The sequence below is a fragment of the Actinomadura soli genome (assembly GCF_005889715.1).
Lineage (GTDB): Bacteria > Actinomycetota > Actinomycetes > Streptosporangiales > Streptosporangiaceae > Spirillospora > Spirillospora soli.
In genome coordinates this window covers 1-51,812 of the sequence record NZ_VCKW01000025.1, presented here as the reverse complement: position 1 = coordinate 51,812, position 51,812 = coordinate 1, and the positions used below count along the sequence as shown (strand labels likewise).

The window sequence follows — 51,812 nt, the reverse complement described above, 5'->3', positions numbered from 1 at the left end:
GCCCATCCCCGCCCCGCCGGACGATCCGTCCGGACGCGCCGAGCCCGCGTTCACCCACTACCTGTTCGGGCCCGCGCTGATCGACCTGCGGCACACCGTCCGGGTCGCCCTGCCCGCCCCCATCGGGGTGGCGAGGGAGTACGAGGCCAGGATCCGGACCGCCTTCCAGTACCGGGAACCGGAATGGCTGCTGATGCCGATCGGGATCGCGCTGCGGATCTGCATGGCCTTCGGCGTCATCATGGGCTTCGTCGCGGTGGGGCTGCTGTGGCTGCTGCAGCTCACGGTGGTGACGGCGCTGGTGCTCGTCCTGCTCGCGTCCGCCCTGGTGCTGCGCGTCACCGACACGGGGATGCGGCGGGTCAAGGGCATCCGCACCGGCTGCCCGTCCTGCCACCAGCGCGTGCACTACCCGTCCTACGAGTGCTCCGGCCAGGGCTGCGGCCGACGGCACCGTGACGTGCGTCCGGGACGCTATGGCGTCCTGAAACGCCGGTGCGCCTGCGGGACGCTGCTGCCGACCCTCCTGCTCACCGGCACCGGCGACGGCCGCATGCAGGCGTACTGCCCGCACTGCAAGGAGCCGATGTCCAAGGGGTCGGGGGCCGTGGCCGAGATCGTGATCCCGGTGCTGGGCGCGACCGCGACCGGGAAGACCCGGCTGATGACGGCCCTGGTGATGGGGCTCCTGGAGGGCACGGGCGGGCACGGGGCGGAGGCGGAGTTCGCCGACACGCAGTCGGAGTCGGCCTACCGGGACCTCGCGAACAAGCTGCGCGCGGGCGTCCACACCTGGAAGACCGTCAAGGCCAAGGACGCGCCGCTGCGCGCGTACTCGCTGCAGATCCGCCCGCCCAGCGGGGCGACGCGGCTCTTCCACGTCTTCGACGCGCCCGGCGAGCTGGTCGCCAAGTCGGAGTCGATGCGGGAGCTGCGGTACATCAAGTCAGCGCGCACCTTCCTGTTCACGCTCGACCTGCTGTCGGTGGACGCGGTCTGGGAATCGCTGGAGGCCGGCGCGCGCGCCAAGAACCGGGGGCTGCGCTCGGACGACCAGCCCGGCGTCGTCTTCGACCGGGTCGTGCAGAACATCGAGGGCCACGGCGTCCAGATGGGACGGGCCCGCCTCGCGGTCGCGCTCACCAAGGACGACCTGGTGCGCGAGTGCGCGGCGCTCGCGGGCGTCGGCGAGCGGAGCGAGGACATCGGCCGCTGGCTGGAGGACGACGCCGGGCTCGACGGCATGGTCCGCGCGATGCGGCGCTCGTTCGCCGAGGTCAGGTTCTTCCGGACGTCGTCCTGGCTGGACGGGGACGAGATCGACGACGGCGTCCTCGATCTCACCGGCTGGCTCCTGGTCAGCGAGGGGCTGCGGGTGCACCACTAGACCTGAGCCGCAGACCCGACCGACCATTCCCGGCTGAAGGGAGGAACCATGCCGCCGGACCCGTACCGCCCGTGGCGGCTCGCCGTCTTCGTGGTGGTGCTGTGCGTCACCGCCGTCTACATCGTGTTCGTGGTCCTGTCGTTCCTGGTGTCCCTGGCGACGGTGTGAGGAGCGAACGATGACGCGACCCCGGACGGGACCCCTGCGGAAGGTGCAGGACGTGTCGCTGGCGCGGACGTCGCTCGTCACCTTCCAGCTCCACGGCCCGGACGCGGCGGACGAGGCGGACGGGCCGGATGGCGCCTCGCTCCTCGCGGTGTACCAGGACGCGGCCGGTGACGGCCTCGCGCTGGTCGCGGACGACCGCGGGCTCATGATCGATCCGGGCGCGGCGCCGGACGGGACCGTCCGGATCGTCGTCGCCGTCGAGGCCGCGGCCGGCGCGGTGGCGCGGATCCGCGGGGTGCGCTGCACCGTGCGCGACGATCAGGGCGGGGACCTGGCCGTCCTCTCCGGGGCCGCGGCGGGGGAGACGACGCCCGATCCGGTGCACCTGCTCGGCGAGTGCTACCGGCGGCGCGGCGAATGGCGGTTCCGCGAGATCGGCTACGGCCTCGCCGATGACGCGGCGATCACACGTGAGCTGGGCCCCGGCGCCGCCGACCACCGCCGCCGGGCCGCCGCCGTCACCCGTCCGGAGGAGCCGGACCTGCCCGCGGCGAGCCCGGTCCCGGAGGCGCGGCCGGTGCGGGGGCTGCCGCCGCCGAACCTGGAGGCCGCCCGGATCGCCGGGGAGCGCACGGTGCGCGGCCCGGTGAGCCTGGAGGTCGCGGTCGACCTGTCCTTCTCCATGCGCCGCTACTCGGGACTGCGCAAGGCGGCGCTGCACGCGCTGGCGGAGTTCGCGCGCCGCGAGATGGCCGGCGGGGACCTGCTGACCTCGGTGGCGTTCGCCGGGGAGGCGGCGGTTCTGGTTCCCCCGGTGGACGTCCGCGAACTGCGGCAGGTGACCGACCGGCCGCGCGGGGGGGTCGGCGTGGGAACGCTGCTGGCGCCCGCCGTCCGGCTGCTCACCGACCTGCGTCCGCCCGTTCCCGTGCAGGCCCGTGCCCTGATGGTGATCAGCGACATGGAGCTGCATGACGGTGCGCGTCTCGGCCCGCCGCTGGGCCGGGCCGCCTACCAGTCCGTCCATCTGGTGGTGCCGAGAGGGGCGGGCCGCGTGGTTCCGCCCGGCCCGCTGCGCCGGGCGGCCGTGCACCGTTTCAGGAACGCCGACCAGCTCGGCCTGATCTACGGCGCGGTCTTCGCCGCCATGACCGGCCAGCGGCTGGAGCACCGATGACCACCGACGAGCCCCAGCCCGCCGAGGCGCCCGAGCCCGCCGAACTCGACGACCGCATCGCCGAACTCCGTGCGGCCCTGGACGCGCCCTTCCCTCCGGACGTGAAGCCCGCGTGGATCCGGCTGGCGCTGGCCGAGTGCCTGATCCAGCGGGGCGAGCAGGCGCGGAGCGTCGAGGACCTCGACGCCGCGATCGAGGACACGCGCGGCGCCATCGCCGGCCTCGGCCGCGCGCTCGGCGCGTCCGACCTCTCCCTGGCGCACCAGAACCTCGGTGTGGCGCACGCGCTGCGCGCGCAGTACGCCCCCGAGGACGCGGACGAGCACCTCGCCGAGTCGGCCGCCGCGTTCCGCCGCTCGATCGACCTGAGACCCGCGCCGCACCCGGACCTCGGCTGGGTGAACGCCCGATACGGCGTCGTGCTCGCCACGATCGCCCACCGCGGCATCGCGGGCCTCGACCTCTTCGGGGACGAGACGCCCGGCGACTGGAGCGCGCACGCCGAGCAGGTCACGACCGCGCTGGAGACCCTGGACGCCGGATGGCGGGACACGGCGCCCGACGACCCGTACCGCCCCGTCGTCCGGTACTGGGGGGCGTTGACGAGGGCGTGCCGCTTCATCTATTTCGCGGGCGGCGCTGGTGACCGCGACCAGGCGATGGCCGGCCTTGAGGCGATCCTCGACCTGCCCGAATGCGACGACGTGACCGCGGACATGTGCCACCTCTACCTCGCCTACCTGCACCTCTACGGTGACGCGCCCGCCGGGCTCCGGGACCAGAAGCCGTCGCTGCGCACCTTCGCGCGTCTCTTCGCCCACGGGAACCTCGCCGACGCGGAGGCCGCGCGGGTGGCGCGCGAGCACCTGGACCGTGTCACCGGAGCGACTCCGGAGACCGCCGCGATGGCCTCGCAAGTGCGCGCGATGGCAGTGCTGGCGGTCGACGGCGGCGACGTCAGCGAGGAGGGCCTCACCCAGGTCATCGCGGGCCTGGGGATCGCCGAACCCGGCTCCGAGGACGACGAGCAGGGCCTCCTGCGCGAGCTCATGGAAATCCTGCGGACGGTGCGGCGGGACGGGATACAGGACGTCGAAGCGGTCGCCGACGCCATCGCCCGCATAGGCGGAGATTTCGGCGAGGGGCACCCGTTCCGGCAGGTGCTGCAGGGCGTGCTCGGCCAGCTTCTCCTCCTGCGTCCCGACGGGCTCTCCGGCGGCGCCAGGACCGCCACGCCCGAGGAGCGCGAGGCGGCGCTGGAGTTCCTGGAGAACATCTTGACGGAACTCCCGGACGACCATCCGGACCGGGCCGAGACCCTGGGTCGGCTGGGCGCGACCCTGGCCCGTGGCATCGAGCACAAGCACTCCGCCGAACGGCTGGAGAGGGTGCGCGGCATCCTCCTGGAGGCGGTCGGGCGTCCCGCCGCCGATACTCTGAACGACGCCCTCAACCACTTCCTGCTCGTCGTCGTCGACAGGCTCCGCACGATGATCGGCCACGGGCTCGAGCCGGTGAGCGACGCGGTCGAGAGGCTCCAGCGGGTCGCCCGGCTCCTCCCGCCCGAGCACCCGCTCCAGCAGATGATCCCGGGGTTCCTGACGTCCATCCTGATGCACCGGCACCTCGAGGCGGGCGGCCTGGAGCATCTGGACGCCGCGGACCACTACGCCCGCCTGACGTCCGAGACGCTCGCATCCGACGACGAGGCGCGACCCGGTGGCGAGCCACGGCGAGGCGACCGGGCGCGGGAGGACATGCACGCGCTCATGGAGTGGGTCCGGGCCGCCTCTCCACTGGCCAGGGCCACGGGCATGCCGGACTCCGATCTCCTGGACCAGGCGGCCCGGGCGCACCGCACCCTGGCCGAGCGGCTCCCCGAGGGCCACCCGTCCCGTTCCTCGATCGAGAGCAGCGCGCGGACGCTCGAAGTCGTCCAGCGGCAACTCGAATGGGCCATGGCGGGACCGCTCGCCCGCCCGGCCGCCGCGGACGTCCCGGACGACGTCGACGAGTCCGAGGTGGAGGCCGCCAGGGCGCTCGGCGTGGACCATCCGCTGTTCCCCGCCGAGCTGGGCGTCCTCGGGGTCCGCAAGGTGACCAACGGCTGCCTGACCCGGAACCTCGCCCGGCTGGACGAGGGCCTGGCGCTGCTGGCCGAGGCGTACGGGGCCGCAGACCCGCTGTGGCCGCTCCGATCGTGGCTGCTGGGCCTATTCGGGGGCGCATTCCTGCTGCGGTACGAGGTCGGCCGTGACCGCGCGGACCTGAACAGAGCCATCGACCGGCTGGAGGAGGCCGTCCGGTCGGGCGAGACGGGCGCGCTCGGCAGCGTGACCGCGACGAGCCTGGCCGACCTGTCCACCGCGTACCACATGCGCGGCGACGCGAGCCTGGGCGACCGGCGTCGCGCGGGTGAGACGGGCCTCGCCGCGCTGCGGGCGAGGGCGTGGAGCGTGATGCTGCAGAGCAGCACCGAACGCGCCTTCACCGCCGCGCTCGCCGCCGCCGGGGACGGCGCCGCCGTCGCCCACCAGTGCACCGCGAGCGGGCTCACCGGCCTGGCCGTCGAGGCGCTGGAATGGGGACGCGCCATGGTCCTGCACACGGCGACCACGGACGCGAGCCTCCCCGCGCTGCTGCGCGACGGCGGCCACGACGGCCTCGCCGCCGAGTGGGAGGAGACGATGGGGGACAGCGGCCCGGCGCCGTGGGACCTTCCGCGGCTACCCGGCAGCTCCCCGCTCGGGGAGCTGCAGGTGCCCAGCGACCTGCGCGAACGCGTGATGGAGGCGATCGAGGGCAGCGACACCGAGCGGCGGCTGTTCAACCCGGCCGTCCCGGCGGAGATCGCCGGGGCGCTGCGGGAGGCGGGCGCCGCGGCGCTCGCCTACCTCGTTCCCCGCGAGGACGGCCGCAGCGGCATGGCCCTCGTGGTGGACGACGCCGGAGAGGTGAGGCCGGTCCGGCTGCCCCGGCTGGCGACCGGGCCGGGCAGCCGCGTGGACGCGTTCGTCCGGGCGCAGCACGACCGGGAGCGCGCCGAACCGGGAACGGACGAGGCGGACCGCGTCCACCGGCGCTGGCGGCACGCGCTGGGCGACCTGTGCGACTGGGCGTGGACGGCGGTGATGGAGCCCGTCCTGGACGCCGTCGCGAGCGGCCAGGGGAACCGGGCGCGGGTGGTGCTGGTCCCGGTCGGGGAGCTCGGCGCCGTCCCCTGGCACGCCGCCCGCCGGACGGTCGGCGACGGCGTCCGCCGCTACGCCTGCCAGGACGCGGTCGTCTCCTACGCGGCGTCCGCGCGCCAGTTCATCGAGGCCCGGCGGCACGGCCACCGGCCGTGGCCGAGCGCGGCGGCGCTGGTCCGGGTCGGCGGGAGCAGCCCGCCCCTGTACTGGGCCTTGAAGGAGATCGAGCAGATCCACCGGCGGCACTACCCCGGCGGGGAACTGCTGGGCGGGCGCCGCCGTCCGGGCGCGGCCCGCTCGCCGGGCGCCACGGCCGCCAACGTGCGGGAGCTGCTGCCCGGCCCGGACTCGGGCGGCGCGTCGCTGCTGCACCTCGGCTGCCACGCGCATCCGGCGCCGCGCCCCGTGGACTCCCACCTGATGCTGGCGGGCGGCGAGGCCCTCGGCATGACCGACATCCTGCGGCGCGCGCGGGTGCGGCCGTCCGGCGTGCCCGGCGGGCTGGTCGTGCTGGCCGCCTGCGGCAGCGATCTGACCAGCCGCGACCACGACGAGGCGCTGACGCTGTCGACGGCGTTCCTCGCGGCCGGGGCGGTGGGCGTGGTCGGCGCCCGCTGGCCCGTGGACGACCTCCCGACCGCCCTGTTCATGACCCTGTTCCACCACTATCTGAACGCCGGCTACGACGATCCGGCCGTCGCGCTCCGCGCGGCCCAGCTGTGGATGCTGAACCCGCGGCGGCGCGTCCCGGCGGACCTGTCCGCCGAGCTGGCCGACCTGCTGGACGCGGCGCCGCTGGACGAGCCGGAGTCCTGGGCGGCGTTCACCTACCAAGGCCGATGAGGGGGCCCGCATGACCGCGTTCGGCATCGACCTCGGGACGACCAACTCCTGTCTCGCGTACATCGACGAGTCGGGAAGGCCCGCCGTCGTCCGGAACTCCATCGGCGAGAACACCACGCCGTCCGTCGTCTACTTCGAGCGGCGGGACTCGGTCGTGATCGGCAGCGCCGCCGCCAACGCCGCGCTGCTCGCCCCGGAGCTGGCCGTCCGGCACGTGAAGCGCCGGATGGGCCGCAAGGACGTGGACTTCCACTTCCACGGCACCCGGTACACGCCCGAGACGATCTCGGCGCTGGTCCTCAAGGAGCTGGCCGCGGCCGCGGAGCGCCGGCTCGGCCGCCCGGTCCGGGACGTGGTGATCACCGTGCCCGCGTACTTCGGGGTGGCGGAGCGGGAGGCGACCCGGCGGGCGGGCGAGATCGCCGGGCTGGACGTGCTGGACGTCCTCGCCGAGCCGGTCGCCGCGGCCCTCTCGCACCAGCACGGGCATCCCGCCGAACGCCCCCGCCACCTGCTCGTCTACGACCTGGGCGGCGGGACGTTCGACACGACGGTGATCCGCGTGGACGGCGACGACGTCAACGTGGTCTGCACCGGCGGTGACCGGGACCTCGGCGGCGCCGACTGGGACGCCAGGATCAGGACGTTCCTGCTGGAGGAGTTCTCCGGGCGCCATCCCCGGCTCGACCCCACCGCCGACGAGCAGTTCATGCAGGAGCTGTGGATCATGGCCGAGCAGCTCAAGAAGGAGCTGAGCAGCGCGCGGACCCGGCGCCGGAACCTGCGCTTCGCCGGCGCGACCGTCCAGGTGGAGCTGACCAGGGAGCGGCTGGAGGAGCTGACCGCCGACCTGCTGCAGCGCACCCTGAAGATCACCGAGGAGACGATCGACCGCGCGCGGCGGCAGGGCGTGGACGGCTTCGACGAGGTGATCCTGGTCGGCGGCATGACGCGGATGCCTGCGGTCGTGTCCCGGCTGGAGCGGCTGCTGGCGAAGGACGGCCCCGCCGAGGGGACGCCCAGACGCCACGAGCCCGACCTCGCGGTCGCCCAGGGCGCCGCGCTGTTCGCCCTGATCCGGCAGGTCCAGCGCGAGGACGGCGAGGGGCGGGACACCCGGGACGAGCGGGTGGCCGACCGGCTCGGCATCAGCGCGGAGCAGGCCGGGTCGATGCGGTCCCGGACGGTGACCACGGTCGTGCCGCGCGGCTTCGGGGTCAAGGTCATCGACCAGCACGACCCGCTCGCGGCCACCGATCCGCTGCGGGCCCGGTACTTCGTCGTCCACCTGCTGCCCGCCGACACCCCGCTGCCCGCCGACACCGGCCCGGTCGGCTTCGCGACGGCCTTCGACAACCAGCCGATGCTGGAGGTCGAGGTGTGGGAGCAGGCGGACCGGGACGGCTCGGAGGAACTCGCCGACAACACGATGATCGGGCGGGGCCGGCTGCGCGGGCTCCCACCCAGGCTCCCGCGCGGGACGCCGATCGAGATCACCTTCCACATGAGCGAGACGGGCCGGCTCTCGGTGCACGCCGTGGAACCGCGGTCGGGCCGGGAGGTCCGCTTCGACCTGCAGATCGGCGGCATGGACAAGGCCGCCGTCGAACACGCCAAGGCCGCCGTGGCACGCCACGACACCAGCTCATGACCGCCTGAAGGGCCGAGGGAGAACCATGGGACTACGCCACGCGCTGGCGGCGCTGGCCGAGCAGTGGGACGACGTCCGCGAGCGGCTGTCGCCCGGCGAGTTCGACGAGGTGCAGGCGCTCGTCGACGCGTTCACCCGGGAGGGCGACCGGGTGGCGTCGGAGGAGCTCGCCGAGGACATCGCGGACCTGCTGCGCGCCCGCCTGCCCCGCGACCATCCGTTCCTCGTGGCGCTGCGCGCGCGGGAGGAACGGCTCGCGCCCGACGCCGCCCGGAGGGCCACGGAACTGGCCGCCTGGTTCGGCCTGAGCGGGCCGCTGCAGGTCCGGCTCGGCCGCCCTCCGGGGCCGACGTCCGCAGAGGTGGAGCGCGAGGCCGATGCGTGGCTGCTGGACGCGCCCGCGCTGGACGCCGACCAGCTCCGCGCGCACGGCCTCGACCCCGGCGACCCCGACCTGATCCGCCTCGACCGCGCCGACGGACGCGGCCGCTGGCCCGCCTTCCAGTTCGGGGCCGACGGCAGCCCGCTGCGGATCGTCCGGGAGATCAACCGGATCCTGGCGGCGTCCGACGACCCGTTCGGCGCGGCCGACTGGTGGCTGGGCCGCAACGGCAGGCTCGGCGACGCGCCCGCCCGGCTCATCGGGAACCTGCCCGACGACGAGCTGATCGCCGCCGCCCGCGCCGAGACGGGGGGCGCGTGAGATGCCGAACGCCGAACCCCCGCGGCTCTTCCGCCCGGCCCCCCACATGCACCTGCTGAAGGCCGGTGAGCGGCTGTGGCGGGTGCACGACCGCAGGCACGACCCGACGTCGGTGAACCCGAGGCCGTCCGACGACAACTTCGGCGGCGGGCGCTTCGACGGCACCGACCGCGCCCCCTACCCGGCGTACTACGCCGGGCTGGAGGCCGGGACCGCGCTGGCCGAGACGCTGCTGCGGGACGTCCCGTTCAACGACAAGGGCTTCCGGACCATCCGCCGCGCCCGCGTCCACGGCCGCCGCGCCAGCGTCGTGGAGACGACCGACGCGCTGAACCTGGTCGACCTCTGCTCCGGCGAGGCGCTGGCGGCCGTCGCGCAGGACACCTGGCTCGTCCAGGCCGAGACCGGGGAGTACCACGCCACCCGGCGCTGGGCGGCCTGGATCCGCGAGCAGGTCCCGGCGGCGCAGGGGCTGATCTGGCCGTCGAAGCGCGAGGGGAGCAGGCCCGCGCTCGTGCTGTTCCGGGACCGCTGCCCGGACGGCTGCCTCGTCGCCGACCCGCACTCGGGACAGGACCTGGACGATCTCGAAGGAGCCGCCTGGATCAACGCGCAGCTCGCCGCCTACCGCGCCCGCGTCACCCGGCCCCGCCATGACCGGCGCCCCTGACCCCGGCCCCGCCGAGCTGGGCAGGCGCCTGTTCGTCCAGGCGCTCGACGGCGACGCGGACGCCCTGGACGAGGCGATCGAGCTGCTGCGCGAGACGGCCGCCCTGGAAGACCTCGGCGACGCGCTCTTCCACCGGTTCTGGCGGGCCCTGGACGCCGCGCCCGTCGACGACGACGCCGGCATGAAGGCGCTGGACGACCTGGACGAAGCGATCGGGGCCATGCGCGCCGCCCTGGAGGTCGCGGACGAGGAGGACCGCCGGATGATCGCCGCGTCCTGCGGCGACATGCTCCACACCCGCTTCCGGCTGCTCCGCCGCGACGAAGGCGATCTCCACGCGGCGATCGGCATGCTGGTCCTGGCGACCGAGGGCCCGGAACCGGATCCGCTCGCGGCGGCCGACCTCGCCGACGCGCTCGCGGACCGCTTCGAGATCCTCGACGCCGAAGACGACCGCGACGAGGCGATCCGGTGGTCCCGCACGGCGCTCGACGCGCTGTTGCTCACCAAGAGGCGCGACGTGCTGGTGAACGTCCAGCGGCTCGCCGAGCTGCTCATCGACCGGGCCGACGAGACGATGGACGCCGCCGACTACACGGCCGCGATCGGCTACGCGGAGCGCGCTTTCGCGGTGCTGCCGGACGAGGCGGAGCCCGATCGGGTCCTCGTCCTCTTCCTGCTCGGATGGGGCCGTCTGCGGCACTCCGCGCTGCGCGCGGAAGACCCTCGCGCCGAGCTGGCGGACGCGGTCGCCTGCCTGCGGCGCGCGCTGGCGATGCCGCCGGTCCCGGATCCGCCGCCCGACGAGCTGGCGGCGGTGCTGGGCCTGGCGCTCTCGTCCTGGGTCGGAGCCGACATCGAGCGAGACGGAGGCGCCCTCGAAGAGACCCGGGAACGCGCCGACGAGACGATCCGCCTGCTGACCGGCGCCAGGGACGCGCTGCACCCCGAGCATCCGTTCCGGGCCTGGGCCTGGTTCCAGCTCGGGATGACGCTGGCCATGCGGTTCCTGGCCCTCGGCGGCGAGGCCGGCGACCGCGTGGCGGCGCTCGCCGAACTCGAGGCGCTGGCGGCCTCTCCCGGCACCGACCCCGCCTTCGCGGACGTCTGCAGATTCAACATCGCCCGCGTGCTCGTCATCGAACCCATGCCGTCCGGGCTGCTGCGGAGTCTCGGCGCGTACGACTACGACGTCCACCGGAGAATGGCCGCGTTCGGTTCCGCGCCGGAGTCCGGGCCGCGTCCCGAGGACGCCCGGCGCGCACTCGCCAACCTGGATCTGATCTCCCCGGAACGCGGTGCCGTGCCCCCGGAGGACGTCCTGGAACTGCGGGCGTACGCGACGCTCTACCTGCGTTCCGGCGGGCCGACGGAAGAGGACGTCGAACGGGCCGTCCGGGACAGCGAGGCCGCCTTCCGGGAGTCCAGGGAGGACGACCCGGAGCGCGGCATGCGCCTGGGACTGCTCGCGCAGCGGATGTCCCTTCGGGCCGACCGGTCCGGACGGCCCGAAGACGAGGAACAGGCGGTCGAGACCTTCGCGCGGGCCGCCGAGGAACTCGGTGCCGACCACCGGCTCCGTCCGGCGCTGCTCGGCATGCTCGGCGAGTCGCTCGGCGGCGCCTGGGCCGACGAGCCGGGCCCGGCCGAGCGGCGCGAGGCGGTGGTCGCGCTGCTGGAACGCGTCCTGCGGCAGATGCCGGACGGCCACCCGTCCCGCGTCCAGACGCTGACGCACCTCGGCCGGGTGCTGATGGGGCAGGCGAAGTTCGACCACTCCCCGGAACGGTTCGAGCGGGTGCGCCGGCTCCTGCGCGAGGCCGTCGACCGCCCGGCCGCCGGCCCGGAGAACGAGGCGGTCAACCACTACCTCCTCGCGCGCGTGGACCAGGTCGAGGCATACCTCGGCGGGGACACGCGGCGGCTGGACAGGGTCGCCGAACGGCTCAAGCGCGCCGCGGCCCTCGTCCCCGAGGGGCACCGGCTCCGGATCACCATCCTGAACGGGCTGTCGTCGCTGTACGGCCAGCGCCACGACGCCGAGGGCGGCCTGGAGTTCCTGGACGCGGCGGACCACTACGCCGAGCTCGTCGTGCGGGCCGGGCGGGAGAGCGGCGACACGTCCAGCGACGAGGTGCTGATGAGCGAGCGCCGCCTCGCGGTCTCACCCGTGTTCAGGAATCCGAGGCAGCTGACCCGCGCGGTGCTCGACCAGGTGATCGAGCGTCTGGAGGCCCTGTCCGCGCGTACCGACGTCACGGAGGACCTGGCGTTCGCGCGCTTCTTCCGCGCCCGCGTCGGGCCCGGCGGGATGCTGGACGCACAGTGGACGGGCGGCGACCCGGGAGAGACGGCGGCCGTGGCCGAGATGCTGACCGCCTCGCTGAAGAGGGCCGACACCGACAACACGGGCTATCCGCTCCAGCTGGCGCTGACCGGCAACATCAAGGTGGGTGCGGGGTTCTCCGCGCGGAACCTGCGGATGCTCGACGAGGGCCTCTCAGTGGTGAGCGACGCGTACGGGCTCGTCCAGGCGCTTCCGCCGGGCCGCCGCTGGGAACCGGCGTACGCCGGCGTCCTCGGCATGCTCGGGATGGGACTGATCCTCCGCCACGAGCTGACCGGGGAGCGGGCCGATCTCAGCAACGGGATCGACCGGCTGGAGGCGTCGCGCGGGGCCATGTCCGGCGTCGCGCTCGCCTTCGCTCCGGTCGAGACCCTCAGCAACCTGGCCCGCGCCTACCACCAGCGCAACGATCGGACGCTGAAGGACCGGCGGCGCGCCGTCCGGCTGGGGCTTGAGGCGCTGGGGGAGCGTGCCACCGCCGTGCTGCTCCAGGACGGCCCTGAGCGCGCCTTCGAGATGGCCTTCTCCGTCGCGGCGGAGGCCGTGGAGGTGGCCCGCTGGGCTCTCGGCGAGGGGATCACCGAGGCGGCCGTCGAAGCACTGGAGCGCGGCCGCGCGACGGTTCTCCACGCGGCCACCACCGATTCCGGCGTGCCGGAGATGCTCCGCCGGGCGGGCCTGACCGACCTCGCCGGGGAGTGGGAGGACGCGCCGCAAACCGCGACCGACCCGGCTCCGTGGAATCTGCGGCCGGGCGCCGCCGGGACGCCGGACGTGGCGGAGGTCCTGGCGCGGCTGCCCGAGTCCAGGGAGCCGAGCGATCTGCGGCACCGCGTGCTGGCCGCGATCGAGGGCACCGAGGTGGAGCGGGGCCTGCTCGCGCCGCCGTCCGTCCCGGAGATCGCCGCAGCGCTGACGACCGCGGGCGCGGACGCGCTGGTGTACCTGCTGGCGCGCGACCCGCACGGCCCCGGCACGGCCGTCGTCGTGGACGCCTCCGGGGCCAGCCGGGAGATCACGCTGCCGCGCCTGACCGCCGGTCCGGACAGCAGGGTGGACGCCTTCGGGGCGGCGCAGCGCGACCTCGTCCAGGCCGACCCGGCGAAGGAGAAGCGGGTCCGCCGGAGGTGGACGCACGCGCTCGGTGACCTGTGCGACTGGGCGTGGGAGGCGGCGATGGAGGAGATCCTGGCCGCCATGCCCGCCGGGCGTCCGGGGCGGGTCGTCCTCGTCCCGGTCGGCGGCCTCGGGCAGGTGCCGTGGCACGCGGCGCGGCGGCGGGTGGCCGATGGCCGGTGGCGGTACGCGTGCCAGGACGCGGTCATCTCCTACGCGGGCTCGGCCAGGCAGTTCGCGGACGCGTGCGCCCGCGGCCGCCTGCCCCGCCGCGACGCGCCCGCCCTCGTCCGGGTCGGGGGCAGCGCGCTCTACTGGGCGTCGAAGGAGATCGAGGAGATCCATCGGCGCCACTACCCGGACGGCGTCCTGCTCGGCGGGCGCAGGCGCGGACGCGGCGGCCCGCGATCACCGGACGCGACCAAGGACAACGTCAGCGGGCTCCTGCCCCGGCACGGTTCCGCCGGCGCGTCGCTGCTGCATCTCGGCTGCCACGCCCATCCGGCTCCCCGTCCCGTCGACGCCGCCCTCGCGCTGCTGCGCGGCGAGGAGCTGAGCATGAGCGAGGTGCTCGAACGCGCTCGGGCCCGCCCGCCCGGCTCCCCGGGCGGGCTCGTCGTCCTCGCCGCGTGCGGCAGCGACCTGACGGCCACCGACCACGACGAGGCGCTGACGCTGGCGGCGGCGTTCCTCGCGGCCGGGGCGTCCGGCGCGGTCGGCGCCCGCTGGCCGGTCGACGACGTGCCCACGGCCCTGCTCATGGCGGTGTTCCACCACTACCTGAACTCCGGCTACGACGATCCGGCGCGGGCCCTGCGCGCCGCCCAGCTCTGGATGCTCGACCCCGCGCGGCGGCTCCCGGCGGGCGCCGACCCGAAGCTCGCCGACGAGATGGCCCTGACGGACCTGGCCGCCCCCGCCGCCTGGGCCGCCTTCACCTGCCAGGGCCGGTGACCTCACGCGGCCACGGGGCGGGTTCGTCGGGATTTGCCACTATCCCGGCCCCTCGATGATCACTACGTTGGGGCGTTATGAAGCCGCGCCGGACCGTCCTCACGCTGGCCGCCGCCCTGGCCGCCGCACTCCTTCCCGCAGGAGCCGCGCAGGCGTCGCCCGCGGCTCCCGCAGCGCCCGCAGGTGGCGGGCACACGGTCAAGTGCGTGTACACCCCCACGCCCGACAACCCGCCCGCGAAGCCGGTGCGCCCTCCCCGCTCCAAGGCCCGCGCCCACGGCAAGGTCGACGTCGTCCTGGTCACCAACTTCGGCGTCGTCGCCATCAGGATGGACCGGGGGAACGCCCCCTGCGCCGTGCACAGCTTCGTGAGCCTGTCCCGGCAGAAGTTCTACAACGACACGCGATGCTGGCGGCTGACCAACTCGGCGCGGCTCGGCGTCCTGCAGTGCGGTGACATCTACCGGGCGGAGGAGGGCGGCCCCGGCTACAGGTTCGACGACGAGCTCACGGGCAAGGAGACCTACCCGCGCGGGACGGTCGCCATGGGCAACTGGGGCCCGGACACCAACGGCAGCCAGTTCTTCCTCGTCCACTCCCGGGCCGAGATCCCGCCCGCGTACACGGTCCTGGGCAAGGTCACCTGGGGCCTGCCGGTCCTCGACCGGATCGTGAAGGGCGGGATCACCCCCGGCCCGAACGGCCCCCAGGACGGCGAGCCCGCCGAGCCCGTCAAGATCCACCGCGTCTTCATCCGGGGCTGACCCGGGAACGCGCCTCAACGGGAGAGGGCCGCCAAGGCTGCGGCGGTCCCCGCCTTCCACCCGGTGCCTGAGATCCCCGTGCAGCGGTGAGAAGCGCATCACATCCGTACGGACGTCACATCTCGCCGGGCCGTCTCGTCGGTCTTTATGTACCGGCTGACACGGCAAGGAGATCATGATGGACGCTCGTTTCGACTACTACGGCAACGCCACCACGGCCAAGTTCATGAAGTACGTCCAGGCGGCGGGCAAGGCTCTGGGCGCGACGACGCTGCCGCACGCGACGCGGGAACTGGTGCACATCCGGGCCAGCCAGATCAACGGCTGCGGAGTCTGCGTCGACATGCACACCAAGGACGCCGCGCACGCGGGGGAGACCTCGGCGCGCCTGAACATGATCGCGGCCTGGCGGGAGGCCAAGGTCTTCAGCGAGGCCGAGCGCGCCGCCCTGGAGCTGACCGAGCAGGGCACCCGCATCGCCGACGCCGCCGGTGGTGTGCCGGACGAGGTCTGGGCGAACGCCGCCAAGCACTACGACGACGACCAGCTCGCCGCCCTTGTGTCCGAGATAGCGCTCATCAACGCCTGGAACCGGATGAACGTGATCGTCCAGCAGCCCGCCGGTGACTACGAGCCCGGCCAGTGGGGCTGACCGGATAGGCCCCCGCACCGGGGCGGCCCTCCAGACCAAGGTCCCGCCGACCGTGCCCCCGGTCGGCGGGGCCTTGCCGCGTCCGGATCTCGCCGCCATCACTCCGGGTGCCGGGGCATAGCCTCCGCGCAATGGGCAAGTGGGATTGGGCCTATGCCCAGGGCGGCCTCAGGATGTGTCCAAGTTGTCCGGTGGGCGTCCGGTTCATCGAGGAGCTTGGCGGGGACGCGGTGATGTGCGAGGTGGACTACCCGCACGGCGACTCGATCTGGCCCGACGTCCGCAAGGCCATCGACGCGCGGATCGCCGGTCTCCCGGAGGACGTCCAGTACAAGCTCCGGATCGCCAGCGCCGAGCGCGTCTACGGCTTCGAGGCGTCCGGCCTGGGACGGCGATAGGCAGGGGAGGTCGGGCCGGACGTGGACGTCCGGCCCGGACTTCCGCTCCTCGGTGGCTCAGCGGCCCCGCCACTTCGGCGGGCGCTTCTCGGCGAACGCGACGGCGCCCTCGCGGGCGTCCTCGGAGGTGAACACCGGGTCCATGATCGCCTGCTGCCGGGCGAACGCCTCGCCGGTGCTCCAGTCGGCGGACGAGACGATGATCTCCTTCGTGGCGGCCACCGCGAGGGGCCCGTTGGCGGCGATCTCCGCCGCCAGCGCGCGGGCCGCCGCGAGGGCCTCGCCGGGGGCGGTCAGCCGGTTGACCAGGCCGTGCCGGTGGGCGTCGGCGGCGGTGAGGAACCCGCCGGTCAGCGCCAGCTCCATAGCGATGCCCGGCGGGATGCGGCGGGGCAGGCGCAGCAGGCCGCCCGCGCCCGCGACCAGGCTCCGCTTCACCTCCGGCAGCCCGAAGCTGGCGTCCTCGGCGGCGACGATCAGGTCGCAGGCGAGCGCGATCTCGCAGCCCCCGGCCAGCGCGTAGCCCTCGACCGCCGCGATCACCGGCTTGCGCGGCGGCCGCTCGGCGATCCCCGCGAAGCCGCGCTCCGGATGGCTCACGTCCTCGCCTGCGACGAACGCCTTGAGGTCCATCCCGGAGCAGAACGTCCCGCCGGCGCCGGTGACGACGGCGACGGTGAGGTCCGGACGGGAGTCGAACTCGTCCAGGGCCGCCGCGACGCCGTCGCTGACGGCCCGGTCGACCGCGTTGCGGACGGCGGGACGGTTGAGGGTGATGACGGTGACGCCGTCGGCGTGCTCGACCAGCACCTCGTCGGACATGCGGGCTCCAGGGGGTCGTGTCGGGGCTTCCGGGTCAGATTTTCTGATGATAGATTCAGTTTTAGTTGGATGCAAGAGTGGAGGACTGGAATGGCTAACACGCCGAAGGGCCGGCGCACGGAGGCGGCGTTCCTCGAGGCCGCGCGCACGGTGTTCGCCGAGAAGGGCTACTTCAACACCAAGATCTCCGACATCGCGGCGGCGGCGGGGCGCTCGGCCGGGTCGTTCTACAACTACTACGACAACAAGGAAGAGCTGCTCGAAGCGCTGCTGGCGCAGTTCTCGTCCGAGGTGCAGGGCACCACCGCCCGGTTGCACCACAAGGGCGACCCCTACGAGAACATCGTGGAGGCCGTACGCGCCTACTGGTCCAGCTACCGGAAGTACCTGCCCGAGATGATCGGGGTCTTCCAGATGTCGATGACCGACCCCGAGTACGCCCGCAGGTGGCGCCGCAACCGCGCCGCGGGGGTGCGGAGCATCGTCGACGGCATCGTCCGGGCCCGCAGCGAGGGCTACGACCCGGACCTCGACACCGAGGTGCTGGCCTCCGCGCTGGTGTCCACCCTGGAGTCGTTCTGCTGGGTGTGGATGGTCGGCGGGGGCGACGAGGGCGTCCCGGCGCCGGACGACGAGACCGCGATCCGCACCCTGGCCGCCATCTGGTACCGGACGGTCTTCTTCAACGCGCCCGACCCCGCGCAAGCCGTCCAGGACCCTGCGCCGGACGGGGGCAGCGGCGAGCGGCAGCCCGCCCGGCGCGCGGCGGCCCCGGCACGGCTCAGCTAGGGACCGCGGGGCCGCGGCCGCGCAGCTCCCTGCGCAGGATCTTGCCCGACGCGTTGCGCGGCAGCGCCTCGACCATAGGTGAGCGGCGGGCCGCCATGGCCGGCGAAGGCGAGGGCCTCCGGCCGCAGCTCGGCGTGCCTCCGGACGAGGGCCTCGGTGGTGCGCATCCTCGATACTCCCTTCGCTAGTGCCGGACGGCCGAGGCCGGACGGGGGCCGGCGTCGGCGGCGGCGTCCGCGCGCCGGACGACTCCCCGGGCGGCCAGCAGGTCGATCTCCCTCTCCGGGCATCCGGCCCACTCCCGCAGCACCCGCTCGGTGTCGGCGCCGAGGAGCGGGCCCGGGGCGCGGACCGCGCCCGGCGTCCGGCTGAGCTTCGGGACGACGTTGGGCATCGGGATCTCCAGGCCGGTGCCCGGGTCGGAGAGCCGCACGATCATGTCCCGGGCGGCGTAGTGCGCGTCGGTGAGCATGTCCGCCGGGGTGTAGATCCGTCCCCGGGGGGACCGTGTGCTCGTCCAGCAGGCGCTCGGCCTCCTCCAGCGCAGCCCGGCGACCCAGTCGCCGATCAGGGCGTCCAGCTCGGCCATGTTCCGGCCGCGGGCCTGGTGCGTGGCGAACGTCGGTGCTTGCCGCCGCCTGCGCCGTCCAGCGCAGGGGCGGAGCCTCCCCGGGGACGACGCCGCGCCCCGGAACCGCATCAGATCATCACCTCACCGTACGAACCGAACAGGGAGTGCAGAGATGAAGACGCTCGACCGAGCCGAACTGATCACGGTGACGGGCCTGGTCACCGGCGCCGCGCCCACGCCGACGCGCTGAGCCGTCCGCGTCCCGAGCCCGCCCCTCCCGGTCCGCCCCCGGGACGGGCGTCGCCGTTGGCGGCGCGGTCAGGGGCGGACGCGCAGGGCGATCAGGGCTATGTCGTCCGTGCCGGTGCTGGGCATGGCGTCCAGCAGAGCGTCGCAGAAGTCCTCCAGCGGACGGGGCGCGAGCGCGGACGCGTGGCGGCGGAGCCTGTCCAGGCTGGCGTCCAGGTCTTCGCCGGGGCGTTCGACGAGGCCATCGGTGTAGAGCAACAGAGTGGAGCCGGGCGGCAGCGGTTCGGTCGCGCTGTGGTAGGGCTGGTTGAGCGGCGATCCGAGCAGCGGGTCGGCGACGTCGTCCAGGAACCGGCCGCCGCCGGGGACGATCAGGAGCGGCGGTGGATGCCCGGCGACGGCGTAGGTGAACCGCCACCGGCCGGGCTCGGGTTCCTCGACCCGGGACAGGACGCACGTCGCCGTCGCCTCCGGGTCCACCGTCTCCATGGCGATGTTGAGGCGGCGCAGGATCTCGGAGGGCGGGGTGAGGCGGTCGGCGGTCAGCACGCGCAGCATGTTGCGGAGCCGGCTCATCTCCACGGCCGCGGCCAGGTCGTGGCCGACGACGTCACCGATGGCCAGCACCGTCGCGCCGTCGGGCAGGACGAACGAGTCGTACCAGTCGCCGCCCACCCCGGCCGCGGCCGGGCTGGCCACATACCGGGCGGCGATGTCCAGGTCGGCGAGGACGGGCGGGTCGGCGAGCAGGCTGTGCTGGAGCGCCAGGGCCAGCTGCTGGGTGCGGTGGTACTGGACGGCGCTGCTCAGCGCGTCGTGGGTGTGGGTGAACACCTGCTTCATGAGGGCGATGTCGGCCGGGCCCAGCGGCGCGCGGTCGCCGCGCCGCGCGGCCGTGACCGCCGCCGCCACGGTCCCGTCGACGACGACCGGCAACAGCACGACGCTGGTCGCCTGGGCCTGGGTCAGCCAGGCCGAGGTGGTCCTCGGCAGCAGGTCCTCGGGCGGGCGGCCCGGCGGGAAGGTGCGGCGCAGCGGGCGGCGCCCCTTGATCGCGCGGGCGAACCCGCTGTCGGGGGAGAAGCGCTCCTCGCCGGTCGGCGGCTGCCGCCGCACGCCGCCCCGCGACGCGGTCGCGATGCGGCGCGCGACGATCGGCGCGCCCGGCGGACGGTCGACGAGGTCGGGCAGCAGGTGCACCCCGCAGCCGTCGGCGAGCGCGGGGACGAGCACGTCCGCGAGCGCGCCGAACATCCCGTCCAGCCCGGTCTGCTCCCCGGCCGCCGCGGCGGCGCGGTCGAGCAGCTCCCGGCGCTGCCGCTCCTGCCACTCCTCCTCGACGTCGGTGCAGGTCCCGACCCACTCCACCACGACATCGCCCTCGAACACGGGCGCGGCGTGGACGTCGTAGTGCCGGTACCCGCCGTCCACCCCGCGCACCCGGTAGGTGTAGTGCCACGGACGGGCCCGCCCGCACGCCTCCCGCCAGGACCGCAGCGCCGCGTCACGGTCGTCGGGATGCAGGACGTCCGACCAGCCGTCGCCGCGGGACTCCGCACAGGACTGCCCCGTCGCCCGCTCCCAGCCCTCGCTCGACTCGGTCAGCCGGCCCGACGGGTCCGCCGCCCACACGATCTGCGCGCTCAGCCACACCAGGCTCTCGAAGCGGCGCCGGATCCGCTCCTGCTCCTTGGTGGCCCGGTCCGCGCGCCGCGCCGCGGCGACCTGCTCGGTCACGTCCACCGCGATCACCAGCACCCCGGGCGGCCCGTGGGCGAACCGGGACAGGCTGACCGACAGGAACCGGTCCGGGTCGGCGGAGGAGGCCGTGCGCACCGGCGCCTCGACGATGCTGACCGGCTCTCCGGTGGCCAGCACGTGGTCGAACAGGCCGCCGTAGTCCCGCCGCGCCGACCGGCTGAAGGCGTCCGCGAGCGGCTCGCCGAGCGGAGGGTCGCCGACGTGGGTCCGGAAGGCGAGATTGGTGTACGCCACCCGGTGGTCGGGCCCGGTCGTCAGCGCGACGGCGACCGGCGCCGGATCGAACGCCTCCAGCGCCAGCCACCGCATCCCACGACCGTCAGCGTCATGCATCACGCGTCCCCTGGTCGGCCCGCCGCACCCGTGACATTCCCTCCCTACCCACGATGCCCGGCCGTATCGTCCTGACCGTCACCTGGCCGGACGTGCGAGAATCCGGTCATGGAAACCAACGGGGACGCGGTCGCCGACCCGCAGCTTCCGCTTCGTGACGTCGTCGCGAGGCGCATCCGGGAGCTGATCCTCACCGGCGGGCTGAGCCCGGGGGAGCGGCTTCCCGAGGATCACCTGGCCGAGCAGCTCGGCGTGTCCCGCAACCCGGTGCGGGAGGCGCTCCGGACGCTGGAGGCCGAGGGGTTCGTCCAGGTCTTCGCCCGCCGCGGCGCCTCGGTGGCCACGCTGTCGGTCAAGCAGGCGGACGATCTGTTCGACCTGCGCCTCGCGCTCGAACCGCTCGGCGCCCGGCTGGCGGCGCGCCACGTCACCCAGCCGGCGGTGGACCTGCTGCGGAAGATCCTCGCGATGGCGCAGCAGGACGGGGCCCGGCGCAGCGCGCAGGAGCTGTCCGACCTGCACACCGAGCTGCACTCGAAGATCTTCGAGATGTCGCGCAACGACCACCTCATCAGCGTCGCGCTGCCGATGGTGCGGCGGGGGCAGTGGCTGCTCCTCCAGCACTCCTCGCTCAAGAACCCGCACGCCTGGGACGAGCACGAGCCCCTGATCGCCGCGATCGAGATGGGCGCCGAGGAACTCGCGGAGACCACCGCGCGGGCCCACGTCCTCAGCGTCCGGCACCGCCTCATGCCCCGGCTGACCGGGACCGGCTGACGATCACCGGCTGTCCGGCCGGCCGCTGATCAGCGGCCGACGGCGTACGCCTGCGCGCTGCGCGGGTCGGCCGCCGCCTTGAGCCGGCCGCCTTCCTTGGCGACCGCGGTGAGGCGGCCGAGCCGCCACGGGCCCGGCACCACGACGCGATGGCCCCGCCTGGTCAGCTCCTCCCGGACGGCTTCCGGGAACCGGCTCTCCATGACGAGCTCACCGCGCCGGGAGTCGCGGGGGTAGAACGACGCCGGGAAATGCGTGGTGTGGAAGAGCGGCGCGTCGATGGCGGCCTGGAGATCGTTCGGGCCCCGCCGGTCCTGCGCGACCACGTCGGTCAGGAACGCGGCCTGCCACTGGTCCTGCTGGTCGCCGCCGGGAGTGCCCATCGCCATCCACGGCACCCCGTCGCGGAACACCAGAGACGGCGTCAGGGTCGTGCGGGGGCGGACGCCGGGCCGCAGCGAATTCGGACGTCCCTGGTCGAGATAGAACATCTGCGCCCGCGTTCCCAGCCCGAAGCCGAGCCCGGGGATGACCGGCGAGCTCTGCAGCCAGCCTCCGCTCGGGGTCGCGGAGACGAGGTTGCCCCAGCGGTCGACGACGTCGACGTGGCAGGTGTCGCCGCGGGCCGTGCCCAGCTTGCCGAGGGTCGGTTCGCCGAGTTCCCCGGCCGGTTCCGGCCCGGCGGCGGCGGTGAGATGCGGCAGCCGCGGGACGCGCCCGTCCGGATGGCCGGGCCGCAGGTCGAGGTCGGCCAGCTCGGAGACCAGCGCCGCCCGCTCGCGCGCGTAGTCCGCGGACAGCAGGCGGCCGAGGGGGACGTCGGCGTGGTCGGGGTCGCCGTACCAGGCCTCCCGGTCGGCGAAGGCGAGCTTGGCCGCCTCGGTGATCAGGTGCACCCAGTCCGGCGAGCGGACCTCGTGGTCCCACAGGCCGAGCGCGTCGAAGAGCCGGACCTGCTGGGCGAGCACCGGGCCCTGGCTCCATGGGCCCGCCTTGAACACGGTGTAGCGGTCCGCGAACGGCGCCGACACCGGGGCCTCGACCGAGGCGCTCCAGGCGGCGAGGTCGTCCCCGGTGAGCAGTCCGGCGTGGTCCTCACCGGACGAGTCGCGCCAGGCGGTGGCCTGGAAACGCTCGATGGCCTCGGCGACGAAGCCCCGGTAGAAGGCGTCCCTGGCCGCCTGGATCCGCTGCTCGCGCGTCGTTCCGGTCGCTTCGGCGAGGATGCGCCGGTAGGTCGCCCCGGTCGCGGGCAGCCGCCACCAGTCCTTCGGCGCAGGGGCTTCGGTGCCGTCCAGCCACACCGCCGCCGACGTGGGCCAGTGGCCGAGGAACAGCGGGCGGACGGCGTCGATGGCCGCGCTCGTCGTCGCCAGCAGCGGGAAGCCGGTCTCGGCGTAGTGGATCGCGTAGGCGAGGACGTCCGCCAGCTCCCAGGTCCCCCAGCGGGCGAGCATCGAGAGCCAGCCGTCGAACGCGCCGGGGACCACGGCCGCCAGCGGCCCGCTGCCCGGTACCAGGCCGAGCGAGAGGCCGGCGAAGTGCTCCGCCGTGGCGGCGGCGGGCGACACCCCCTGGCCGCAGATCACGCTGGTCGCCTGCTCCCGCCCGCTCCAGGTCAGCGCCACCAGGTCGCCCCCGGGCCCGCACAGGTGCGGCTCGACGATCTGCATGACGAACCCCGCCGCCACGGCCGCGTCGGCCGCGTTGCCGCCCCGCTCCAGCACGTTCATCGCCGACGTGGACGCGAGCCAGTGGGTGCTGGCCACCATCCCGAAGCTGCCGTTCAGTTCCGGACGGGTCTGCAATGGGCTCAACTCCCGGGGGGCGAAATGATCGAGGGAATCCGAGGACTGTATACGAGAACGCCTACCGCCCATCTCGCGACGTGGGACTATCTTGTCGCGTGACGTCGAATCGTATACCGTCATCCCTCACGTGCCCGAAGACGGCACCGTCCGACCGATATCCGACGCCCGCACCGTCCGTGGATTCCGAGGAGTAGTGACCATGAACGCACCGGAGCCCGTCCTCAGCCGGCGCCGCCTCCTCGGCCTCGCGGGAGGCGCCGCGGCCGCCATGGCCCTCGGGGGCTGCGGATCGCTGGGCGGCGGCGGGTCCAAGGACGGCAAGCTGCACCTGAACATGTTCATCTGGGCCGGCTCGAACCAGGGCGTCCTGCCCCGCGAGGTGGTCAAGCAGTTCCTGGCCGAGAACCCCGAGGTCTCGATCGACTTCGTCGAGTCCAACAACACCGTGACCTATCCGAAGATGGTCGCGGCCAAGAAGACGACGCCCGACGACAACTACGTCGACTTCGGGTTCTTCAACGCCTCCACCTTCGCGCAGGGCGTCGAGGACGAGATGTGGGACGCGCTGAACCCGTCCGCCGTGCCGAACATGTCCCACGTCCTCAAGCCCTACCAGGTGAAGGACAACATGGGCGCCGGGTACCAGCTCACCGTCGCCGGGCTGCTCCACAACAAGAAGGTCGCCCCGGCCTCGCCCACCTCGTGGAAGGCGCTGTGGGACCCGGCCTTCGCCGGGAAGGTCGCGGTCTTCGACTACCAGTGGATCCCGCTCGTGCTGGCGGCGCGGCTGAACGGCGGCAGCGAGACCCAGATCGACGCGGGGTTCAAGGTGTGGGCCGAGCACGCGAGCCAGTTCAAGGCGCTGCTCAACTCCAACGACCAGCTGCTCAACCTGATGTCCAGCGGCGACGCGGCGCTGAGCTACTGGTGGTACGGGATCTCCAAGGACTGGATCAAGGGCGGCGCCCCCTTCGAGTACGTCACCCCGGCGGAGGGCGCGGTCTCGTTCCCCGCCTATCTCGCCATGGTGTCGAACCTGAACTCGGAGCAGAAGGACGTCGCGCAGCAGATCATCAACCGGCTGCTCGACGCCAAGAACGCCGGCCGCTACGCCGATCTCACCGGCACCATCGCCGCGACCGACAACGCGGTGCTGACCGAGCGGCAGAAGAAGGACCCCGCGCTCCAGCCCGAGGTCGGGCAGAAGGCGATGCAGTTCGACTGGGGCGCGATCGCCTCCCAGGACGCCGAATGGCGCAAGCGCTGGGACAGCGAAGTCAAGTCACGGATGAAGTGAGGCCGTACTCCCGATGAGTGACCAGGGCCAGGCCGGGCCGCCGCACGCCGAGCCGTCGCAGGCCGGGGTGCCGCACGCGGTCGAGATCCGGGGCGTCCGGAAGGCGTTCCAGGGGGCGGTCGCGCTCGACGGCGTGTCGATCGACGTCCCGGACGGTTCGTTCTTCTCGCTGCTCGGGCCGAGCGGCTGCGGGAAGTCCACCCTGCTCCGCGTGATCAGCGGATTCGAGTCCCCGGACGCCGGAACGCTCCACATCGCCGGGCGGGACATGACCGACACGCCCCCGAACCGGCGCCCCACCGCGATGGTCTTCCAGCGCTGGGCGCTGTTCCCGCACATGAACGTCCGGGACAACGTGGCGTACGGGCTCCGCCTGCGGAAGACCGGCAAGCAGCGGATCCGCGCGCGGGTGGACGAGCTGCTCGCGCTGGTCGGGCTGGAGGAGCACAGCGCGAAGCGGCCCAGCCAGCTGTCCGGCGGGCAGCAGCAGCGGGTGGCGCTCGCGCGGGCCCTGGCGATCGAGCCGCGGGTCCTGCTGCTGGACGAGCCGCTCGCCTCCCTGGACCTCAAGCTGCGGCTCCAGATGCAGCTGGAGCTCAAGCGGATCCAGCGCGAGGTCGGCACCACGTTCGTCTTCGTCACCCACGACCAGGGCGAGGCGATGACGATGTCCGACGCGATCGCGGTCATGAAGGACGGCCGCGTCCAGCAGATCGGCAGCCCGCAGGAGATCTACGACGAGCCGAGGTCGGCGTTCGTGGCCGACTTCATCGGCGACACCAACCTGCTGGAGCTGGACGAGCCGGTGCGCGACGGCCGGATGACCGTCGGCGGCCGGACGTTCGCGGCGCCGGACCGCGCCGCCGCCGGTGGCGAAGGCGACGGCGGCTGCAAGGCGCTCAGCCTGCGGTACGAGCGCGTCCGCGTCGGTGAGGAACTGGACTGCGCGAACGTCGCGGACGCCGCGGTCGAGGAGGTCGTCTTCTTCGGCGGCTCGATCCGCTACCGCGTCCGGCTGGACGGCAACGCCCAGGAACTGGTGGCCGAGGTGCCCCGGACGGGGGTCGAGACCCCGTATCCGATCGGCGCGAGGATCCGCGTCGGCTGGGACCCGAACGCGGCGATCGCCCTGGCCTCATGACCGCCGCGACGTCCTCGAAGCCGCGCGGCCGCGGCCGTTCCGCGGCCCGCGCGCGTTCCGCCGCCGCGGGCTGGTTCCTGCTGCTCCCGGCGCTGCTGCTGGTCGTCCTGTTCTTCCTCGTCCCGATGGTGATCTTCTTCCGGTACGGCTTCGGCACGACCGAGGACAACGGGATCGGCGACTCGGGCTTCACGCTGGAGCACTACAAGTCATTCCTGACCGACGGCTACTACATCGACATCCTGCTGAGCACGGTCAAGATCGCGGCGATCGCCACCGTGTTCTCGGTGCTGGTCAGCTATCCGCTCGCCTACGCGATGTGGCGGACGGGCAGCGACTGGCTGCGGGTCACGCTCGGCGTCGTCGCCTTCCTGCCCATGCTGGTCAGCTCGGTCGTCCGGGCGTACGGGTGGCAGGTCGTCCTCGCCGACCACGGCCCGCTCGCCTGGTTCCTCGACGTCGCCCACATCAGCGACAACCCGCCCGAGCTGCTGTTCCAGACCAGCGGCGTGGTCATCGGCATGGTCCACATGTTCCTGCCGTTCGTCGTCTACCCGGTCTACACGTCGCTACAGCAGATCGAGCCGGAGGTGCTGGAGTCGTCGTCCGATCTCGGCGCGAGCTGGTTCACGACGTTCCGCCGGGTCACGTTCCGGCTGTCGCTGCCGGGTCTGGTCGCGGGGGCGCAGATCTGCTTCACGCTGGTGCTCGGGTCGCTGGTGATCCCGTCGATCCTGGGCGGCGGACGGGTCAAGTTCCTGCCGGTGACCATCTACAACGACACCAGTTCCGTCGAGTGGCCGATCGCGTCCGTGGAGAGCACGGTGCTGCTGGTGGGCGCGCTCGCCGCCGTCCTGGTCTTCGGCGCCGTCTCGCGCAGGACGAAGGTGAAGTGATGGCTTCTTCTTCCACGTTCCGGGCGGCCCGCGTGCGCAGGCTGATCCTGCACGTGATCACCGCGCTGTGCGTCTTCTTCGTGCTCGCGCCGCTGGTCGTGGTGATCCTGAACTCGTTCAGCAGCGTGTCCTACAACAAGTTCCCGCCGCCGGGCTTCTCGCTCAAGTGGTACGAGAACATCTTCCAGGTCCCGGAGTTCGGGAACTCCGCCGTCTACTCGCTGGTCCTCGCGGCGCTGTCGACCGTGCTCGCGACCGTCATCGGGGCGATGGCCTCCTACGCGTTCGTGCGCGGGCGGCTGTTCGCGAAGGGGCTGATCTCAGGGGCCATTCTCGCGTCGCTCGTCGTGCCCAAGATCGTCCTGGGCGTGGGCCTCTTCGTCTTCTTCGCGAAGATCGGCGGCTACGGGCAGCTGTGGTCGGTCGTGGTGTCGCACGCGGTCATCTCGCTGCCCTTCGTGGTCACGCTGGTGAGCGCGGCGATGGTCGGCCTCGACCGGAGCCTCGAAGAGGCGTCCCGCGATCTCGGGGCCTCGCCGTTCACGACGTTCCGCCAGATCGTCCTGCCGCAGATCCGGGTCTCGATCACCGTGGGGGCGCTGTTCGCGTTCATCGTCTCCTTCGACCAGCTTGAGTCCACGATCTTCCTGCTGAAGCCGGGGACCGAGACGCTTCCGATCGCCCTGTTCAACTACACGATCAAGCACCAGGACCCGACTGTCGCGGCGCTGTCGTCGCTGATGATCCTGTTCAGCGTGGCGCTCGTCATCGTGGCGGCGGTGCTGCTCAAGCGGGGCAACGCCATGGAGGCCCTGCGCCGCACCCAGGAGAGCCAGAAGTGACGGATACGAAGGAGGCCCTCTCATGACGGACCTGGGGAACCGGACCGTCCTGGTCACCGGCTGCAACGGCCGGATCGGACGCGCGCTCGTCCGGGCGCTGCTCGACGCCGGTGCCCGGGTCGGCGGCGCCGACCTCGGCGAGACCGCCCGGGTCCCGGAGGGCGACGACTTCCGGTACACCTCCTGCGACGTCTCCGACCAGGACGGCGTCGAGGCGGCGGTGACCGGGCTCGAAGACTCCCTCGGCCGGTTCGACGGCCTCGTGAACTCGCACGGCCACTACCCGAACCTGCCGCTGACGAAGATGACGGTGGAGGAGTGGGACCGCGTGTTCGCCATCAACGCGCGCGGCAGCATGCTCACCACCCGCGCGATGATGCTGCGCTGGATCGAGCGGGGCACCGCCGGATCGATCGTCAACATCAGCTCCTGCGCGGCGACCTCGCCGCGCACCGGCGGCAGCCACTACAGCGGCTCCAAGGCCGCGGTGAACTCGCTGACCGCCGTCACCGCGATCGAGGGCGGCCCGCACGGGATCCGCGCCAACGCCATCCAGCCCGGGCTCGTCCTGGACGAGGTCCAGCACAAGGGCGACGAGGGCCTGCACCCCTACTTCGCCCTCCAGCTCGACCTCACGCCCCTGGGACGGACCGGCGCACCGGACGACATCGCCCACGCGGCCGCGTTCCTGCTCTCCGACGCGTCCGCCTGGACAACCGGCGCCGTCATCGACATCAGCGGCGGCTCGCACGCCGGACGCACCCAGATGCCCGAGACCTCGGAGATGTGATGAAGATCCACATCATCGGAGCGGGCGCGATCGGCGGCATCGTCGCGGCTCATCTCGTCCCGGCCGGGCACGACGTCACGGTGGTCGACGCGAACGAGGAGCACGTCGAGGCCATCAAGGCGAACGGCCTGACGCTGACCGGCCACGTCGAACGGACCGTCGCCGTCCGCGCCCTCCACATCTCCGAGCTGGACGAGCCGCTGAGCACCGTCCTGCTCGCGGTGAAGGCACGGCACACCGGCGCCGCCCTGGAGCCGATCGCCCCGCTCCTGACCGGCGACGGATATGTCGTCTCCATGCAGAACGGGCTGGAAGAGGCCAAGATCGGCGCCCTGGTGGGGGAGGAGCGGGTCGTCGGGTCGCTGCTCACCTTCGGCGGCTACTACGCATCACCCGGCGTGATCCACTACATGGGCCCCGGCACCCTGCTCGTGGGCGAGATGGACGGACGTCCGTCCGCGCGGACGCAGGAACTCGCCGACACCTTCACCAGGGATTTCCACCAGGCAGAGGCGACCGGCAACATCGCGGGCGCGCTGTGGAGCAAGGCCGCCGTGGGCGCGGCGTACATCGCGACGGCCCTCGTCGACGAGGATGTCCCGGTCATCTTCGGCTGGCCGGAGTACCGCCCCATGTTCGAGGCCCTGGTCGCTGAAGTGGCCGGAGTCGCTGCGGCGGTCGGCGTCCGGTGCGTCGCCCTCGACGGCTTCGACCCCGCCGTCTTCACCGCCGTTTCCCGCGACGCCGCCCGCGCGGACGCGGCCTGGAAGGCGCAGCAGGACTACTGGCGCGCCCACGGCCTCGGACGCACCGGCGTCTGGCGCGACCTCGCCGTCCACCACCGCCAGACCGAGGTCGACCAGATCGTCGGCCCGGTCGTCGCGCTCGCCCGCGAACAGGGCCGCGACGTGCCGCTCCTGACCGGCCTGCTGGACCTCGTCCACGGCGCGGAACAGGGCACCGTCGAGCGCGGCACCGCCTGCCTGGACCATCTCGCGTCACTGACGAAGTCACCGACGAACCCGAAGGGGACGACCGCATGACCGCCGCCGGACTCCCTTACCGCGCTCCCCGCCACGAGGGATACCGCTCCTTCTCCTACCTGGACGAGGGCGCCGACTACGAGACCTTCGACCTCGCGCCCGAGCTGGACCGGCTCCCCGCCCACGACCTCGGACTCACGCCGGAGCAGGACGAGCGGCGGCAGGCGCTGATCAACGACAACGTCATCATCAGCCTGCACGACCACCCCACGCGGCACGCCCAGAACCTCGACCAGGCGCTGGACTACATCCGCACCGGCCGCCAGCACACGGCGTACGAGGGGCTCTCGCGCTCCGGCCTCACCGCCGTCTTCGACAACCTCCTCGGCGGCACCTGCTGCGTGACCAGCAGATCGGGCTGGAAATGGGACGACGTCCTGTACGACCTCGGGATGCGGCTGTCCGACATCGCCCACCAGGACTACGTCCGCGTCGCGCACCGCGTCTCCGACATCGAGGAGGCGCACCGGCGGGGCGGGCTCGCGATGGTCATGGGCCTGGAATGCTCGACGCCCATCGAGAACGAGCTGGACCGGCTCGACATCCTCTACGGCTTCGGCATCCGCCAGATGGGGATCGCGTACTCCGAGTCGAACGCCCTCGGCAGCGGCCTCAAGGAGGCGGGCGACGGCGGCCTCACCGTCTTCGGCAGGCGGGCCGTGGAGCGGATGAACAAGCTCGGCATCGTCATCGACGTCTCGCACTCCGGCGACCGGACCTCGCTGGACACCATCGAGGCGTCGGAGCGGCCGGTGCTGATCACCCATGCCGGGGCCCGCGCGCTGTGGCCGATCCCGCGCCTCAAGCCCGACGACGTCCTCCGGGCCTGCGCCGAGTCGGGCGGCGTGCTCGGCCTGGAGGCCGCCCCGCACACCACCATCTCGCCGGACCACCCGGTTCACACCCTCGACTCGGTGATGGACCACTTCATGTACTGCGTCGAGCTCATGGGCATCGACCACGTCGCGTTCGGCCCCGACACCATGTACGGCGACCACGTCGGCTCGCACCGCGTCTTCGCCGCCAACTTCGGCGTCCACCAGGCGACCGGGACGCCGGACCACCCCACGGTTGACCACGTCGCCGGGCTGGAGAACCCCAGCGAGTGCTTCCACAACATCGTGGGATGGCTCGTCCGGGAGGGCTGGAGCGACGAGGACATCCTCAAGGTCACGGGCGGCAACGTGATGCGCGTCCTGCGGACGATCTGGCACTGAGCCGGCTCCTAAGGGTTCCTAGGGGGCGAGGCGGTTGAGCGCCTTCTTCCCGGGGGCGGCCGTGGTCAGGAGCAGTGACTCGGCGTCCGCGAGCACGGCGACGGCCTGCTCGCGGGTGCGATGCACGGCGGTCGCCTCGACGTAGCCGTGCTCGGGCAGCGCGCCGAGGATGTGCAGCAGGACGCCCGTTCCCCGCGCGCGGTCGTAGAGAAGCCCTGCCCGGCGCAGAAGCGCCACGGCCTCCCCAGGCGAGAGGCTCCTCATCTCGTCGGCGTGCAACCGGCGGTGGACGTACCGCACCGGCCCGGACGGCGTCCGCCCGTCGGCGCCGAGCCGCGCCCGCGCCGCCGCCTCCACGGTGTCCAGGACGTGCGACGTCGCGACCTTCCGGGCGTTGATCTCCACCGCGACGAGGGAGCCGTCGCGCCGCCCGATGAAATCGATGCCGAACGAGCCGCGCATCCCGCGCTCGGCGAGGACGCGTCCCGTCCTCTCCACGGCCTCGCGGATCTGGTCCACGAACCTTTCGGGAGCCGGGAACTCGCAGCCGACGTACTGACCGGACCGGACGATCTGCTGATGGCTCGACACGACCCTGACCTCACCGTCCGGCGTGATGATCCCCTGGCCGCTGGGCGAGCATTCGGCGTCGGCCAGGAACTCCTCCACCACCGCGCCCTCGGCGGCGATCTCCGAGCTGAAGTCGGGCCACGGTTGCAGGATCGTGTCGATCGAGCGGCCGATGTCACCCGTCCGGACCAGCTCGGCCGTGTCGACGACCATGTTGCCGATCGCGTCCCCCCACTCGGGGCCGTTCAGCTTGACCATGATCCGTTCCGGCGCGCCGGGGCCGCGGGCCAGCCGCAGGGCCGCCACGGCGACCTCGTCCGCGGACCGGCAGAGCGACGGCTCGCACCGCGCCGTCGGGACGCCCGCGAGCCGGAACGCCTCCTTGCCGCCCGCCTTGCTGCCCCAGTAGCGCGCGAGATCCGTGGAGGGCTCCGACAGCGGCACGCCGAGCCGCCGCCCCAGTTCCTCGCCGGACGGGTCCGCCGCGAACATGTGCAGCCGCGCCCGGTCCGCGCCCTCCACCTCGCGCCGCAGCCGCGCCATCGCCGCCGCGTCACTGCACAGCGCCTCGGCCAGCGACGCGTTCTCCGCCGGACCCGCCGTCATCAGCGTCAGACGGCCGCGCGCGGCGGCCTCCTCCGCCTCGCTCATGCCGCACACCTCACGCAGGTGGTACGACAGGACGTCCTGGACGACCGGCCGCGACGTCAGAACGATGAGCCGGTCGCGCGAACCCCGCAGGCCCGCCAGATGGGTCAGCCCGCGCTCGACGAAATACTCGACATAGGGGAGTTCGCGCAGGACCCTCGGGCTGTAGTGCATCGAGTAGACCGCGATGTCCAGCACGGGACCCCCCACTTTTCGCGCGCTGACGGCCTGTCCGTCCGAGGTGGTGCCGGAAGCCGCCGGGGGATTTCACGTCGAGGGAGGTACTTTCCAATCGGCCCTCGGTCAGTCCCAAAATCAGGCCAAGGATTCTCCCGGCGGCGTTCAGCCGGTGGTCAGGGCGCGGATCGTGCGGGTCGCGGCGGTGTGGACGTCGGCCTTGGAGTGGCCCAGGTGGGTGACGGCGCGCAGGAGCGTGGGGTGGTGCGAGTTGGACCACAGGACCCCGCCGGCGCGCAGCCGGTCCCGGGCGGCGTCGCGCGCGAGGCCGAGCGGCGCCACGTCGAGGAAGACGAAGTTGGTGCCGGTCCCGGCGGGGTCGACGGGGAGGCCGCCCTCGGCGAGCAGGCCCGCGAGGGTGCGCGCGTTCGCGTGGTCGTCGGCCAGCCGCGCGATGTTGTGCTCGAGCGCGTACCGTGCGGCGCCCGCCAGGACGCCCGCCTGGCGGAGCGAGCCGCCGAGCATCTGGCGGATCCGGCGGGCGGGGGCGAGCACGTCGGCGCGGCCTACGAGGGCCGCGCCCGCCGGGCCGCCGAGGCCCTTGGAGAAGCAGACGGCGACGGTACGCGCCCGCGCGGTGATCCGGGCGGGCGGGACGTCCAGCGCCACGGACGCGTTGAAGAGGCGGGCCCCGTCGATGTGGACGGCGAGCCCCAGCTCGTCGCGGGTGTCGTAGAGGTCGTCCAGCGCGGGGAGCGGCCAGACCCGCCCGCCGGAGACGTTGTGGGTGTTCTCCACGAGGGCGAGCGCGGTGCGGGGCCGGTGCTCGGAGTCCCGGAGCTGGGCGATCTCGCGGACCTGGTCCCCGGTGAACACCCCGGCCGTCCCCGGCAGGCCGGTGACGACGGCGCCGGCGAGGTAGGCGGGGCCGCCCGCCTCGTACCGGAACATGTGGCGGTGCTGCTCCCCGACGATCTCCTGGCCGCGCTCCACCAGGCACAGCGTCGCGATCTGGTTGGCCATGGTCGCGGAGGGGACGAAGACGGCCGCCTCCTGGCCGAGCAGCTCGGTGAGGTCGTCCTCCAGGGCGCGGACGGTCGGGTCCTCGCGCTCCTGCTCGTCGCCGAGCGGGGCGGTGGTCATCGCGCGCAGCATGCCCTCGGTGGGCAGCGTCTTGACGTCGGAGCGAAGGTCGATCATGAGGGCCCCTATCCGGCGAGGTATCCGCCGTCGACGACGATCTGGGTGCCGGAGACGAACGAGGCCCCCGGCGAGCAGAGGAACGCGACCACCTCGGCGATCTCCTCCGGCCGCCCGCGGCGGCCGAGCGGCGGCAGGCCCGAGACGCCCGAGCGGGCCCGGTCGGTCTCGACCAGCTCGACGAGCCGGTCGCTGCGGGAGGTGCTGATGTCGCCCGGGTCGACCTGGACGACCCGGACGCCCGCCGGCCCGAGCTCCATGGCGAGCGCGCGGGTCAGCCCGGTCATCGCGGACTTGCTGACGGTGTAGGCGGACGCGTCGAGCTGGCCCCGGTGCGCGGCGATCGACCCGATGTTGACGATCGTGCCGCCGCCCGCCGCGACCATGTGCCGCGCGGCCTCGCGGGCGCAGATGAACGGCCCGACGGTGTTGACCGCGAGGACGCGCGCCAGCAGCTCGTCGGACGTGTCGAGGAGGGACGCCTTGGCGGGGGCACCGGTCACGGCCGCGCAGTTCACCAGGATCTCCGGCGCCCCGTGCGCGGCGGCGGCCGCGGTGACGGCCGCGCCGATCGCGGCCGGGTCGCCCGCGTCCACCGCCATCACCTCGGCCACCCCTGCCAGCTCGGCGCGGGCGCGTTCGACGGCGTCCGGCCCGGCCTCGAAGACGACGACGGTCCGGCCGGGCGCGGCGAGGCGGCGGGTGATGGCGGATCCGATGCCGCCCCCACCGCCGGTGACGATGACGCTTCTGCTCATGGAACGTTCCTAGGGTCGGTAATGGAGCCGGGTCAGGTGAAGGAGGCGGGCAGCCGCCCCAGGTCGAAGGCGGCGAGGGCCTGCGCGATGTGCCAGGTCGCGTCCGCCATCACCGGCGTGCCGTGGCCGGGGAGCAGGACGTCGGGCCGAGCGTCGCGGAGCCGTTCCAGCGACCGCCGCAGCTCCTGGACGTCGGCGTCCTCCGCGCCCGGCAGGACGATCCGTCCCCGGCTGAAGAGGAGGTCGCCCGTGCAGGCGTAGGTCGTGCCGCCCGCGGTGAACAGGTAGGCGGTGTGGTCGGCGCTGTGCCCCGGCGTCGGCAGCGCCCGGATCGGGCCCAGGTCCGCCGCGTCCGGCGTGAGCACGCCGGGGCAGGGCGCGAACCGGTATCCGGGCGGGTAGATCCCGGCGCGCAGCGCGGCGTCGAGGCCCAGCGGAGGCGGTGGCGGCGTCGAAGCGCCGGCCCAGCTCGACCAGCGCGGTCACGGCCTCCCGCCGCATGGTGCTGTGCGAGAGCCGGATCGCGGCCAGCCGCAGCGGCAGCTCCCCGATCTGCCAGTTGCCCGCCTGGTCGCGCTCCACGAGCCCGATCTCGGCGAGCCCGGTCAGCAGCCGGTGCGCCGAGCTCTTGCTCAACCCGGCGCGCTCGGCGCATTCGGCGAGGCCGAGGACGGGGTTCCTGCGCGCCCGCATCGACGCGATGCCCAACCCCGAGTACCAGCGGCTCCTGCGCTGCGACGCGAACGAGCGGCATCGACACCGACTCGATCGTCCGGGCTGCCCTGGACCTCCATTCCGGGTAACGACACGGCCGTTCCTGCGCGAACGGCCGCATTCGGACGCGGCACCGAGCCAACCGCCGGTGAACAGGCGGCGTCTTCTTCAGCAATTGATGTCACTTCGCGCGATGGAGGTTTACAATGCGCGCATTCATCGGGGGATTGCTGACACTCGTCATGTCGGCCGTCCTCATCGGGGTGCTCGGCACGTCCGCGTCGGCCGCGTGCGAGACGCCCTGGGGATCGCTGCCGAAGGGCTCGCTGGGCGACTACTCGGAGGGGCCGCTGGAGCGGGTCCGCACCGGCCGCCAAGCCTGCTACGACCGGCTGGTCATCGAGGTGGACGGGTCAGGCTACGGCCACCGCACCGAGTACGTCGACGAGGTGGTCCAGGAAGGTTCGGGCAAGCCGGTTCCGCTGCGCGGCGGCGCCAAGCTGCGGGTGATCGTCCAGGCGGCCACCGCTCCGGGGTTCCCGGCGACCGCGTCCAACCTGGCCGATGTCACCGGCTACACCACGTTCCGGCAGGTGGCCGGTGCGGGCTCGTTCGAGAGCCAGACGACGATCGGCGTGGGCGTGCGAGCGCGCCTGCCGTTCCGGGCCTTCACGCTCCCGCGCGAAGGCGGCGGCACGCGGCTCGTCGTCGACGTGGCCCACACCTGGTGACTCCAGGCGGCCCGGCCCGCACCGGGCCGCCGTTTCCTCGTCAGCGACCGGCCGTCACCCCCGGGTCTCCAGCCTGACCGAGACGACCTGGTGGACGCCGCAGAGCACGTGCGAGACGGAGCCCACCGGCACCCACGGCCCCACGCAGTCGACCTCACCGACGTTCGGGTCGAAGTGCCGCTGCCGCATGATCACGCGGTGCTCCCCGGTGCCGCCGGGACACCGGCTCTCCGCGTTGCGGGAGTCGATGGTGGTGGTGAAGCAGCCGGTCGGGGTGGCCGCGGCGCTGGACGCGGTCCCCACCAGCGCCGTCGCGGAGGCCACGACGGCGAGCGAGATCATCGCCGCCCGCCTGCCCGCCTGCGGCATGTGTGCGTTCTTCATCGGTTCCTTCCCTTCACACAGCGGTGGCCGTATGCCGGGCCGACCGTGGATCAGGGGCGGTGGGCCGAGCCGGCGGCGTCCTGCCCGCCGTCGGACCCACCGCCACCGACCGGGGTCCCCGGGCCACACGACCGCGAACAACCGCCCAGGGTTCGTATCCGGGCCGATGTTGGATGACAGACCGATGAGATTCGTCTGAGTGGGAAAGGAAAGCGGTCGTTATCGCGAGGTCGTCGGCGTCGGTTTCAGGGCCGCCGCGAGGCCGTTCAAGCGCAGGCGCGTCCCGCCCCGGAGATGCCGCAGGTCGTCGTTACCGTCGCCTGTCGGTGTGACGAACGCGACCTGTTCGGTCCAGGACAGTTCGGTCCCGTCCGCCTGGGGGTGCAATTCGACGGTCACGAGGGACGTCCAGCGCAGGACGTCATCGACGTGGGCCTCGTAGACGTACACGATCCGGCGATCTGGAGCGATATCGAGATAGCGGGATTCGTACTTGAGCCGCTCCTGCGGAGCATGACGGTTCGGAAAGGCGCTGCGCGCGCTCGCGCCACCGCCGACGCGGAAGGCGTGTTCGTCGGACATCGTGCTGCCGGGGAGCTTGAACCATCGCCGCCGGACGTCCGGGTCGGCGAACGCCCGGAACACCTCGCCGGCGGACGCGGAGAGGCGCAGCCCCACCGTGAACGTGTCGTGCAGAACTCCGCCGGGAGCCCGCTCTCCTACCTCGGTCATGACCGTTTCCTCCTGCCAGGAATTCGCTGTCAGCGGGAAACGTCGCGATCCCGGAGATTAGTCCAATGCGGGGTCACGCGATTCGCCGCTAACCGGACTCCGGGCGGGTGCGCCGGGCGTAGGCGCGGGCGGCGCGGGCGCGGTCGCCGCAGCGGGTGGAGCACCAGTGGCGGCGGCCGTGGCGCAGCAGGTAGCGGTTGCACGGGGCGGAACCGCAGTCGGTGAGGCGGCCGGCGTCCGGGCCGGTGAGGAGGTCGGCCGCGTTCGCCGCGAGGGCCGCGAGAGCGTGGTCGAGGATCTCGTCGGTGGGGTGCGGCGTCACGCGGTGGGGGCCGTTCTTCGCGTCCCAGTGCAGCAGCGCGGCGGTGGGGGCCCTGCTCAGCGCGTCATTGACGGCGGACAGCGCCGTGGGCGGGGCGGGAAGCCCGCCGACATGGGCGGCGAACAAGGCCCTGATGTCCTCGCGCAGCGAGCGCAGCTGCGCCGCGCACGTCTCCCGCACCCCGGCGTCGGCCGGGGCGAGGCCGCGTTCGGTGAGCCACCGGTTCGCGGCCGCGGGAGTGCCGAGGAGGTCGACGAACTGCCCGCCCGGCAGCGCCATGGCGCTGTTGACGAAGTCGAGGGCGAGGTGGTCCTCCGCGCCCGGCGCGGGCGTCGGCACGAACTCGGCGGCCCGGGTCTCGCTCATGGTTCTCATGGTACGGCTTGTGCCCGTCCGTGAGACACCGCTAGTCTTAATCACGGATAATCCACTCATCATCCGTGAGGTAATGCGATGGCCGGTGCCGATGTGACCGCTCAGCAGTTCCCCGTCCGCGTCTTCGGCGGCCCGACCGCCCTCTTCGAGTACGGCGGCCTGCGATTCCTGACCGACCCGACCTTCGACCCTCCCGGCGACTACGAGGTGCCGAGCGGGCGGCTGAGCAAGACGGCGCCCGCCTCCGCCGCCCCGGCCGACCTCGGCCGCATCGACGTCGTCCTGCTCTCGCACGACGAGCACCCCGACAACCTCGACAGGTCAGGCCGATCCCTGCTCGCCGATGTTCCGCTCACCCTCACGACCCCCGCCGGCGGGCGGCGTCTCGGGGACGCGGCCAGGGGGCTGGCCGACTGGGAGACCATCGAGCTGGACCGTCCCGGCGGCGGGACGATCACCGTGACGGGCGTTCCCGCCGTCCACGGCCCCGGAGCCCGCGAACGGGTCGAGCCGCTCCTCGGCCAGGTCGTCGGCTTCGTCCTGACGGGGGAGGGCCTGCCCACGGTCTATGTCAGCGGAGACAACGCCTCGCTCGACGCGGTGAGGGAGATCGCCGCGCGTCTCGGCCCGGTGGACACCGCCGTCCTCTTCGCCGGGGCTCCCCGCGTCCCCGGCCTGTTCGACGGCGCTCCCCTCGTCCTCGACAGCGCGCAGGCGGCCGAGGCCGTCGAGATTCTCGGCGCTCGCAGGGTGGTTCCCGTCCACTACGAGGGCTGGTCCCACTTCACCGAGGGCCGGGACGCGCTGGCGGCCGCTTTCGCCGCCGCCGGGCTGGCAGCCCGCTTGGACCTGGGCGCCCCTGCCTGAACAGCACAGATGACCGCGCCCTCAGGACGGACGGTCCGCGACGAGCGGGGTGTCGACGCCGGTCGGGCCGTACGCCTGCGCGCCGCCCGGGTTCCCGACGGGCTCCGAGCGTCCCGGCAGCGTCTGCTGGAAGAAGGCGCGCGAGTCGTCGAGATGCACCTTCAGCTCCGGGTCCTTGCGTGCCTTCCGGTCGACGAAGACGGCGCCGACAGGGCATTCGACCTCGCAGGCTCCGCAGTCGATGCACTCGCCGGGATTGATGTAGCTCTTGCGGTCGCCCTCGTAGATGCAGTCGACGGGGCACACGTCGACGCAGGAACGGTCCAGGACGTCGATGCAGTCCGAGCCGATGACGTAGCTCATGATGGTCCTCTCGTGCGGGATCGATCGAGGTGGACGGCTCAGGCGCCGTCGGTCGAGTGGCCCGGGAACAGGGTGAGGTCCGGGTCGAGATCGACCGCGACGTGGTTCATCGCGGTCGCCACCTCGCCGAAGCCGACCGACATGAGCCTGACCTTGCCGTCGTGGTCGGTCAGGTCTCCGGCCGCGTACACGCGGGGGAGGTTGGTGCGCATGCTCCGGTCGACCGCCACGGACCTGCCCCTGAGTTCCAGGCCCCAGTCGCGGAGCGGCCCCAGGTCGCTGATGAATCCGAGCGCCGCGATGACGTGGTCGGCGGCGACGACGGTCTCGTCCCCGCTCCTGCCGCGCAGGGTGACCTTGGTGAGCGTCCCGGACTCCAGGTCGCCGTCGAGACCGACGACCTCGGTGTCGACGTGGATGGAGGTCGAACCGGCGCGGACCCGGGCGAGGGTGGCGGCGTGTCCCCGGAACGCCGCACGCCGGTGCACGAGGGTGACGCCGCGAGCGATCGGGGCGAGCGCGTCCGCCCAGTCGAGCGCCGAATCGCCGCCCCCGACGATGACCACGTCGCGTCCGGTGTGGACGGCGGGATCGGTCACGAAGTAGGACAGGGCGGTGCCCGCCCATTCGGCACCGCAGGGCAGCGGGCGAGGCGTGGGCGTGCCGATGCCGGCCGTGAGCACGACCGCGCGCGCATGGACGGCGGTGCCGTCGTCCAGCGTGACGACGGGCTCACCGCCGGAGTACGCGAGCCGGACCGCCTGCCGGCCGAGCAGATAGGCCGGGTCGAACGCCGCCGCCTGAACCTCCAGCGCGCTCACGAGGTCGCGGCCCCGGATCGCGGGGATCGCGGCGACATCGCGGATCTCCTTCTCCGGGTACAGCGCCATGACCTGGCCTCCGAGCGCGGGGAGCACGTCGGCCACGACCGTCGACAGGCCCCGGAACCCCGCGTAGTAGGCGCCGTACAGTCCGGTCGGGCCCGCCCCGACGATCAGAACGTCGGTGCTGATGCACCGCGGTGCGGCCATGGCGTGCCTCCAGCTGAGGGACTCGGTTCCTTCGGCGGAGAATCTAGGAAATCCGTGGGCGCTTGGCGCCCCGCGCGGTTCGCTGGGCGAACCGCGCGCCTTGTCGGGCGCTCCCGACCGGTGGTGTCCTCCGGGGCGGGGAGGCCGCCGTGCGACGGCGGCCCTCCGCGATAAGCGTGATGCCGCGCAGGTAGGAACGTGGAGCAGACCATGACCGAGACAGCGAAGAGGGCCGCCCGCCGCCGCCAGGGCAAGCTGCCCGGCCGCCAGGACTGGTCGACCTGGCCGCACTACCAGGCGGCCGCCGCGGGATTCCGCGGCTACTGGTACCCGGTCTGCTTCTCGGACCAGGTCGGCGAGAAGCCCCGCAAGGTGCGCCTGCTCGGCGAGGACCTCTTCGTGATCCGCGACGACGACGGGATCTTCGGGATGAAGGACCGGTGCCCCCATCGCGGCGTACCGCTGAGCTACGGCAGCAAGCAGTTTCCCGGCACGGTCTCCTGCGTCTACCACGGGTGGACGTTCCAGCTCCAGAGCGGCGACCTCGTCGCGGCGATCACGGACGGTCCGCAGTCACCGATCTGCCGGAAGGTCACGCAGCCCACCTACGACGTCGAGGAGCGGCTCGGCATGGTCTGGGTGTACGTCGGAGACGGCGAGCGGCCGCACCCGATCGACGAGCAGCTCCCGGAAGAGCTCGTGGGCAACTCCGCCGTCCTCGGGCAGCGCATCCAGCAGCGCAAGGGGAACTGGCGGTTCGCCTGCGAGAACGGCTACGACGAGGGCCACGCCAAGTACCTGCACCGGGCCGCGCTGTGGCGCCTCTTCAAGCCCATGCCGGTGTGGAACACGACGAAGATCGTCGAGCGGGGGCGCTGGATCTACCGCGTCCAGGAGAAGCAGTACTGGGCGGCGGAGTTCCCGGGTCTCGGCCGCTGGACCGGTCTGGCCTGGTACAAGGCGAAACCGCCGAAGGAGACCGGGAACATCGGGAACACCTCCTCGCACCGCGAGGTCAACCCGGTGATCGCCGCCCAGGAGTTCCCCGGCTTCGCGTCCGTCAGCATGCCCGGCGTGCTGCGCATCGCCTACCCGACCTTCATCCACTACGAGTTCTACGTGCCGGTGGACGCGGACGACCACCTCTACGTCGGTGTCATGGCCGACTTCCAGAAGGGCCTCAGGACCCTGCCCTTCTACGCCAAGTACCTCGGCGCCGTCCGCTGGCTGTTCCACGGCCAGTTCTCCGGCCAGGACAAGTGGATGGTCGAGGTGACCGACGCTCCGCCGGAGAGGCTCTACCGTCCCGACGAGTCGCTGCTGCGGTGGCGCAAGCTCGCCGAGGACACGACGGAGGACCGGCTCGACCGGCTCCGGACGCAGGGAATCGCCCCGGCCGCCCCTGCCGACCCGACGGCCTGAGGGGACGGAACCGATGGCCTCCATCGTGCTCGGCGTCGGCGCCTCGCACTCGACGCTGATGAACACCCATTGGGACAAGGTCGTCCACACCGAGCGTGCGGAGGCGTTCCGCGCCGGTCTCGCCGGAGCGCGCGCCCGCATCGCCGAGGCCCGGCCGGACGTCGTCGTCGTGGTCGGCTCCAACCACTTCCGCGGCTTCTGGCTGGACCTCATCCCGTCGTTCACGCTCGGGGTCGGTGAGGTCATCGCCGCGGGCGACGGCGGCACGCCCAAGGGACCGCTGCGCACCGACCCCGGGTTCGCCCGGGCGCTGGCCGCCGGGCTGGTCGAGGCCGGCACCGAGGTCGCGATCTCCGCCAGGCTCACGATCGACCATGGCCAGACGCACGCCGTCCAGTGGCTGCTCGACGGCATCGACGCGCCCGTCGTGCCGCTGGTGGTGAACGTGTTCGCCGCCCCGCTTCCCACGATGCGCCGCTGCGTCGAACTCGGCGCGAACCTCGCGGACGCGATCGCCCGGATGCCCGGGGACGGGCGCGTCGTCGTCGTCTCCTCCGGCGGCCTGTCCCACCAGCTTCCGTGGCCGTCGGACTGGACCGACCCCGAGGGCGAGGACGAGGAGTTCCTGGTCGAGGCGTGGCTCAACGGCCGCGGCCGGTGGGATCGATACGACCGGCGGCGCCGCGAGATCATCGTCGCGGCGAAACCGACGATCTTCACCGCGTTCGACGAGGGATTCCTCCGCGACCTCGAACGCGGCGGCCTGCGCACGTACGCGGATCTCGGCTCCGACGAGATCCAGGACCGGGCGGGCAACGGGGGACAGGAGCTCCGCACCTGGATGGTGATGGCGTCCGCGCTCGGGTTCGCCCCCGGCAGGACGCTCGTCTACGCGCCGATGCCCGAGTGGCTCACCGGAATGGCCGCCGCCGTCATCGACCCCGCCGCGACCCCCGAGCCCGGCCGGCACCGAGAAGGACGACCATGACCGTGACGCACCAGCGGCCCACCTCTCCCGCCGCCGGTCCGATGCCCGCGAGCAGGTACGCCGACGCCGGCGGCGTCCGCTACCACTACCTCGATCTCGGGCAGGGCCCGGACACGATCTTCCTGCACGGCGGCGGCCCCGGATGCACGGGCTGGAGCGACTTCGGGCCGGTCGCCCCGCTGTTCGCGCGCGACCGGCGCTGCCTGATCGTCGACATCCTCCAGTACGGCGCGTCCGAGAAGTGCCGGATCAGCGGGCCGATGTGGACCTTCCACGCCGCGAAGACGATCGCGCTCATGGACGCGCTCGGCGTGCGGACGGCCGACTTCATCTGCAACTCGTGGGGCGGCACGATCGCGCTCTGCCTCGCGGCGGCCCATCCGGACCGGGTGCGCTCGCTGGTGATCACCGGGAGCATGCCGGTCTTCTACGGCCCGCTCGCCCCGCTGCCCGAGAACGGGCACCGGGGCCGGAACGCCCGCGACGTGTACTACGGCGGCGACGGCCCGACCAGGGAGAAGATGCGATCCCTGATCACCCGCCTGGAGTGGTACGACGCGGACCGGCTCCCCGACGAGACGCTGGAGATGCGGTGGCGGCAGAGCCTCGACCCGGGGGAGCGCGAGCTCGCCGCGATGTCGGACTCCCCGCGCGGGGAGTGGCAGGACCTGACCGCGGAGCTGGGCCGCGTCGAGGCGCCCGCACTGTTCATGTGGGGCCGTGAGGACGCGTTCCTGACCCCCGACTACCCGATGATGCTCGCCCGCATGGTGAGGAAGGGAAACCTGCACGTGATGGACCACGTCTCCCATCACCTGCAGGAGGAACGCCCCGTCGCCTACCACGCGATCGTGGACGGTTTCCTGCGCTCCGTCGACCACCCGTGAGCCCCTGACATCCCCTGAAGGAGAAGGCGCATGAAGAAGATCGTCGGCCTCGGATCCATCGTCCTCGTCCTCACCGGGCTCGCGCTCGCGAGCCGGCGCATGGCGGCCTACCGGGCCCTGCTCCCGAGGGTCGCCGACCGGATCAACACCCGGGTGACCCGCGTCAACCAGCACTGACCGCGACCTCGACGAGGAAGGACGGACATGAGCAACGACCTGGCCCGCACCATCTGGACCGAGCTGGCCGACCTGGACTTCAGCCTGTCGACCGTCGACGCGGCCGGCATCGCGACCCGGACCCTGCGCGCCGGTGACGGCGGCGAGGCCGTGATCTTCCTGCACGGGACGTCGGGCCATCTGGAGGCGTTCGCCCGGAACCTCCGCTCCCACGCCGAGCAGTACAGCTGCCACGCGATCGACATGCTGGGCCACGGGTACACCGGCAAGCCCGGCCACCCGTACGAGATCCCGCGCTACCGCGACCACCTGCTGGCCTACATGGACGCCGCCGGCATCGGCAAGGCCCACATCGTCGGCGAGTCCCTCGGCGGCTGGGTCGGCGGGCGGGCCGCCATCGACGCCCCCGACCGGATCGCGTCGCTGCAGCTGCTGTGCGCGGGGGGCACGGTCGCCAACCCCGAGGTGATGGAGCGGATCCGGACGAGCACCCGGCGCGCGGTCGAGACCGACGACGTCGAGTTGACCCGCCGCCGGATGCGGCTGCTGATGGCGGACCCGGCCGACGCGACCGAGGAGCTCGTCACCGTCCGGCACGAGATCTACCACCGCCCCGACTTCGTCGCGAACATCGGCAACCTGCTGTGCCTGCAGCATCTCGGAACGCGGCTGCGGAACATCCTGACGCCGGAGGACCTGGCGCGAATCACCGCCCCGACCCTGATCGTCTGGGGCCGCGACAACCCGTTCGGCGACGTCCCGGAGGCCACCGCCATGCACGGCGCGATCCCGGGCTCCGAGCTGGTCCTCTTCGACGACTGCGGCCACTGGCCGCAGCACGAGCGGGCCGACGAGTACAACGAGCTGAGCCTGCGCTTCCTGAGCAAGCACCCGGTGAAATGAGCGACGGACACCCGCCGCCTGTTGCCGAGCGCGACGCGCCCGCAATGAGTGCGGCCGTCGCGCGGGTGATGCGCCAGGTCACCGGCGAGGACCTGCTCGCCGCCATCACCGGCATCGTCGACATCCCGAGCCCCACCGGGGCGGAGGGCGAGCTCGCGTCATGGATCGCCGCCCGCCTCGCCCGCGACCGGGTCGAGTCGCAGGTCCAGTGGATCGACGGGCGCCAGGCGAACGCCGTCGCCGTGCTCCGCGGCTCAAGCGGCGGCGCGTCGACGCTGCTCTACGCACCACTGGACACGTTCACGACGGGTGATCCCGCCTGGGACGTCCCTGGGGCCGCCCCCCGGATGCGCCCCGACATGCTGCCGCGGGCCGTGGTCAGTGGCGACCTCGTCCAGGGGCTGGGCGCGGGCAACCCGAAGGGACACGCGGCCTGCGTGCTCGTCGCCCTCGAAGCGCTGGCGGCCTCGGGCATCGAGCCGTCCGGGGACGTGGTCGCCGGGTTCGGGGCGGGCGGGATGCCCGCGTTCGCGGTCGAAGGCATCGGAACCCCGGGACGCGCCAACACCGGGCACGGCGTCGGCGCCGCCTTCCTGGCCGAGCGCGGGTTCACGACCGACCACGCGGTGATCGCCAAGCCGGGCTGGAACGTCTCCCACGAAGAGGTCGGACTGGTCTGGCTCGACATCACCGTGCCCGGCGAGCACACCTACGTCGGAAGCCGGCACCGGATGCCGTACCGCAACGCCGTCGCGCTCAGCGGGGTCGTCGCGAACCGGCTGGAGGACTGGTTCGAGGAGTACGCCGCCCGGCACGAGCACGGCACGATGCGTCCGCAGGGCGTGGTGTCGTCCGTCGCCGGCGGGCTCGGCCACCTGGCCGCCTCGACGCCCGCGACGGTGAGGCTGCGGGTGGATGTGCGGTTGACGACACGGCAGACCCCCGCGACCGTGACGCGGGAGGTCCGCGCGTTCGTCGCCGCGATGGGGCGCGACCTCGGAGCCGACCTGCGGGTCGAGCAGATCGCCGCCGTCCCCGCCTCGCACACCGATCCGGGCTCTCCGGTCGTCCGCGCCGCGGTCCGGGCATGGGAGGCGGTCGCCGGGGTCCGGCACCGGCCGATCAGGGAGAACAGCGGAGCCACCGACGCCAACGTCCTCCGCATGCGCGGCATCCCGACCGCCCGCGTCGGGATGCCGAAGGTCCCCAGGGGACCGGCCGGCGAGAGCGTCGACTACACGCTCGGCATGAACCTGGTGGACGTGAGAGAGGCGCGCCGGCTGGTCGAAGTTCTGGTCCGGACGGTCCTGCTCCTGGACGCCCCCAGCGCGGCAAAGGCGATCTAATGACCGCGACGCTCTCGTCCTCGTCTACTTCGAACTCGGATGTCCGACAATGATTCCCCTGTCGAGAAACCTGTATGTCTTGACGGCGTCAAGGGGCAGTCTCTGATCGAGCATCTGAGGCTCCAGTGGGACGCAGAAGCAGATCCTCCCGCGTCGCACGTACCATGGCCTGCGGGCAGCCTGAAGTATCACGGCGTAGTGATGTGCCGGCTCGGAGTTGTTGAGGGTTCGCCCCGTTGGTCGCAGCGGGCGAAAGAAAGCGGCGATTCGATTCCGTCCGCCCAGCAACAGGGAATACACGGCCGACAGGTGCAGAGTGATCTCCCGTACGACGTCCAGGGATTCGTCGTCGTTCCGGCGCTGCAGGAGCTGAGTCAGGGTGGTGGCCGTTGCGACCGGACCGGCATAGGCGCCGGAACAGCAATGGGCGACGGCCAGCTCCAGCGCGGCGATCATCTGGACCAGCAGCTCCGGTGAAGCGGCGCGACGCCGGGAGACATGAACGCCGAAGACGACGCTCAGACCGTGCCTGCTCGTCGCGGCTTCGGGCTCGGCGACGGGGATCCCGAAGAGGAGGACCTCGCCCCGGCCCAGCGGGAATCCGGATCCGACGACGCTGCCTGCATTCTGCGTGCGGGAGGAGACTTCGCCGACGCGGAGCTGCAGCGCGTTCGCCTTCCGCTGGGAGAGGACCACGGGCTCTCCGGCGACCAGGCTGAACTGTGCGTCTCGCGCGAAACCGTAGATGACCATACCGACTCGCGCGGGGCGGATCGTCCTAGGCACGATCCATCAGCTCCGCGAGGCTCGTGCGCACCCGGTCGATGCCCCACTTCTTCTTGTTCTTGGCACTGCCGATGATCCACAGGAAGCGCACGCCCGCGCCCCTGCACGTCGTTTCGATGACCTCTCGATGTTCCCTGAAGGCCGTGGCCATGGCCTTGGACGCCTGTTCGTTCTCGTCCGGCTCGTCGCCGGAAAGGAGGTCGAACTTGGTCACGAACATGATGACGAGGTCAGGCCGGCTCTTTTGATCCTGCTGCCCGATCAGCGCCATCGGCAGGTGCATGTAGCCCGCTTGTTTGGTGATGTACTCCCGGTCGAACGGGTCGCCTCCGTTCAGTTCTTCTTCAGGGCAGGGTGCCACGACGCAGAGAAGCACCAGCTTTGTTCGGTGCCGCTCGACCATCCGTGCAATTCCGCGTGATCGCTTCATGCTCTGCAGGACGAGCCACGGCTCGGCCCCTGCTGTATCGACGACCGTCGGCAAAATGGTCCATTTTCTCAACAGCACAGGTTCTATGGACGCCTCGGCCTTGCCCCTGGTCGGCGATAGCTGGGATACGGACTCGTACTCCCTCCTCAGCTTGGTCCACAGTCCCGTCTTGCCCGCCCCCCGCACGCCCGCGATGATGATCCGCACCCGCTTACGGTGGAGGCGCGCCACGAGCCAGCCACCGAGTTTCCAGAGGACCGGCGAGGCCAGGATCGCCAGCAGCAGGCTGGCACCGGGAACGCTGATCAGCTTGTGTTCTTTGGCCCACCGGAACAGCGCGCCCGCGTCCATGCCGCCATCGTCCTGCGACCGAGTGGTCGAACTGGGCGATGGAGTGCTTCCCCAAATGCCACGGCGAGCGCGCTTGGCCTCGTCCTGGGCCGCCCGCTCCGCGGAGTTCAGCGGAGAACCGACTATCTTCGCGCATCCATTCTTCAGGATTTCCGTTCTGATCGTGCGCAGGTCGGGCAGGTAGAATTCCTTGGCGCAGGCCAGATTGACCTCCAGCCCAGAGACGTCGACGGCGTAGTCGACCTCTGTGCCCTCGCTCACGGAGAGCGTCTTTCCGTCATCCGACAGCTGAAAGACGCCCCGGTACGGGAAGGATCTGGTAGGGGTGGGCGTGGGAGGCTCGGGATCGGACCAAGCCGTTACCGCCAGAATGGCGATCGCCAGCAGGAAATAGATCAAGAACCGCCGCACGTCCAGCCCCCTCGCCCACGATCAACTGCACGGCGACGCCGTTCTTGATCGTTAATGGACCCCCACATGTACTTCTACCCCATACGCCCGTACCAGAACACCTATTTCATTTAACAAGGCCATATTGCGGGTTTTGGGCATCCTGATATCGCGACAGCGAATTTGCCGATGGTCGCCGTCACCCGTAAGGGGTGATGAGGGCCGGGGCCGCTCAAGCCGATGATGGGAGAGGCTCTTCGGTCTGGAGGCCCGCGATGAGCGACGTCGAGGACGCGAACGGCGGGGACGAGCATACGATCGGCCCCGGCGGTGCGGAGGAACTGCGCAGGCTGCGTGCGGAGGTGGCCGATCTGCGGGCGCGGCTCGCGGCAAGGCCGCCGATCCCCGCGGCCCCGGTGCGCCCGCACCCGAACCTGCTGAGAACGCGGCAGGCCATTGCCGCCCTGCTGGTGGCCCTCGCCGGCTTCGGCCTCGTGGCGTCGGTGATCGGTGTGTGGGGTGCACGCACCACGCTGGAGACCGACCGGTGGGTCGCCACCGTGGCGCCGCTGCCCGAAAATCCCGAGATCAACGCCGCCATGGCGACCTACCTCACCGACCAGGTCTTCGCGCAGCTGAACGTCCGGGGACGGCTCACCGAGGCGCTGCCGCCACGGGCCGCCTTCCTGGCCGGGCCCGTGACGAATGCCGTCCACGACCACCTGCGGGACCGGGTGCAGAATTTCATGGGCACTGAGCAGTTCGCGGCGCTGTGGCGGCAGGCGAACCGGTTCGCGCACGCCCAGATCGTGGCGATCGTGGAGGGCAGGAGCGAGACGGTCGGCGTCCAGAACGGGATCGTGACGCTGAACCTGCTGCCGGTCATCAACGATGTGCTCATCACGGTCTCGCAGGAGCTGCCGACGCTGTTCGACAAGGAGCTTCGACTGCCTGCTGTCTCGTCCGGTGAGATCCCCGCCGACCTGCGGCAGAAGGTGGCGACGGCGCTCGGTGTGACGCTGCCCGCGGACTTCGGGAAGATCGCCATCTACCATGACGGCGATCTGACCGGCTTCCAGCACGCGGTGCTGCTGTTCAAGCGCGGCCTCGTCCTGCTCGTGATCGGCACGCTGGCCTGCCTCGCGCTCGCGCTGGTGGTCTCGCCTGGACGCAGGCGGACGCTGCTGCAGTTCGGCGTGGCCGTCGCGGGCGGCGTGGTGGTGCTGGCGGCAGTGCTGCGGGCCGTCGGAGACCGGCTTCTGGAGCGCGTGCCCGAGGGCCTCTACCGGCAGGCGGCGTCCGTGGCGGTGCACGACATCTTCAGGACGCTGCGCGACCGCGGTGACCTGCTGCTCTGGCTGGGTGTCGCACTAGCCGTCCTCATGTACCTGGTGGGCCCTGGAAGGGGGCCGGTGGCGCTGCGCCGGTATGCCGTCTCAGGGTCCCACGCGGCCTGGTCGGCCGTTCGGAGCGACCGGTTCGGGGAGCGGGTCGTCCGCCATCTGGACGTGCTGCGGATCGCGGGCGCCCTGGTGGCGGCGCTCGTCGTGCTGCTGTTCGCGTCCTGGACGGCCCTTCTCGTGATCCTGGTCGTCCTGGCGGCGTACGAGGTCGGGGTGACCCTGTTCGCCCGCCACGCCGCGGAGGCGGGCCCGGATGCCGGGACGGCGCCCCCGGTCCCGCCGACGGCCGGTACCGGCGGCTCGCACCCCTGAAGCGGCAATTGTTCATCCGCGGCGGGTGATGTCCGCCGTGCGGCGGGGTGTCACGGTTTGGCACGAGAGCCGGCCGATCGCCGGCACCGAGCGTGAGGAGCCCGTCAATGGCCTTCGGACCCGTGCAACTCATCGTGCTGGGCTTCGACCACCCGCGGTTCCACGGCGAGATCATCGCCGAGCTGGAGCGGTTGCGCGCGAGCGACACCGTACGGGTGATCGACGCCCTGGCCGTCCACAAGGACGAGGACGGCGCGCTGGACGTGGGGCACCTCAGCAACCTGGGCCAGGAGGAGGCGATCGAGCTCGGCAGCAAGATCGGCGCGCTCATCGGCCTGGGCATCGGGGGCGAGGAGGGCATGGAGGCGGGCTCCATCGCGGGCGCGGAGGCCGCGGCCGAGGGTGTGCACGTGCTCCTCGAAAGCGACGACGCCTGGCACGTGCTCGGCGACATCCCGAACGGCACCGCCGCCGCCCTGCTGCTGATCGAGCACCACTGGGCCGTGCCGCTGCGGGACGCGGTGCTGCGCGCGGGCGGCTACCGGATCGGCGACGGGTTCGTCAGCCCGCTGGACCTGGTCGCCATCGGCCTGCACACCGCCGAGGAGGCGCAGCGGCTCCACGCCATGGAGACCGCCAGAGGCGGGACCGGCGGGTGACCGGACCCGCCATCGGCCGGCCCGGCAGGCCAGAGAAGGGAGACCCGGCCATGACCACGAACGGCACCGGCGCGCTGAGCCCGTCGGAGCGGGCGGCGTACGGGAGGCGGGCGCGCGGTGAGGTACCCCGTTCGAGCCACGCGCGATTCGAGTCCGGCGGGAAACGGCCCGACCCCGTCGACGTCCTGGAGCGGCAGTCCGCGGTCCGGCTGCCCGAGCTGGTGCCGATCCGCTACGGCCGCATGCTGGAGTCGCCGTTCCGCTTCTACCGGGGTGCCGCCGCGATCATGGCGTCCGACCTCGGCGCCGCTCCCCACACGAGGCTGCGCGTGCAGCTGTGCGGGGACGCCCACCTGCTGAACTTCCGGCTGCTCGCCTCCCCGGAACGGCACCTGATCTTCGACCTCAACGACTTCGACGAGACGCTGCCCGGCCCGTGGGAGTGGGACGTCAAACGGCTCGCGGCGAGCCTCGCCATCGCCGGCCGCGCGAACGGGTTCTCCGGCCGCGAGCGCGCCGCCGTCGTGCGCCGGTGCGTCCGCGCCTACCGGACGCGGATGCGGGAGTTCGCCGGAATGCGCACCCTCGACATCTGGTACGCGCAGGACGACGCCGACGATCTCGGCTCGATCCGGACGGTGCACCTGAGCGGCGGCACCCGCCGGAGGTTCTCCGCGGCCACGGCGCGGGCCCGCACCCGCACGAACCTGCAGGCGTTCGCCAAGCTCACCCGGCTGGACGGTGACCGGCGGCGGATCACCCCCGATCCGCCGCTGATCACTCCCCTCGGCGATCTGCTCCCCGAGGCCAAGGAGGCGGAGCTGGCGGGTGCGCTGCGCGGGTTGATCGAGGGCTACGGCCGCAGCCTGTCCTCCGAGCGCCGTGCCCTGCTCGGCCGCTACCGGGTGGCCGACATGGCCCGCAAGGTGGTCGGGGTCGGCAGCGTCGGCACCCGCTGCTGGATCGTCCTGCTGCTGGGCCGGGACGACGACGATCCGCTGCTGCTCCAGGCCAAGGAGGCCGGCGCGTCCGTCCTCGCCCCCCACGCGGGGGGCAGCGCGTACGCGAACCAGGGCGAGCGCGTCGTCGCCGGGCAGCGGCTGATGCAGGCCGCGAGCGACATCTTCCTCGGCTGGCAGACCGTCGCGGGGATCGACGGGCGGCGCCGCGACTTCTACGTCCGGCAGTTGCGGGACTGGAAGGGCATCGCCCGCCCGGAGACCATGACACCGGAGGTCATGACGGTCTTCGGACGGCTGTGCGGCGCGTCGCTGGCCCGCGCCCACGCCCGCTCCGGCGACCCGATCGCCATCGCGGCCTACCTCGGCGGCGGCGACGTCTTCGACCGGGCGCTGGCGGAGTTCGCCGAAGCCTACGCCGACCAGAACGAACGCGACCGCGACGCCCTCGCCGCCGCCGTGCGCGACGGCCGGGTCACCGCCGAAGCCGCCTGACGGACCGCACGACGGGACGAGCACCGGGCAGAAGGAAACGCGGCCTGGTAGTCGTCCCAACGTGAACTCCGCGATGCGCCTGACCCTCACCGGTCATGTCCGGCACGTCCCTCCGGTCGGGAAGTACTGCCGCGCGTGAAGGCGAGCCGGCCCAGCTCGCGCCAGTCCAGCGGCGGCTTCGCCGGAGGCGGCGCGCGGTGGTCGCGCGGCACCCGCACCCGCAGCGCGCCCGGCCGGATCACGCAGGTGACGGGGGCGGCGAGGACGAGCGCCTCGCCGTCGACGCCGACCGCGATCTCCCGCTCGTCCGCCTCGACGACCACCACGCGGGCGGTCAGCGAGGTGAGGCCGCCGCCGCGCCTGCCGCGGAGCATGCCGGCGGCCTGCGCGGCGCGGTCGACGGTCACGCCGAGGACGCCGAGCACCCCGGAGTCCAGCCGCTCCCGCCGCCCGGCGCCGGCGGGATCGCCGCCCGCATAGGGGTTGTTGCTCACCAGGACCGCCTGCGGGCCGTCGAGGACGACCGGCCCGGCCTGGACGGTCAGCCGCGGCCCGCCGTGATGAGTCAGCAGGTCGGGCAGCACGTCCAGCGTCGTGCGGAGCTTCCCGTCGCGGTACTCCGGGCGCTGCACCACGGCGGCGTAGGCGCCGAAGGACGCGTTGTTGACGAACACGCGCTCGCCGATCAGCCCGAGGTCCACGCGCAGCTCGACACCCGCGTCGGTGAGGGCGTCCAGGGACCGCGACGGGTCGGCCCGGTCGAGGCCGAGATCGAGGGCGAAGTGGTTGCGGGTCCCGGCCGGGATCACCATGAACGGCACGCCGCACTGGGCGGCGACGCCGGCGACCAGCGCCTGCGTCCCGTCGCCGCCGGCGACCCCGAGCAGGTCCGCGCCGGCGGCCACGGCACGGCGCGCCATCGCGGCGACGTCCGCGGGACGGTCCGGATCGAGGACGACGACCTCCGCGCCGAGCGCGCGGGCCCGCTCGCACAGCCCGAACCGGCCGACCTTCCCGCCGCCCGACCGCGGATTCATGATCAGGAAAGGCCGCCGGGGGGGCGGGGCCGAGC

The 51,812-nt window shown here is 72.6% G+C and carries 46 protein-coding genes and 1 pseudogene; 30 read left to right on the top strand and 17 right to left on the bottom strand.

All coding sequences use genetic code 11. The annotated features are described in order from the left end of the window. The 10 genes from ETD83_RS42285 to ETD83_RS07375 all read left to right on the top strand — a co-directional run. The coding region (locus tag ETD83_RS42285; protein ID WP_171064058.1) for a TRAFAC clade GTPase domain-containing protein at nt 1-1,387 on the top strand (1,387 nt) is incomplete at its 5' end. Nucleotides 1,388-1,565: 178 nt separating this feature from the next. Continuing rightward, complete coding sequence (locus tag ETD83_RS07415; RefSeq protein WP_138644310.1) at nt 1,566-2,732, top strand: hypothetical protein; 1,167 nt, start codon at nt 1,566-1,568, stop codon at nt 2,730-2,732. Beyond that, nucleotides 2,729-6,766, top strand: coding sequence for a CHAT domain-containing protein (locus tag ETD83_RS07410; protein ID WP_138644309.1), 4,038 nt, complete (start codon nt 2,729-2,731; stop codon nt 6,764-6,766). Before ETD83_RS07415 ends, ETD83_RS07410 begins: the two co-directional genes overlap by 4 nt. 10 nt (nt 6,767-6,776) lie before the next feature. Further along, nucleotides 6,777-8,417 (top strand): Hsp70 family protein, encoded by a 1,641-nt coding sequence (locus tag ETD83_RS07405; RefSeq protein ID WP_138644308.1) that lies wholly within the window; start codon nt 6,777-6,779, stop codon nt 8,415-8,417. Between the two features lie 25 nt (nt 8,418-8,442). Continuing rightward, nucleotides 8,443-9,120: a hypothetical protein gene (locus tag ETD83_RS07400; protein ID WP_138644307.1), complete on the top strand. Its 678-nt coding sequence runs from the start codon at nt 8,443-8,445 to the stop codon at nt 9,118-9,120. 1 nt (nt 9,121) lies between these two features. Further along, nucleotides 9,122-9,790, top strand: a complete 669-nt coding sequence (locus ETD83_RS07395) for an RES family NAD+ phosphorylase (protein WP_138644306.1) — start codon at nt 9,122-9,124, stop codon at nt 9,788-9,790. Continuing rightward, complete coding sequence (locus ETD83_RS42280) at nt 9,774-14,207, top strand: CHAT domain-containing protein (protein WP_171064057.1); 4,434 nt, start codon at nt 9,774-9,776, stop codon at nt 14,205-14,207. The genes ETD83_RS07395 and ETD83_RS42280 overlap by 17 nt, the downstream gene beginning before the upstream one ends. 77 nt (nt 14,208-14,284) lie before the next feature. After that, a complete protein-coding gene (locus ETD83_RS07385) occupies nt 14,285-14,971 on the top strand; it encodes a peptidylprolyl isomerase (protein WP_138644305.1) in 687 nt (228 codons plus the stop codon). Nucleotides 14,972-15,149: 178 nt separating this feature from the next. Then, nucleotides 15,150-15,623 (top strand): carboxymuconolactone decarboxylase family protein, encoded by a 474-nt coding sequence (locus ETD83_RS07380; RefSeq protein ID WP_138644313.1) that lies wholly within the window; start codon nt 15,150-15,152, stop codon nt 15,621-15,623. 191 nt (nt 15,624-15,814) lie between these two features. Beyond that, nucleotides 15,815-16,021 carry an amidohydrolase family protein gene (locus ETD83_RS07375; protein ID WP_138644304.1) on the top strand — a complete coding sequence of 69 codons (207 nt, stop codon included), beginning with the start codon at nt 15,815-15,817 and terminating at the stop codon, nt 16,019-16,021. Between the two features lie 57 nt (nt 16,022-16,078). Here the strand turns inward: ETD83_RS07375 and ETD83_RS07370 are convergent, their stop codons facing one another. Then, the gene (locus ETD83_RS07370) at nt 16,079-16,843 is read right to left on the bottom strand and encodes a crotonase/enoyl-CoA hydratase family protein (protein ID WP_138644303.1); all 765 of its coding nucleotides are present in this window, start codon (nt 16,841-16,843) and stop codon (nt 16,079-16,081) included. A gap of 90 nt (nt 16,844-16,933) precedes the next feature. On the opposite strand from ETD83_RS07370, the gene ETD83_RS07365 reads away from it, so the two are divergent. Next, nucleotides 16,934-17,632 carry a TetR/AcrR family transcriptional regulator gene (locus ETD83_RS07365; protein ID WP_138644302.1) on the top strand — a complete coding sequence of 233 codons (699 nt, stop codon included), beginning with the start codon at nt 16,934-16,936 and terminating at the stop codon, nt 17,630-17,632. Between the two features lie 184 nt (nt 17,633-17,816). Here ETD83_RS07365 and ETD83_RS07360 read toward each other — a convergent pair whose 3' ends face one another. Beyond that, nucleotides 17,817-18,332: a CoA transferase gene (locus ETD83_RS07360; protein ID WP_138644301.1), complete on the bottom strand. Its 516-nt coding sequence runs from the start codon at nt 18,330-18,332 to the stop codon at nt 17,817-17,819. Between the two features lie 189 nt (nt 18,333-18,521). Beyond that, the gene (locus tag ETD83_RS07355) at nt 18,522-20,522 is read right to left on the bottom strand and encodes a SpoIIE family protein phosphatase (protein ID WP_230420747.1); all 2,001 of its coding nucleotides are present in this window, start codon (nt 20,520-20,522) and stop codon (nt 18,522-18,524) included. A gap of 132 nt (nt 20,523-20,654) precedes the next feature. Here ETD83_RS07355 and ETD83_RS07350 point away from each other — a divergent pair, with 132 nt between their 5' ends. Then, the gene (locus ETD83_RS07350) at nt 20,655-21,323 is read left to right on the top strand and encodes a GntR family transcriptional regulator (protein ID WP_138644299.1); all 669 of its coding nucleotides are present in this window, start codon (nt 20,655-20,657) and stop codon (nt 21,321-21,323) included. Nucleotides 21,324-21,352: 29 nt separating this feature from the next. Here the strand turns inward: ETD83_RS07350 and ETD83_RS07345 are convergent, their stop codons facing one another. Further along, complete coding sequence (locus ETD83_RS07345) at nt 21,353-23,140, bottom strand: gamma-glutamyltransferase family protein (protein WP_407921473.1); 1,788 nt, start codon at nt 23,138-23,140, stop codon at nt 21,353-21,355. A 193-nt stretch (nt 23,141-23,333) separates the two neighbouring features. On the opposite strand from ETD83_RS07345, the gene ETD83_RS07340 reads away from it, so the two are divergent. From ETD83_RS07340 to ETD83_RS07310, 7 genes are read left to right on the top strand one after another with little or no spacing between them, the layout of a single operon-like run. Further along, nucleotides 23,334-24,431 carry an ABC transporter substrate-binding protein gene (locus ETD83_RS07340; RefSeq protein ID WP_138644297.1) on the top strand — a complete coding sequence of 366 codons (1,098 nt, stop codon included), beginning with the start codon at nt 23,334-23,336 and terminating at the stop codon, nt 24,429-24,431. A gap of 13 nt (nt 24,432-24,444) precedes the next feature. Beyond that, a complete protein-coding gene (locus ETD83_RS07335; RefSeq protein ID WP_138644296.1) occupies nt 24,445-25,572 on the top strand; it encodes an ABC transporter ATP-binding protein in 1,128 nt (375 codons plus the stop codon). Further along, entirely contained in the window at nt 25,569-26,468 is a 900-nt protein-coding gene (locus ETD83_RS07330; protein WP_138644295.1) for an ABC transporter permease, read from the top strand. The genes ETD83_RS07335 and ETD83_RS07330 overlap by 4 nt, the downstream gene beginning before the upstream one ends. Further along, entirely contained in the window at nt 26,468-27,310 is an 843-nt protein-coding gene (locus tag ETD83_RS07325; protein ID WP_138644294.1) for an ABC transporter permease, read from the top strand. Before ETD83_RS07330 ends, ETD83_RS07325 begins: the two co-directional genes overlap by 1 nt. 22 nt (nt 27,311-27,332) lie before the next feature. Beyond that, nucleotides 27,333-28,100 carry an SDR family NAD(P)-dependent oxidoreductase gene (locus ETD83_RS07320; RefSeq protein ID WP_138644293.1) on the top strand — a complete coding sequence of 256 codons (768 nt, stop codon included), beginning with the start codon at nt 27,333-27,335 and terminating at the stop codon, nt 28,098-28,100. Further along, nucleotides 28,100-29,143 carry a ketopantoate reductase family protein gene (locus tag ETD83_RS07315; RefSeq protein WP_138644292.1) on the top strand — a complete coding sequence of 348 codons (1,044 nt, stop codon included), beginning with the start codon at nt 28,100-28,102 and terminating at the stop codon, nt 29,141-29,143. Before ETD83_RS07320 ends, ETD83_RS07315 begins: the two co-directional genes overlap by 1 nt. Then, nucleotides 29,140-30,360, top strand: a complete 1,221-nt coding sequence (locus ETD83_RS07310; RefSeq protein WP_138644291.1) for a dipeptidase — start codon at nt 29,140-29,142, stop codon at nt 30,358-30,360. Before ETD83_RS07315 ends, ETD83_RS07310 begins: the two co-directional genes overlap by 4 nt. An 18-nt stretch (nt 30,361-30,378) precedes the next feature. On the opposite strand, the gene ETD83_RS07305 is transcribed toward ETD83_RS07310, so the two are convergent. The 5 genes and pseudogenes from ETD83_RS07305 to ETD83_RS45870 all read right to left on the bottom strand — a co-directional run. Then, the gene (locus tag ETD83_RS07305) at nt 30,379-31,776 is read right to left on the bottom strand and encodes a peptide ligase PGM1-related protein (protein WP_138644290.1); all 1,398 of its coding nucleotides are present in this window, start codon (nt 31,774-31,776) and stop codon (nt 30,379-30,381) included. A gap of 144 nt (nt 31,777-31,920) precedes the next feature. Continuing rightward, on the bottom strand, nt 31,921-32,955 hold the full coding sequence (locus ETD83_RS07300) for a threonine aldolase family protein (RefSeq protein ID WP_138644289.1): 1,035 nt from the start codon (nt 32,953-32,955) through the stop codon (nt 31,921-31,923). 8 nt (nt 32,956-32,963) lie between these two features. Continuing rightward, nucleotides 32,964-33,713 (bottom strand): SDR family NAD(P)-dependent oxidoreductase, encoded by a 750-nt coding sequence (locus ETD83_RS07295; protein WP_138644288.1) that lies wholly within the window; start codon nt 33,711-33,713, stop codon nt 32,964-32,966. 32 nt (nt 33,714-33,745) lie between these two features. Next, a complete protein-coding gene (locus ETD83_RS44255; RefSeq protein ID WP_268920420.1) occupies nt 33,746-34,117 on the bottom strand; it encodes an MBL fold metallo-hydrolase in 372 nt (123 codons plus the stop codon). A gap of 178 nt (nt 34,118-34,295) precedes the next feature. Next, a pseudogene (locus tag ETD83_RS45870) lies at nt 34,296-34,406 on the bottom strand (helix-turn-helix domain-containing protein); the annotation flags it as partial. A gap of 227 nt (nt 34,407-34,633) precedes the next feature. Between ETD83_RS45870 and ETD83_RS07280 the strand changes: the two are divergent. Then, entirely contained in the window at nt 34,634-35,158 is a 525-nt protein-coding gene (locus ETD83_RS07280) for an AMIN-like domain-containing (lipo)protein (RefSeq protein WP_138644287.1), read from the top strand. A gap of 54 nt (nt 35,159-35,212) precedes the next feature. Here the strand turns inward: ETD83_RS07280 and ETD83_RS07275 are convergent, their stop codons facing one another. From ETD83_RS07275 to ETD83_RS07265, 3 genes are all read right to left on the bottom strand, one after another. Continuing rightward, the gene (locus tag ETD83_RS07275) at nt 35,213-35,542 is read right to left on the bottom strand and encodes a hypothetical protein (protein ID WP_138644286.1); all 330 of its coding nucleotides are present in this window, start codon (nt 35,540-35,542) and stop codon (nt 35,213-35,215) included. A 219-nt stretch (nt 35,543-35,761) separates the two neighbouring features. Next, on the bottom strand, nt 35,762-36,274 hold the full coding sequence (locus tag ETD83_RS07270; protein ID WP_138644285.1) for an SRPBCC domain-containing protein: 513 nt from the start codon (nt 36,272-36,274) through the stop codon (nt 35,762-35,764). An 88-nt stretch (nt 36,275-36,362) separates the two neighbouring features. Further along, nucleotides 36,363-36,962 carry a CGNR zinc finger domain-containing protein gene (locus ETD83_RS07265; protein WP_205717533.1) on the bottom strand — a complete coding sequence of 200 codons (600 nt, stop codon included), beginning with the start codon at nt 36,960-36,962 and terminating at the stop codon, nt 36,363-36,365. 87 nt (nt 36,963-37,049) lie between these two features. Here ETD83_RS07265 and ETD83_RS07260 point away from each other — a divergent pair, with 87 nt between their 5' ends. Continuing rightward, nucleotides 37,050-37,838, top strand: a complete 789-nt coding sequence (locus tag ETD83_RS07260; protein WP_138644283.1) for an MBL fold metallo-hydrolase — start codon at nt 37,050-37,052, stop codon at nt 37,836-37,838. Nucleotides 37,839-37,859: 21 nt separating this feature from the next. On the opposite strand, the gene fdxA is transcribed toward ETD83_RS07260, so the two are convergent. Next, on the bottom strand, nt 37,860-38,201 hold the full coding sequence (fdxA, locus tag ETD83_RS07255) for a ferredoxin (RefSeq protein WP_138644282.1): 342 nt from the start codon (nt 38,199-38,201) through the stop codon (nt 37,860-37,862). Between the two features lie 38 nt (nt 38,202-38,239). Next, nucleotides 38,240-39,232 carry an NAD(P)/FAD-dependent oxidoreductase gene (locus ETD83_RS07250; protein ID WP_138644281.1) on the bottom strand — a complete coding sequence of 331 codons (993 nt, stop codon included), beginning with the start codon at nt 39,230-39,232 and terminating at the stop codon, nt 38,240-38,242. Between the two features lie 210 nt (nt 39,233-39,442). Between ETD83_RS07250 and ETD83_RS07245 the strand changes: the two genes are divergently transcribed. The 6 genes from ETD83_RS07245 to ETD83_RS07225 are packed head-to-tail and all read left to right on the top strand — an operon-like array spanning nt 39,443 to nt 44,955. Further along, nucleotides 39,443-40,654, top strand: coding sequence for an aromatic ring-hydroxylating oxygenase subunit alpha (locus tag ETD83_RS07245; protein WP_138644280.1), 1,212 nt, complete (start codon nt 39,443-39,445; stop codon nt 40,652-40,654). Nucleotides 40,655-40,667: 13 nt separating this feature from the next. Beyond that, nucleotides 40,668-41,642: a DODA-type extradiol aromatic ring-opening family dioxygenase gene (locus ETD83_RS07240; protein ID WP_138644279.1), complete on the top strand. Its 975-nt coding sequence runs from the start codon at nt 40,668-40,670 to the stop codon at nt 41,640-41,642. Next, entirely contained in the window at nt 41,639-42,529 is an 891-nt protein-coding gene (locus tag ETD83_RS07235; protein WP_205717532.1) for an alpha/beta fold hydrolase, read from the top strand. Before ETD83_RS07240 ends, ETD83_RS07235 begins: the two co-directional genes overlap by 4 nt. A 30-nt stretch (nt 42,530-42,559) precedes the next feature. Then, the gene (locus tag ETD83_RS42275; protein ID WP_171064056.1) at nt 42,560-42,706 is read left to right on the top strand and encodes a hypothetical protein; all 147 of its coding nucleotides are present in this window, start codon (nt 42,560-42,562) and stop codon (nt 42,704-42,706) included. A 27-nt stretch (nt 42,707-42,733) separates the two neighbouring features. Beyond that, nucleotides 42,734-43,609 carry an alpha/beta fold hydrolase gene (locus ETD83_RS07230; RefSeq protein WP_138644278.1) on the top strand — a complete coding sequence of 292 codons (876 nt, stop codon included), beginning with the start codon at nt 42,734-42,736 and terminating at the stop codon, nt 43,607-43,609. 44 nt (nt 43,610-43,653) lie between these two features. Next, nucleotides 43,654-44,955, top strand: a complete 1,302-nt coding sequence (locus ETD83_RS07225) for a M20 family metallopeptidase (protein WP_138644277.1) — start codon at nt 43,654-43,656, stop codon at nt 44,953-44,955. Between the two features lie 24 nt (nt 44,956-44,979). On the opposite strand, the gene ETD83_RS07220 is transcribed toward ETD83_RS07225, so the two are convergent. Both ETD83_RS07220 and ETD83_RS07215 read right to left on the bottom strand, forming a co-directional pair. Then, complete coding sequence (locus tag ETD83_RS07220; protein ID WP_138644276.1) at nt 44,980-45,708, bottom strand: hypothetical protein; 729 nt, start codon at nt 45,706-45,708, stop codon at nt 44,980-44,982. Nucleotides 45,709-45,733: 25 nt separating this feature from the next. Continuing rightward, complete coding sequence (locus ETD83_RS07215; protein ID WP_138644275.1) at nt 45,734-46,933, bottom strand: GTPase domain-containing protein; 1,200 nt, start codon at nt 46,931-46,933, stop codon at nt 45,734-45,736. Nucleotides 46,934-47,187: 254 nt separating this feature from the next. Between ETD83_RS07215 and ETD83_RS07210 the strand changes: the two genes are divergently transcribed. The 3 genes from ETD83_RS07210 to ETD83_RS07200 all read left to right on the top strand — a co-directional run bounded on the left by ETD83_RS07210 (nt 47,188) and on the right by ETD83_RS07200 (nt 50,740). Beyond that, nucleotides 47,188-48,627 (top strand): hypothetical protein, encoded by a 1,440-nt coding sequence (locus tag ETD83_RS07210; RefSeq protein ID WP_138644274.1) that lies wholly within the window; start codon nt 47,188-47,190, stop codon nt 48,625-48,627. Between the two features lie 107 nt (nt 48,628-48,734). After that, nucleotides 48,735-49,286: a hypothetical protein gene (locus ETD83_RS07205; protein ID WP_138644273.1), complete on the top strand. Its 552-nt coding sequence runs from the start codon at nt 48,735-48,737 to the stop codon at nt 49,284-49,286. A gap of 50 nt (nt 49,287-49,336) precedes the next feature. Then, a complete protein-coding gene (locus ETD83_RS07200) occupies nt 49,337-50,740 on the top strand; it encodes a DUF2252 domain-containing protein (protein ID WP_138644272.1) in 1,404 nt (467 codons plus the stop codon). Nucleotides 50,741-50,826: 86 nt separating this feature from the next. Here ETD83_RS07200 and ETD83_RS07195 read toward each other — a convergent pair. Next, nucleotides 50,827-51,812: diacylglycerol/lipid kinase family protein (locus tag ETD83_RS07195; RefSeq protein ID WP_138644271.1), on the bottom strand; the 986-nt coding region annotated here is incomplete at its 5' end.

What these genes read in the sequence shown, in the direction of transcription:
- ETD83_RS07245 (WP_138644280.1), top strand. Translation starts at nt 39,443, where the DNA reads ATGACCGAGACAGCGAAGAGGGCCGCCCGCCGCCGCCAGGGCAAGCTG.
- ETD83_RS07340 (WP_138644297.1), top strand. Translation starts at nt 23,334, where the DNA reads ATGAACGCACCGGAGCCCGTCCTCAGCCGGCGCCGCCTCCTCGGCCTC.
- ETD83_RS07320 (WP_138644293.1), top strand. Translation starts at nt 27,333, where the DNA reads ATGACGGACCTGGGGAACCGGACCGTCCTGGTCACCGGCTGCAACGGC.
- ETD83_RS07275 (WP_138644286.1), bottom strand. Translation starts at nt 35,542, where the DNA reads ATGAAGAACGCACACATGCCGCAGGCGGGCAGGCGGGCGGCGATGATC.
- ETD83_RS07230 (WP_138644278.1), top strand. Translation starts at nt 42,734, where the DNA reads ATGAGCAACGACCTGGCCCGCACCATCTGGACCGAGCTGGCCGACCTG.
- ETD83_RS07205 (WP_138644273.1), top strand. Translation starts at nt 48,735, where the DNA reads ATGGCCTTCGGACCCGTGCAACTCATCGTGCTGGGCTTCGACCACCCG.
- ETD83_RS07250 (WP_138644281.1), bottom strand. Translation starts at nt 39,232, where the DNA reads ATGGCCGCACCGCGGTGCATCAGCACCGACGTTCTGATCGTCGGGGCG.
- ETD83_RS07350 (WP_138644299.1), top strand. Translation starts at nt 20,655, where the DNA reads ATGGAAACCAACGGGGACGCGGTCGCCGACCCGCAGCTTCCGCTTCGT.
- ETD83_RS07265 (WP_205717533.1), bottom strand. Translation starts at nt 36,962, where the DNA reads ATGAGCGAGACCCGGGCCGCCGAGTTCGTGCCGACGCCCGCGCCGGGC.
- ETD83_RS07270 (WP_138644285.1), bottom strand. Translation starts at nt 36,274, where the DNA reads ATGACCGAGGTAGGAGAGCGGGCTCCCGGCGGAGTTCTGCACGACACG.
- ETD83_RS07395 (WP_138644306.1), top strand. Translation starts at nt 9,122, where the DNA reads ATGCCGAACGCCGAACCCCCGCGGCTCTTCCGCCCGGCCCCCCACATG.
- ETD83_RS07330 (WP_138644295.1), top strand. Translation starts at nt 25,569, where the DNA reads ATGACCGCCGCGACGTCCTCGAAGCCGCGCGGCCGCGGCCGTTCCGCG.
- ETD83_RS07405 (WP_138644308.1), top strand. Translation starts at nt 6,777, where the DNA reads ATGACCGCGTTCGGCATCGACCTCGGGACGACCAACTCCTGTCTCGCG.
- ETD83_RS07240 (WP_138644279.1), top strand. Translation starts at nt 40,668, where the DNA reads ATGGCCTCCATCGTGCTCGGCGTCGGCGCCTCGCACTCGACGCTGATG.
- ETD83_RS07335 (WP_138644296.1), top strand. Translation starts at nt 24,445, where the DNA reads ATGAGTGACCAGGGCCAGGCCGGGCCGCCGCACGCCGAGCCGTCGCAG.
- ETD83_RS07360 (WP_138644301.1), bottom strand. Translation starts at nt 18,332, where the DNA reads ATGCGGTTCCGGGGCGCGGCGTCGTCCCCGGGGAGGCTCCGCCCCTGC.
- fdxA (WP_138644282.1), bottom strand. Translation starts at nt 38,201, where the DNA reads ATGAGCTACGTCATCGGCTCGGACTGCATCGACGTCCTGGACCGTTCC.
- ETD83_RS42275 (WP_171064056.1), top strand. Translation starts at nt 42,560, where the DNA reads ATGAAGAAGATCGTCGGCCTCGGATCCATCGTCCTCGTCCTCACCGGG.
- ETD83_RS07410 (WP_138644309.1), top strand. Translation starts at nt 2,729, where the DNA reads ATGACCACCGACGAGCCCCAGCCCGCCGAGGCGCCCGAGCCCGCCGAA.
- ETD83_RS07235 (WP_205717532.1), top strand. Translation starts at nt 41,639, where the DNA reads ATGACCGTGACGCACCAGCGGCCCACCTCTCCCGCCGCCGGTCCGATG.
- ETD83_RS07365 (WP_138644302.1), top strand. Translation starts at nt 16,934, where the DNA reads ATGGCTAACACGCCGAAGGGCCGGCGCACGGAGGCGGCGTTCCTCGAG.
- ETD83_RS07310 (WP_138644291.1), top strand. Translation starts at nt 29,140, where the DNA reads ATGACCGCCGCCGGACTCCCTTACCGCGCTCCCCGCCACGAGGGATAC.
- ETD83_RS07385 (WP_138644305.1), top strand. Translation starts at nt 14,285, where the DNA reads ATGAAGCCGCGCCGGACCGTCCTCACGCTGGCCGCCGCCCTGGCCGCC.
- ETD83_RS07220 (WP_138644276.1), bottom strand. Translation starts at nt 45,708, where the DNA reads ATGGTCATCTACGGTTTCGCGCGAGACGCACAGTTCAGCCTGGTCGCC.
- ETD83_RS07370 (WP_138644303.1), bottom strand. Translation starts at nt 16,843, where the DNA reads ATGTCCGACGAGGTGCTGGTCGAGCACGCCGACGGCGTCACCGTCATC.
- ETD83_RS07295 (WP_138644288.1), bottom strand. Translation starts at nt 33,713, where the DNA reads ATGAGCAGAAGCGTCATCGTCACCGGCGGTGGGGGCGGCATCGGATCC.
- ETD83_RS07280 (WP_138644287.1), top strand. Translation starts at nt 34,634, where the DNA reads ATGCGCGCATTCATCGGGGGATTGCTGACACTCGTCATGTCGGCCGTC.
- ETD83_RS42280 (WP_171064057.1), top strand. Translation starts at nt 9,774, where the DNA reads ATGACCGGCGCCCCTGACCCCGGCCCCGCCGAGCTGGGCAGGCGCCTG.
- ETD83_RS07415 (WP_138644310.1), top strand. Translation starts at nt 1,566, where the DNA reads ATGACGCGACCCCGGACGGGACCCCTGCGGAAGGTGCAGGACGTGTCG.
- ETD83_RS07400 (WP_138644307.1), top strand. Translation starts at nt 8,443, where the DNA reads ATGGGACTACGCCACGCGCTGGCGGCGCTGGCCGAGCAGTGGGACGAC.
- ETD83_RS07315 (WP_138644292.1), top strand. Translation starts at nt 28,100, where the DNA reads ATGAAGATCCACATCATCGGAGCGGGCGCGATCGGCGGCATCGTCGCG.
- ETD83_RS07225 (WP_138644277.1), top strand. Translation starts at nt 43,654, where the DNA reads ATGAGTGCGGCCGTCGCGCGGGTGATGCGCCAGGTCACCGGCGAGGAC.
- ETD83_RS07260 (WP_138644283.1), top strand. Translation starts at nt 37,050, where the DNA reads ATGGCCGGTGCCGATGTGACCGCTCAGCAGTTCCCCGTCCGCGTCTTC.
- ETD83_RS07300 (WP_138644289.1), bottom strand. Translation starts at nt 32,955, where the DNA reads ATGATCGACCTTCGCTCCGACGTCAAGACGCTGCCCACCGAGGGCATG.
- ETD83_RS07380 (WP_138644313.1), top strand. Translation starts at nt 15,150, where the DNA reads ATGGACGCTCGTTTCGACTACTACGGCAACGCCACCACGGCCAAGTTC.
- ETD83_RS07210 (WP_138644274.1), top strand. Translation starts at nt 47,188, where the DNA reads ATGAGCGACGTCGAGGACGCGAACGGCGGGGACGAGCATACGATCGGC.
- ETD83_RS07355 (WP_230420747.1), bottom strand. Translation starts at nt 20,522, where the DNA reads ATGCGGTGGCTGGCGCTGGAGGCGTTCGATCCGGCGCCGGTCGCCGTC.
- ETD83_RS07325 (WP_138644294.1), top strand. Translation starts at nt 26,468, where the DNA reads ATGGCTTCTTCTTCCACGTTCCGGGCGGCCCGCGTGCGCAGGCTGATC.
- ETD83_RS07200 (WP_138644272.1), top strand. Translation starts at nt 49,337, where the DNA reads ATGACCACGAACGGCACCGGCGCGCTGAGCCCGTCGGAGCGGGCGGCG.